The 57,671-nt window shown below is 73.1% G+C and carries 50 protein-coding genes and 1 tRNA gene (2 of these 51 cut by a window edge); 25 read left to right on the forward strand and 26 right to left on the reverse strand.

All coding sequences use genetic code 11. The annotated features are described in order from the left end of the window. Positions 1-1,969 carry the 5' portion of an aconitate hydratase AcnA gene (acnA, locus tag G6038_RS06860; RefSeq protein ID WP_165036863.1) on the reverse strand. Its footprint begins 836 nt before the window's first position, so 1,969 of the gene's 2,805 nt are visible here — the first part of the coding sequence; its start codon is at positions 1,967-1,969; the stop codon falls past the left edge of the window. Positions 1,970-2,226: 257 nt separating this feature from the next. On the opposite strand from acnA, the gene G6038_RS06865 reads away from it, so the two are divergent. The 9 genes from G6038_RS06865 to G6038_RS06905 all read left to right on the forward strand — a co-directional run bounded on the left by G6038_RS06865 (position 2,227) and on the right by G6038_RS06905 (position 12,203). Continuing rightward, entirely contained in the window at positions 2,227-2,772 is a 546-nt protein-coding gene (locus tag G6038_RS06865) for a DUF6676 family protein (protein WP_165036865.1), read from the forward strand. Positions 2,773-3,176: 404 nt separating this feature from the next. After that, positions 3,177-5,009 carry an NlpC/P60 family protein gene (locus G6038_RS06870; RefSeq protein WP_346772758.1) on the forward strand — a complete coding sequence of 611 codons (1,833 nt, stop codon included), beginning with the start codon at positions 3,177-3,179 and terminating at the stop codon, positions 5,007-5,009. A gap of 153 nt (positions 5,010-5,162) precedes the next feature. Beyond that, complete coding sequence (locus G6038_RS06875) at positions 5,163-6,314, forward strand: MoxR family ATPase (RefSeq protein ID WP_165036869.1); 1,152 nt, start codon at positions 5,163-5,165, stop codon at positions 6,312-6,314. Continuing rightward, positions 6,311-7,264, forward strand: a complete 954-nt coding sequence (locus G6038_RS06880) for a DUF58 domain-containing protein (RefSeq protein WP_165036871.1) — start codon at positions 6,311-6,313, stop codon at positions 7,262-7,264. Before G6038_RS06875 ends, G6038_RS06880 begins: the two co-directional genes overlap by 4 nt. Then, positions 7,261-8,241, forward strand: coding sequence for a VWA domain-containing protein (locus tag G6038_RS06885; RefSeq protein ID WP_165036873.1), 981 nt, complete (start codon positions 7,261-7,263; stop codon positions 8,239-8,241). Before G6038_RS06880 ends, G6038_RS06885 begins: the two co-directional genes overlap by 4 nt. A gap of 78 nt (positions 8,242-8,319) precedes the next feature. Further along, entirely contained in the window at positions 8,320-9,069 is a 750-nt protein-coding gene (gene fabG1 / locus G6038_RS06890) for a 3-oxoacyl-ACP reductase FabG1 (RefSeq protein ID WP_165036875.1), read from the forward strand. A gap of 52 nt (positions 9,070-9,121) precedes the next feature. Beyond that, entirely contained in the window at positions 9,122-9,934 is an 813-nt protein-coding gene (gene inhA / locus G6038_RS06895; RefSeq protein WP_165036877.1) for an NADH-dependent enoyl-ACP reductase InhA, read from the forward strand. Between the two features lie 9 nt (positions 9,935-9,943). Beyond that, the gene (locus G6038_RS06900) at positions 9,944-11,008 is read left to right on the forward strand and encodes a ferrochelatase (RefSeq protein WP_165036879.1); all 1,065 of its coding nucleotides are present in this window, start codon (positions 9,944-9,946) and stop codon (positions 11,006-11,008) included. A 136-nt stretch (positions 11,009-11,144) separates the two neighbouring features. Next, positions 11,145-12,203: a hypothetical protein gene (locus G6038_RS06905; RefSeq protein ID WP_165036881.1), complete on the forward strand. Its 1,059-nt coding sequence runs from the start codon at positions 11,145-11,147 to the stop codon at positions 12,201-12,203. Here the strand turns inward: G6038_RS06905 and G6038_RS06910 are convergent. Beyond that, the gene (locus tag G6038_RS06910) at positions 12,194-13,003 is read right to left on the reverse strand and encodes a hypothetical protein (protein ID WP_165036883.1); all 810 of its coding nucleotides are present in this window, start codon (positions 13,001-13,003) and stop codon (positions 12,194-12,196) included. The genes G6038_RS06905 and G6038_RS06910 overlap by 10 nt on opposite strands. 107 nt (positions 13,004-13,110) lie before the next feature. Here G6038_RS06910 and G6038_RS06915 point away from each other — a divergent pair, with 107 nt between their 5' ends. From G6038_RS06915 to G6038_RS06925, 3 genes are all read left to right on the forward strand, one after another. Next, positions 13,111-13,932: a DUF3097 domain-containing protein gene (locus tag G6038_RS06915; protein WP_165036953.1), complete on the forward strand. Its 822-nt coding sequence runs from the start codon at positions 13,111-13,113 to the stop codon at positions 13,930-13,932. Positions 13,933-13,994: 62 nt separating this feature from the next. Then, positions 13,995-14,426: an NfeD family protein gene (locus G6038_RS06920; RefSeq protein WP_346772759.1), complete on the forward strand. Its 432-nt coding sequence runs from the start codon at positions 13,995-13,997 to the stop codon at positions 14,424-14,426. Continuing rightward, positions 14,427-15,665: an SPFH domain-containing protein gene (locus G6038_RS06925; RefSeq protein ID WP_165036887.1), complete on the forward strand. Its 1,239-nt coding sequence runs from the start codon at positions 14,427-14,429 to the stop codon at positions 15,663-15,665. A 12-nt stretch (positions 15,666-15,677) separates the two neighbouring features. Here the strand turns inward: G6038_RS06925 and G6038_RS06930 are convergent, their stop codons facing one another. From G6038_RS06930 to G6038_RS06940, 3 genes are read right to left on the reverse strand one after another with little or no spacing between them, the layout of a single operon-like run. Continuing rightward, positions 15,678-16,214: a hypothetical protein gene (locus G6038_RS06930; protein ID WP_165036889.1), complete on the reverse strand. Its 537-nt coding sequence runs from the start codon at positions 16,212-16,214 to the stop codon at positions 15,678-15,680. After that, positions 16,211-16,792 (reverse strand): hypothetical protein, encoded by a 582-nt coding sequence (locus G6038_RS06935; protein WP_165036891.1) that lies wholly within the window; start codon positions 16,790-16,792, stop codon positions 16,211-16,213. The genes G6038_RS06930 and G6038_RS06935 overlap by 4 nt, the downstream gene beginning before the upstream one ends. A gap of 31 nt (positions 16,793-16,823) precedes the next feature. Next, positions 16,824-17,498 carry a TVP38/TMEM64 family protein gene (locus G6038_RS06940; protein ID WP_346772760.1) on the reverse strand — a complete coding sequence of 225 codons (675 nt, stop codon included), beginning with the start codon at positions 17,496-17,498 and terminating at the stop codon, positions 16,824-16,826. A gap of 215 nt (positions 17,499-17,713) precedes the next feature. Between G6038_RS06940 and mutA the strand changes: the two genes are divergently transcribed. From mutA to meaB, 3 genes are read left to right on the forward strand one after another with little or no spacing between them, the layout of a single operon-like run. Next, entirely contained in the window at positions 17,714-19,573 is a 1,860-nt protein-coding gene (gene mutA / locus G6038_RS06945; RefSeq protein WP_165036893.1) for a methylmalonyl-CoA mutase small subunit, read from the forward strand. After that, positions 19,574-21,820, forward strand: a complete 2,247-nt coding sequence (scpA, locus tag G6038_RS06950; protein ID WP_165036895.1) for a methylmalonyl-CoA mutase — start codon at positions 19,574-19,576, stop codon at positions 21,818-21,820. It begins immediately after the preceding gene. Between the two features lie 6 nt (positions 21,821-21,826). Then, a complete protein-coding gene (gene meaB / locus G6038_RS06955) occupies positions 21,827-22,846 on the forward strand; it encodes a methylmalonyl Co-A mutase-associated GTPase MeaB (protein ID WP_165036897.1) in 1,020 nt (339 codons plus the stop codon). Here meaB and G6038_RS06960 read toward each other — a convergent pair. The 6 genes from G6038_RS06960 to G6038_RS06985 all read right to left on the reverse strand — a co-directional run bounded on the left by G6038_RS06960 (position 22,843) and on the right by G6038_RS06985 (position 29,140). Beyond that, positions 22,843-24,219: a CoA transferase gene (locus G6038_RS06960; RefSeq protein WP_165036899.1), complete on the reverse strand. Its 1,377-nt coding sequence runs from the start codon at positions 24,217-24,219 to the stop codon at positions 22,843-22,845. The two genes, meaB and G6038_RS06960, sit on opposite strands and share 4 nt — an antisense overlap. Positions 24,220-24,240: 21 nt before the next feature. Continuing rightward, the gene (locus G6038_RS06965; protein WP_165036901.1) at positions 24,241-25,185 is read right to left on the reverse strand and encodes a sulfite exporter TauE/SafE family protein; all 945 of its coding nucleotides are present in this window, start codon (positions 25,183-25,185) and stop codon (positions 24,241-24,243) included. A 284-nt stretch (positions 25,186-25,469) separates the two neighbouring features. Next, complete coding sequence (locus tag G6038_RS06970) at positions 25,470-26,714, reverse strand: saccharopine dehydrogenase NADP-binding domain-containing protein (RefSeq protein WP_165036903.1); 1,245 nt, start codon at positions 26,712-26,714, stop codon at positions 25,470-25,472. Between the two features lie 25 nt (positions 26,715-26,739). Then, positions 26,740-27,111: a DUF2784 domain-containing protein gene (locus G6038_RS06975; protein ID WP_165036905.1), complete on the reverse strand. Its 372-nt coding sequence runs from the start codon at positions 27,109-27,111 to the stop codon at positions 26,740-26,742. 47 nt (positions 27,112-27,158) lie between these two features. Next, positions 27,159-27,557: a universal stress protein gene (locus G6038_RS06980; protein ID WP_165036907.1), complete on the reverse strand. Its 399-nt coding sequence runs from the start codon at positions 27,555-27,557 to the stop codon at positions 27,159-27,161. Positions 27,558-27,697: 140 nt separating this feature from the next. Beyond that, positions 27,698-29,140: an SDR family oxidoreductase gene (locus tag G6038_RS06985; RefSeq protein ID WP_165036909.1), complete on the reverse strand. Its 1,443-nt coding sequence runs from the start codon at positions 29,138-29,140 to the stop codon at positions 27,698-27,700. A 149-nt stretch (positions 29,141-29,289) separates the two neighbouring features. Between G6038_RS06985 and G6038_RS06990 the strand changes: the two genes are divergently transcribed. Further along, a complete protein-coding gene (locus G6038_RS06990; protein WP_165036911.1) occupies positions 29,290-29,514 on the forward strand; it encodes a PLDc N-terminal domain-containing protein in 225 nt (74 codons plus the stop codon). A 76-nt stretch (positions 29,515-29,590) separates the two neighbouring features. On the opposite strand, the gene G6038_RS06995 is transcribed toward G6038_RS06990, so the two are convergent. Then, positions 29,591-29,676, reverse strand: a tRNA-Leu gene (locus G6038_RS06995). Positions 29,677-29,789: 113 nt separating this feature from the next. Here G6038_RS06995 and G6038_RS07000 point away from each other — a divergent pair. Both G6038_RS07000 and G6038_RS07005 read left to right on the forward strand, forming a co-directional pair. Then, positions 29,790-31,151, forward strand: coding sequence for a M20/M25/M40 family metallo-hydrolase (locus tag G6038_RS07000; protein WP_165036913.1), 1,362 nt, complete (start codon positions 29,790-29,792; stop codon positions 31,149-31,151). Between the two features lie 29 nt (positions 31,152-31,180). Next, positions 31,181-31,714, forward strand: a complete 534-nt coding sequence (locus G6038_RS07005) for a YbhB/YbcL family Raf kinase inhibitor-like protein (RefSeq protein WP_165036915.1) — start codon at positions 31,181-31,183, stop codon at positions 31,712-31,714. Positions 31,715-31,825: 111 nt separating this feature from the next. On the opposite strand, the gene G6038_RS07010 is transcribed toward G6038_RS07005, so the two are convergent. From G6038_RS07010 to G6038_RS07020, 3 genes are read right to left on the reverse strand one after another with little or no spacing between them, the layout of a single operon-like run. Further along, positions 31,826-32,896 carry a quinone-dependent dihydroorotate dehydrogenase gene (locus G6038_RS07010; protein ID WP_165036917.1) on the reverse strand — a complete coding sequence of 357 codons (1,071 nt, stop codon included), beginning with the start codon at positions 32,894-32,896 and terminating at the stop codon, positions 31,826-31,828. Between the two features lie 41 nt (positions 32,897-32,937). Then, a complete protein-coding gene (locus tag G6038_RS07015) occupies positions 32,938-33,198 on the reverse strand; it encodes a DUF5703 family protein (RefSeq protein WP_006939347.1) in 261 nt (86 codons plus the stop codon). After that, positions 33,198-34,208, reverse strand: a complete 1,011-nt coding sequence (locus tag G6038_RS07020) for a hypothetical protein (RefSeq protein WP_165036918.1) — start codon at positions 34,206-34,208, stop codon at positions 33,198-33,200. Before G6038_RS07020 ends, G6038_RS07015 begins: the two co-directional genes overlap by 1 nt. A gap of 138 nt (positions 34,209-34,346) precedes the next feature. Here G6038_RS07020 and G6038_RS07025 point away from each other — a divergent pair, with 138 nt between their 5' ends. Further along, complete coding sequence (locus G6038_RS07025) at positions 34,347-34,694, forward strand: hypothetical protein (RefSeq protein WP_165036920.1); 348 nt, start codon at positions 34,347-34,349, stop codon at positions 34,692-34,694. On the opposite strand, the gene G6038_RS07030 is transcribed toward G6038_RS07025, so the two are convergent. The 5 genes from G6038_RS07030 to G6038_RS07050 form a co-directional block, all read right to left on the reverse strand. After that, positions 34,647-35,549 carry a heme ABC transporter ATP-binding protein gene (locus G6038_RS07030; protein WP_346772761.1) on the reverse strand — a complete coding sequence of 301 codons (903 nt, stop codon included), beginning with the start codon at positions 35,547-35,549 and terminating at the stop codon, positions 34,647-34,649. The genes G6038_RS07025 and G6038_RS07030 overlap by 48 nt on opposite strands. After that, positions 35,546-36,625, reverse strand: a complete 1,080-nt coding sequence (locus tag G6038_RS07035) for an iron ABC transporter permease (RefSeq protein ID WP_165036922.1) — start codon at positions 36,623-36,625, stop codon at positions 35,546-35,548. The genes G6038_RS07030 and G6038_RS07035 overlap by 4 nt, the downstream gene beginning before the upstream one ends. Next, positions 36,622-37,632: an ABC transporter substrate-binding protein gene (locus tag G6038_RS07040; RefSeq protein WP_165036924.1), complete on the reverse strand. Its 1,011-nt coding sequence runs from the start codon at positions 37,630-37,632 to the stop codon at positions 36,622-36,624. Before G6038_RS07040 ends, G6038_RS07035 begins: the two co-directional genes overlap by 4 nt. Then, positions 37,629-38,303 carry a biliverdin-producing heme oxygenase gene (locus G6038_RS07045; RefSeq protein WP_165036926.1) on the reverse strand — a complete coding sequence of 225 codons (675 nt, stop codon included), beginning with the start codon at positions 38,301-38,303 and terminating at the stop codon, positions 37,629-37,631. Before G6038_RS07045 ends, G6038_RS07040 begins: the two co-directional genes overlap by 4 nt. A gap of 108 nt (positions 38,304-38,411) precedes the next feature. Beyond that, the gene (locus G6038_RS07050) at positions 38,412-39,350 is read right to left on the reverse strand and encodes an aldo/keto reductase (RefSeq protein WP_165036928.1); all 939 of its coding nucleotides are present in this window, start codon (positions 39,348-39,350) and stop codon (positions 38,412-38,414) included. 191 nt (positions 39,351-39,541) lie between these two features. On the opposite strand from G6038_RS07050, the gene G6038_RS07055 reads away from it, so the two are divergent. Genes G6038_RS07055 through mshC form a run of 5 tightly spaced genes read left to right on the forward strand, consistent with a single transcriptional unit; the run spans position 39,542 to position 43,851 of the window. Next, positions 39,542-40,387: an undecaprenyl-diphosphate phosphatase gene (locus G6038_RS07055; RefSeq protein ID WP_346772763.1), complete on the forward strand. Its 846-nt coding sequence runs from the start codon at positions 39,542-39,544 to the stop codon at positions 40,385-40,387. 55 nt (positions 40,388-40,442) lie between these two features. Further along, positions 40,443-41,123, forward strand: a complete 681-nt coding sequence (locus G6038_RS07060; protein ID WP_165036930.1) for a histidine phosphatase family protein — start codon at positions 40,443-40,445, stop codon at positions 41,121-41,123. 42 nt (positions 41,124-41,165) lie between these two features. Then, positions 41,166-41,750 carry a DUF3090 domain-containing protein gene (locus tag G6038_RS07065; protein ID WP_006939363.1) on the forward strand — a complete coding sequence of 195 codons (585 nt, stop codon included), beginning with the start codon at positions 41,166-41,168 and terminating at the stop codon, positions 41,748-41,750. Between the two features lie 4 nt (positions 41,751-41,754). Then, on the forward strand, positions 41,755-42,558 hold the full coding sequence (locus G6038_RS07070; protein WP_165036932.1) for an SCO1664 family protein: 804 nt from the start codon (positions 41,755-41,757) through the stop codon (positions 42,556-42,558). 51 nt (positions 42,559-42,609) lie between these two features. Beyond that, positions 42,610-43,851: a cysteine--1-D-myo-inosityl 2-amino-2-deoxy-alpha-D-glucopyranoside ligase gene (gene mshC / locus G6038_RS07075; RefSeq protein ID WP_165036934.1), complete on the forward strand. Its 1,242-nt coding sequence runs from the start codon at positions 42,610-42,612 to the stop codon at positions 43,849-43,851. 87 nt (positions 43,852-43,938) lie between these two features. Here the strand turns inward: mshC and G6038_RS07080 are convergent, their stop codons facing one another. The 6 genes from G6038_RS07080 to G6038_RS07105 form a co-directional block, all read right to left on the reverse strand. Next, positions 43,939-47,163, reverse strand: coding sequence for an SNF2-related protein (locus tag G6038_RS07080; RefSeq protein ID WP_165036936.1), 3,225 nt, complete (start codon positions 47,161-47,163; stop codon positions 43,939-43,941). Positions 47,164-47,656: 493 nt separating this feature from the next. After that, complete coding sequence (locus G6038_RS07085) at positions 47,657-51,808, reverse strand: TIGR02680 family protein (RefSeq protein WP_165036938.1); 4,152 nt, start codon at positions 51,806-51,808, stop codon at positions 47,657-47,659. Continuing rightward, positions 51,805-53,169 carry a DUF2398 family protein gene (locus G6038_RS07090; protein WP_165036939.1) on the reverse strand — a complete coding sequence of 455 codons (1,365 nt, stop codon included), beginning with the start codon at positions 53,167-53,169 and terminating at the stop codon, positions 51,805-51,807. Before G6038_RS07090 ends, G6038_RS07085 begins: the two co-directional genes overlap by 4 nt. Next, positions 53,166-54,632 (reverse strand): TIGR02677 family protein, encoded by a 1,467-nt coding sequence (locus G6038_RS07095; protein ID WP_165036960.1) that lies wholly within the window; start codon positions 54,630-54,632, stop codon positions 53,166-53,168. The genes G6038_RS07090 and G6038_RS07095 overlap by 4 nt, the downstream gene beginning before the upstream one ends. Positions 54,633-54,816: 184 nt before the next feature. Then, a complete protein-coding gene (locus tag G6038_RS07100; protein WP_165036940.1) occupies positions 54,817-55,836 on the reverse strand; it encodes a hypothetical protein in 1,020 nt (339 codons plus the stop codon). 518 nt (positions 55,837-56,354) lie between these two features. After that, complete coding sequence (locus tag G6038_RS07105; RefSeq protein ID WP_165036942.1) at positions 56,355-56,960, reverse strand: XRE family transcriptional regulator; 606 nt, start codon at positions 56,958-56,960, stop codon at positions 56,355-56,357. A gap of 80 nt (positions 56,961-57,040) precedes the next feature. Between G6038_RS07105 and G6038_RS07110 the strand changes: the two genes are divergently transcribed. After that, positions 57,041-57,671, forward strand: partial view of an NAD(P)/FAD-dependent oxidoreductase gene (locus tag G6038_RS07110; protein ID WP_206024363.1) — the 5' portion only. It continues 389 nt past the right edge of the window; only the first 631 of its 1,020 coding nucleotides appear in the window; it begins with the start codon at positions 57,041-57,043; its stop codon lies off the right edge, out of view.

Consider the following 57,671-nt stretch of genomic DNA (forward strand, 5'->3'; position numbering starts at 1 on the left):
AGCGCTCGTCGCCCTTGAACACGTCCGCGTAGCCCTTGACGTACATCTCCTGGCTGATCGCGGAGCCGATGGTGTCCTGGATCTCCTGGGCGGAGGGCCAGATGTCCTTCAGGAACACGTCGTTGCCGTCGGCGTCCTGGCCGAGGGCGTCGTGCTCGAAGTCGAAGTCCATCGTGCCGGCGAGGGCGTAGGCGATGACCAGCGGCGGGGACGCCAGGTAGTTCATCTTCACGTCGGGGGAGATGCGACCCTCGAAGTTGCGGTTGCCGGAGAGTACCGCGGTGGCCGTCAGGTCGTTGTCGTTGATGGCCTTGCTGATCGCCTCGTCCAGGGGGCCGGAGTTGCCGATGCAGGTGGCGCAGCCGTAGCCGACGAGGTAGAAACCGAGCTTCTCGAGGTACGGCCATAGGCCGGCCTTCTCGTAGTAGTCGGTGACGACCTGCGAGCCGGGCGCCATGGAGGTCTTGACCCACGGCTTGGCCGACAGGCCCTTGTCGACGGCGTTGCGGGCGAGCAGCGCGGCGCCGAGCATCACGGACGGGTTCGAGGTGTTGGTGCAGGAGGTGATGGAGGCGATCACGACGGCGCCGTGGTCGAGGACGAACTCGCCCTTCTCCTCGGAGACGACCTTGACCGGCTTGGTCGGCCGGCCCTCGGAGCCGTTCGCGGCCGACTGCACGTCCACTGCACCGTCGTCGGCGAAGGACAGGGCGACCGGGTCGGACGCCGGGAAGGACTCCTCGACGGCCTCGTCGAGCTGGGTGTGGTCGGCCGGGTGGTGCTCCTCCACGTAGTTGTGGATGTCCTTGCGGAAGGCGCTCTTCGACTCCGACAGCAGGATCCGGTCCTGCGGGCGCTTCGGCCCGGCGATGGACGGAACCACGTCACCGAGGTCGAGCTCGAGGTACTCGGAGTACTGCGGCTCGACATCCGCGTCGTGCCACAGGCCCTGCTCCTTGGCGTAGGCCTCGACGAGGGCGAGCTGCTCGTCGCTGCGGCCGGTCAGGCGCAGGTAGTTCACGGTCTCCTCGTCGATCGGGAAGATCGCCGCGGTGGAGCCGAACTCGGGGCTCATGTTGCCCAGGGTGGCGCGGTTGGCCAGCGGCACCTCGGCGACGCCCCTGCCGTAGAACTCGACGAACTTGCCGACGACACCGTGCTTGCGCAGCATCTCGGTGACGGTGAGGACCACGTCGGTGGCGGTCACGCCCGGCTTGATCTCACCGGTGAGCTTGAAGCCGACCACGCGCGGGATGAGCATGGAGACCGGCTGGCCGAGCATCGCGGCCTCGGCCTCGATGCCGCCGACGCCCCAGCCGAGCACGCCCAGGCCGTTGACCATGGTGGTGTGCGAGTCGGTGCCGACGCAGGTGTCGGGGTAGGCCTGGCCGTTCCGGACCATGACGGTGCGCGCGAGGTGCTCGATGTTGACCTGGTGGACGATGCCGGTGCCGGGCGGGACGACCTTGAAGTCGTCGAAGGCGCCCTGGCCCCAGCGCAGGAACTGGTAGCGCTCCCCGTTGCGCTGGTACTCGATGTCGACGTTGCGCTCGAAGGCGTCGGCGCGGCCGGCGACGTCGATGATCACGGAGTGGTCGATGACCATCTCAGCGGGGGCCAGCGGGTTGACCTTGTTCGGGTCGCCGCCCAGGGTCTCGACCGCCTCGCGCATCGTGGCGAGGTCGACGATGCAGGGCACGCCGGTGAAGTCCTGCATGATCACGCGGGCGGGCGTGAACTGGATCTCGACGCTCGGCTCGGCCGACGGATCCCAGCTCGCGATGGCGCGGATGTGATCGGCGGTGATGTTCGCACCGTCTTCGGTGCGCAGCAGGTTCTCGGCGAGAACCTTCAGTGCGTAAGGGAGTTTCTCGGTGCCCGGAACGGCCGAGAGGCGGAAGATCTCGTACGAGTTCTCTCCGACCTCCAGCGTCCCCTTGGCGCCGAACGAATCAATACTGGTGCTCACGTCAGCTCCACTCGTCGATGAGGCTCGCCGCCGACGGGGCTGTGTCGACGGCCGAAGCGAGGCCCCGGAGCCGAGCCGGGCCGCAGAACAGGGCCGGACGGCGTCGGAGGCGTCTCGCGGCAAGTCTAACAGTACGCTTGTCCTGTGAACCGATGGGACACAACCGCCGATCCGGCGTCCGGCCGCCGCCGCGGCACCGTCGCGTAGGGTACGAACGGCGCCGCACGAGCGGCGGCCGTCGAGCCCCACGGAGAGAGATGTCTGCGCCCCTGTCACGTGTCCTGACACCGTCGGCCACCGACCTCCCCCCGGGTGTCTCGCTCGAGCAGGTCCTCGTGGATCTCGCCGACGACCAGGTCTCGGCACCCCCGGACCGCGTCGACGACCTGGTCGCCGTCGTCGAGCGCGCGCAGCAGCACGGCATCGACCTGAGCATCGTCGTGCTCGACCGCGACCCCCGGCTCGACTCGCAACTGCGCGACCTCGCGACCGACGTGGCCGGCGAGGACGGCGGTACCGTGCTCGTGCTGAGCCCCGGCTGGGCCGGCGCCCACAGCGACAGCATCGACCGGGTACTCCTCGAGTCCGCGCAGGACCGCACCTACACCGGCGATCCGGTCGTCTCGGCGTCCAACTTCGTCGACGCACTCACCGAGCCCGCGCCGCCCTGGACGCTGCTGACGGTGCTGCTGCTGCTCGTGGTCGCGGGCGCGGCGGGGGCCACGTACCTCGCCAAAGCGGTCCGTCGCCGCGGCGACACCGCCGCGGCCGAGCCGGTCGCTGCCGACCGGCCCGCCCGCTGACCGGACCGCGCCGAGAATTTTCCCACCCACCACTGTGGCCGTCGTCACAGTTCAGGGCGTTGACAGACGGCGAATTACCCTTCTGTTATTTGTGACTGGAGTTTCCTCGGGGTGCAAAGTGTCGTACGGTGCACTTGGCGCTCTTGGGGAAGGGGTGTCACACATACCCGGAGTCGGGTCGCGGTGCGAGCCGTGGGGCGACGCCGGGCTGCCGAGCGGTGCAACCGCGGTCTCGTCCGCGGTGGATCGCCGCTGCGGCGACCCCTTTCCAGGTTGCGCTCGGGTGCGTCCCGCCGGCGCGACCGAGGGAGGGCGATGTGAGGCGTAGCGGTATACGGCAGGCGATGTCCCGACAGCCGTCGCGGACGCCCCGAAGACGCCGACTGTCCCGCACGACCCGGTTGGTGCTCGGTCTCGGCCTGGCCGCCTCCCTGATCGCGGGTACCGCCGCGTCCGCCGGCGCGATACCGCCCCCGCCGCCGAATCCCAGCGACGCCGATCTCGCGGCCGCCGGGGTGGCCGTCGCCGCCGGGGTGGACCAGGTGGGCGGCCTCATCCTCCGGATCGCCACCGCAGACCAGCAACTCGCCGAACTCGAGAATCAGGTCGCGGTCAAGCGGGAGAACGTCAACCGCGCCCTCGTGGACCTGCAGTCCGCCCGCGACGCCGCCGACGCCGCCGCTCACGCGGTCGCCCTGTCGCAGCAGGCGCTGAAGGACGCGGGCACCCGGATCCGTCAGGCGCAGCAGGACTTCGACGCGTTCGCCCGCGACAGCTACGTCCAGGGCACCAATGTCGCCTCCCTCGCCTCGTTCATCGGCTCCACCGGTCCCGACGACCTGCTCGACCGTGCCCAGATCATGCGCCTGCTCTCCGCGGGCCGCACCGTCGTCCTCGATGCCCTCGAACGCGCCCGCACCGAGCAGGCCAACCGGGACTCGCGGGCGCGGGCCAGCAAGCAGGAGGCGGACGCCGCCGCCGCGGCGGCGGAGGAACGTCGGGCCGCCGCCGAGACGGCCATTGCCGAGGCGCGCACCGCGTTGTCCGCGCAGACGGCCGAGAAGCAGCGCATCGAACAGGACCGCGCGCAGGCGCAGGCCGAACTCGACCGGGCCCGCGGCACCGTCACCGGGCTCGAGGGCCAGCGCGCGCAGTACGCGGAGTGGGATCGGCAGCGGCAGGCCGAGGAGGCCGCGGCGGCCGCGGCCGAGACCGCCGTCCGGCAGGCGGCGGCCGACGCCGCCCGCCGCGTCGCCGCCGACGCCGACGCCCGCGCCCGCGCTGCCGAACTGGCCAACGGGCAGCGGCCCCACACCCAGATCGACGGCTACGTGCGGCCCCAGCCCGCGGCCGCCGAATCCGGCGAGTCCGAGGTCGGCTTCGAGTCGCCGCTGCCACCCACCTCCGACGCGACCACCGCCCGGCCGGGCCGCACCACGCCCGAGCAGGACGGATCGGGCACCGACGATTCGGGCACCGACGGATCGGGCACCGACGGATCGGGCACCGACGGATCGGGCACCGACGGATCGGGCACCGACGGATCGGGCACCGACGGATCGGGCACCGACGGATCGGGCACCGACGGATCGGGCACCGACGATTCGGGCACCGACGATTCGGGCACCGACGGATCCGGGGACGGCACCGAGGGATCGGGCGACTCGTCGACCGACGGCAGCGACGAGTCCGACGCCGAGGACTCGACGATCCCCGACCGCGCCGACCCGGTCGAGGAGGAGGACACCACCACGTCTCCGCCTGCCCGCAGCCGGCCCAGGACCACTCCGAAGCCGGGCTCGACCCTCAGCGGCACCGCCGCCGTCGAAACGGTGATCGACCGGGCGATGTCGCAGATGGGGGTGCCCTACGCCTGGGGTGGTGGCGACGAGAACGGTCCGACCCTCGGCATCCGCGACGGCGGCGTCGCCGACAGCTACGGCGACTACAACAAGGTCGGCTTCGACTGCTCCGGGCTGATGATCTACGCATTCGCCGGGATCGGGATCTCGTTGCCGCACTACACCGGCTACCAGTACACCGCGGGCGAGCAGGTGCCGTCGGCCGAGATGCGCCGCGGCGACATGATCTTCTACGGCCCGAACGCCAGCCAGCACGTGGGCCTCTACCTGGGCGACGGGCAGATGATCGAAGCGCCCCAGTCGGGTTCGCACGTGAAGATCTCACCGGTACGCTGGGACGGCATGACCCCGTACGTGGTACGGATGGTGTCCTGAGGCAGCGCTTCGGCCCGGCCGGAGGCGGGCTTGCTCGACGCCGGTGACCGCGGACGTCGGCTCGGCGACGGCGGGGGCGTCCGGCACCTGGAATAGTGGTGTCGGTAGGCGACTTCGAGCAGGAACGACCTAGGCGAAAGCGGTGGATTCTTGGTGACCTCACGCGAGGGTGGCACGGCGGGCACGGCGACGTCGGACGCAAAGACCGCCCCGGCGGCCGCGGCCGGGGACACGGCACGCACGTCGGACCAGGCACACGATGTGCGTCTGCTCGAGCAGGCGATCTACGAGGTCAAACGGGTGATCGTCGGTCAGGACCGGCTCGTCGAGCGGATGCTCGTCGGCGTCCTCGCCCGCGGCCACGTGCTGCTCGAAGGTGTTCCGGGCGTGGCCAAGACCCTCGCGGTCGAGACGTTCGCGAAGGTCGTCGGCGGCTCGTTCTCCCGCGTGCAGTTCACCCCCGATCTGGTGCCGACCGACCTCGTCGGCACCCGCATCTACCGGCAGGGCCGCGAAGCGTTCGACACCGAACTCGGGCCCGTCGTGGCGAACTTCGTGCTCGCCGACGAGATCAACCGGGCCCCGGCGAAGGTGCAGTCCGCGCTGCTCGAGGTGATGGCCGAGCGGCACGTCACGATCGGTGGCAGGACCTTCCCCATGCCCGACCCGTTCCTGGTGATGGCCACCCAGAACCCGATCGAGAACGAGGGCGTGTATCCGCTGCCGGAGGCACAGCGCGACCGGTTCCTGTTCAAGGTCCTCGTCGACTACCCCACGGTCGAGGAGGAACGCGAGATCGTCTACCGCATGGGGGTGGCCGCACCCGAACCCAAGCAGGTCCTCGACAGCGACGAGCTGATCCGCCTGCAGCAGGTCGCCAACCGCGTGTTCGTCCACCACGCCCTCGTCGACTACGTGGTGCGCGTCATCTTCGCCACCCGCGCCCCCGGCGAGATCGGCCTGACCGAGGTCGACGGGTGGATCGCCTACGGGGCCTCCCCGCGGGCGACCCTCGGCATCATCGCCGCCGCGCGCGCCCTGGCGCTGCTGCGCGGTCGCGACTACGTCGTGCCGCAGGACGTTCTCGACATCATCCCGGACGTGCTGCGGCACCGGCTGGTGCTGTCCTACGACGCCCTCGCCGACGACGTCACGCCCGACCAGATCATCGCCCGCATCCTGCAGACCGTCGGCATGCCGCAGGTCGCTCCGCAGGCCAACCCGCCCGCCCCGGTCCCGGTCGGGGCCGCGGCCGCGCCGGCGGCAGGCGTGACCGGGCCGGAGGCGGGTGCGGGGCAGCGGTGAGCCGACGCCCCCCGGTGACCCCGCCGACCTTCCGTTCCGGCGAGCTGCGTGACCCCGCCCTCACGGCGGCGCTGCGGACCCTCGAGCTGACCGTGCGGCGCCGCCTCGACGGGGTGCTGCACGGCGACCACCTCGGGCTCATCCCGGGACCCGGCTCGGAGCCCGGCGACGCCCGCGAGTACCAGCCCGGCGACGACGTGCGGCAGATGGACTGGTCCGTCACCGCCCGCACCACCCACCCGCACGTGCGGCAGACCGTCGCCGACCGCGAACTCGAGACCTGGTTGGCCATCGATCTCTCGCCCAGCCTCGACTTCGGCACCGGGGTCTGCGAGAAGCGGGATCTCGCCGTGGCGGCCGCCGCCGCGGTCGGCTACCTCGCCGGCGGCGGCGGCAACCGGATCGGCGCCGTGGTGAGCACCGGGGCACGCACCCATCGCGTGCCGGCCCGCGGCGGCCAGCTGCACACGCAGGCGATGCTCCGCTCGATCGCGACGACCCCGCACGCCCCCGACGGCACCCGCGGGGACCTGCGCGGGCTGATCGAGTCGCTGCGGCGCCCGCAGCGTCGCCGCGGCCTGGCCGTCGTCGTCAGCGACTTCCTCGGCCCCATCGACTGGGAACGCTCGCTGCGCGCCCTGTCCGGCCGGCACGACCTGCTCGCGGTGGAAGTCCTCGACCGCCGCGACCTCGAACTGCCCGACCTCGGCGACGTCGTGCTGCACGACCCCGAGACCGGGCACACCCGCGAGTTCACCACGAGCGCGCAGTTGCGCGCCGACTACGCCCGCGCCGCCGCCGAGCACCACGCCGCCGTGCGCAAGGCCGTCCGCGGCTGCGGTGCCCCGATGCTGAGTCTGCGCACCGACCGCAACTGGATCGACGACGTGGTCCGGTTCGTCGCCGCCCGTCGCCACAGCTTCGGCGCCCCGGTGAAGGGGGGCCGGTGAGCATCTCCGACTTCACCGCGCCGTGGTGGTTGCTGTTCCTGTTCGTCGTCGGGGCCCTCGCCGTCGGATACGTAGCCGTGCAACGCCGTCGGATGCGGCACACGCTGCGGTTCACCAACCTCGAGCTGCTCGAGAAGGTCGCACCCCAGAGGCCCGGCCGCAGCCGGCACGTCCCGGTCGCGTTGCTGCTGGCGGGGCTGGCGCTGCTCACCGTCGCCGCCGCCGGGCCCACCGCCGAGCAGCGGGTCCCACGCAACCGCGCCACTGTCGTCCTGGTGATCGACGTGTCGTTGTCGATGCAGGCCACCGACGTCGAGCCCACTCGCCTCGCCGCCGCACAGGCGGCCGCCAAGTCGTTCGCCGACGACCTGACTCCCGGCATCAACCTCGGTCTGGTGGCGTTCTCCGGCACCGCCTCGGTGCTCGTCTCGCCGACCACCAACCGGGAGGCCACCAAGACCGCGATCGACAACCTGCAGCTGAGCGAGCGCACCGCCACCGGCGAGGCGATCTTCACGGCCCTGCAGTCCGTCGACACCCTCGCCGCGGTGCTCGGCGGCGGCGACCAGGCACCCCCGGCGCGGATCGTGCTGCTGTCGGACGGCAAGCAGACCGTCCCGGAGAGCCCCGACGACCCGCGCGGTGGATTCACCGCCGCCCGGCAGGCCGCGGACAAGGACGTGCCCGTCTCGACCATCTCCTTCGGCACCGAGTACGGCACCGTCACGATCGAGGACGAACGCATCCCGGTGCCGGTGGACGACCCGTCCCTGAAGGAGATCGCCAGCCTCTCCGGCGGCACCTTCTTCACCGCGTCGAACCTGCAGGAACTCGAGGACGCCTACAACACCCTCGAGGAACAGATCGGGTACGAGACCACCCGCGGGGACGCCAGCCGCCCGTGGCTGATCCTCGGTGTCCTCGCCGTCGCCGGGGGGGTCGCCGCCGCCCTGCTGCTGCGCCAACGCCTGCCCTGACCTGCGCCGCGGCCCGCGCGCCGTCACCGCGGGCGCCTTGTTACCGACCCGTACCGCCACCAGATAGGGTTTGACCCCATGACTGACGCAAGCAGCCCCGCCGGATCGCCGCGCCCCGCGGCCACCCCCCGCTCGGTTCTCGTCACCGGCGGCAACCGCGGCATCGGCCTCGCCGTCGCGCGCCGCCTGCAGGCGGACGGCCACAAGGTCGCCGTCACCCACCGCGGCTCCGGCGCCCCGGACGGACTGTTCGGCGTCCGGTGCGACGTCACCGATAGCGAGTCCGTCGACGCCGCGTTCAAGGAGGTCGAGGAGCACCAGGGGCCGGTCGAGGTCCTGGTCGCGAACGCCGGCATCACCGACGACACGCTGCTGATGCGGATGACCGAGGACCAGTTCACGAAGGTCGTCGACGCCAACCTCACCGGTGCGTTCCGGTGCGCGAAGCGCGCCAACCGCGCGATGCTGCGGGGGCGCTGGGGTCGGATGATCTTCCTCGGCTCGGTCGTCGGCATGGCCGGTCAGGCGGGGCAGATCAACTATGCGTCCTCGAAGGCCGGCGTCATCGGCCTGGCCCGCTCGGTGACCCGTGAACTCGGCTCGCGATCGATCACGGCGAACGTCGTCGCGCCCGGCTTCATCGAGACGGACATGACCGCCGAACTCTCCGACGACGTCCGCGACACCGCGAAGAAGTTCATCCCGCTGCAGCGTCTCGGCAGGCCCGAGGACGTCGCCGCGGTCGTGAGCTTCCTGGCCTCCGACGACTCCGCGTACGTCTCCGGCGCGGTCATCCCCGTCGACGGCGGCCTCGGCATGGGCCACTGACGCCGGCACGCACGCCACCACATCCGAAACTCACTGGAGGACCGACACACTCATGGGCGGACTGCTCGAGGGCAAGACCATTCTCGTCACCGGCATCATCACCGACGCCTCCATCGCCTTCCACACCGCGAAGGTCGCGCAGGAACAGGGCGCGAAGGTCGTCATCACCGGCTTCGACCGGCTGCGCCTGATCGACCGCATCGCGCAGCGGCTGCCGCAGCCGGTGCCCCCGGCCCTCGAGCTCGACGTGCAGAACACCGCCCACCTCGACACCCTCGCCGACCGGGTGCGCGAGCTCGCCCCCGAGGGCCTCGACGGCGTCGTGCACTCCATCGGCTTCGCCCCGCGCTCCTGCCTGGGCAGCCCGTTCCTCGACGCGCCGTGGACCGACGTCGCCGTCGCCCTCGAGGTCTCCGCCTACTCCTACGCCGCGCTCGCCAAGGCCCTGCTGCCCGTCCTCAACGACGGCGCCTCCCTGGTCGGCATGGACTTCGACCCCGCCCGCGCCGTCCCGTTCTACAACTGGATGGGCGTGTCCAAGGCCACCCTCGAGTCCGTCAACCGCTACGTCGCCAAGGAGGTCGGCGGCCGCGGCATCCGCTCCAACCTCGTCGCCGCCGGCCCGATCAAGACCCTCGCCGCCAAGGCGATCGCCGGCGACGCCACCGGACCCGGCGCCGAGATGAACCGGCTCAACGAGGGCTGGTCCGCGGCGGCCCCGATCGGCTGGGACGTCGAGGACCCCACGCCCGTCGCGAAGACCGTGTGCACGGTGCTGTCCGACTGGCTGCCCGGCACCACCGGGTCGATCGTCTACGTCGACGGGGGATTCCATTCCCAGGTCGGCTTCGGTGCCGGCGCCTAGGGTCGAGCCATGACCCGTACCTCCGAGCCGTACGACGCACTGCTGGTGCTCTCGTTCGGCGGTCCGGAAGGGCCGGACGACGTGCGCCCGTTCCTCGAGAACGTCACCCGCGGCCGCGGCGTGCCGCCCGAACGCCTCGACGAGGTCGCCGAGCACTACCTGCACTTCGGGGGTGTCTCGCCGATCAACGCCCTCAACCGCGACCTCATCGCGCGCCTCGAGGCGGACTTCGCCGCCGCCGGGCTGGACCTGCCGATCTACTTCGGCAACCGCAACTGGCACCCGATCATCGAGGACACCGTCGCGGCCATGCGCGACGACGGGGTGCGCAGCGCGCTGGTGTTTCCCACCTCGGCGTGGGGCGGCTATTCGGGGTGCCGGCAGTACCACGAGGACATCGCCCGCGCCCGCGCCGCCGTCGGCGACGACGCGCCCGCGCTGACCAAACTGCGGCACTTCTACGATCACCCGCTGTTCCTCGACGCCGTCGCCGACGCGGTCGCCGCGGCGCGCGCACAACTGCCCGCCGACCGCCGCGACGCGGCGCGCCTGGTGTTCACCGCCCACTCGGTGCCCACCGCCGCCGACGCCGCCGGCGGCCCACCCGAGCTGGGCGGGCACCTGTACAGCCGGCAGGTCGCCGAGGCGGCCCGCCTGGTGGCCACCGCCGCCGGCAGCGCCGACCACGACCTGGTGTGGCAGTCCCGCTCCGGGCCGCCGCAGGTGCCGTGGCTCGAGCCGGACATCGTCGACCACCTCGAGGCCCTGCACGCGCGCGGCGTCGACGCGGTCGTCGTCGTGCCCGTCGGCTTCGTCTCCGACCACCTCGAAGTCGTCTGGGACCTCGACACCGAAGCCCGCGACCGGGCCGCGGAACTCGGCATGGCGTTCGCCCGCGCCGCCACCGCCGGCCCCGACCCGCGGTTCGTGCGGATGGTGCGCGAGCTGGTGCGCGAACGCCTCGACGGTGCCGCCCCCGTGCGGCGCGGCACCGAGCCGCTGCTGGGCGTCGGCTGCAACGGCGTGCTGTGCGCACCGGACTGCTGCCGGCCACCGGCACGGCCCCGCCGCTGACCGGGCGGGCTCGGCACCCCGCCCCGGGGGCCGTTCACCGCCCGCGTCACCCGGTGCTTCGGACCGCGCGGCCGTTCGTGTGACCCAGGAGCACGCCGGCCGCCACCGGCCCGCCCCGCCGACGAAAGGCCGCACCGTGACCGCACCGCCCACCGCCGTCGACGACGCCGCCCTGACCCGCGTCGAGGTGTTCCTCGTCGCCGCCGTCGCGACGGTGCTCGTCACCCGCGGCTACCTCGCCGCGACCGGCTACCCGCAGATCGGCGGCGGCACCCTGCACATCGCGCACGTGCTGTGGGGTGGGCTGCTCATGGCCGTCGCCCTCGTCGGGACCCTGATCCGGCACGGCAGCCGGGTGCGCATGCGCGCCGCCCTGCTCGGCGGGATCGGCTTCGGGTTGTTCCTCGACGAGGTCGGCAAGTTCCTCACCACCGACGTCGACTACTTCTTCCGGCCCGCCGTCGCCGTGATGTACGTGGTGCTCGTCGCGTTCTACCTCGGCGCCCGCGTGGCGCTGCTGCGGCGCGGCCCGACCGACCGGCAGCGCCTCGCCGTCGGGCTCGAGGCGCTGACCGATCTCGTGCTCGGCCAGCTCGACGACCTCGCCCGCCGCCGCGCCCTGGACATGCTGGCGGGGGTGCGGGACCCGGCGCAGCGGGAACTCGCCGGGGCGGTGCGGGCAGGGCTGGCCGCACCGGTCGCGGCGCCGGCCGGTTTCGACGGGCGCATCGCCGCGGCCCGCGACCGGCTCGAGCGCCGGGTCACGGCCGTGGCGGCGACCGCCGCGGCCCGTCGGCTCGTGCTGGCGGTGTTCGCCGTGCACGCCGCGCACACCCTCGTCGGGCTGGCGATCCTGCTGGCCGGGCCGGGGTGGGAGGACGAGGACGCCGGCCTCTCCGAGCTCGGCGCCGAGATCTCCGGTGCCGTGAGCGCCGTGCTGATCGTGGCCGGGCTCTGGCAGTTCGCGCGGCGCCGCGATCTGCCGGCGTTGCGGCTGCTGTACGCCTCCGTCGTCGTGAATCTGCTCGTCACCCAGGTGTTCCTGTTCGACCTGCGGCAGTTCGGGGCGCTCGCCGGGTTCGCGGTGTCGCTGCTGCTGCTGATCGTGGTGCGGGTGGCGATCCGGACGGAGAAGACCGTCGTCGCGCCGCCGGCAGTCCCGCGCGGCGTGTCCGCGGCATCGGGTCAGGCGTGATGCCCCGCCCGGACTGCGGCCGCCACCGCCCCGAGCCGCGCGGCCCGCACCGCGGCCCACAGCGGACGCAGCGCCTCCTCCCGCGCGGCCTGCCCGCTGGCCGAGGCGGCGCGCGGTTCCACACCACGGCCGGCGACCGTGAGGATGGCCGCGACCTGATCGGCCGAGTCGAGGATGCGCGCCGCGCGGCCCGGCATCGACTCCGGATACCGGTGCCGCGCATGTTCGGCGACCTCGGCCGCGATCTGCTCCCGGGGGTCGGCGGTGCGGCCGTCCGCGCCGACGGTCAGCACCCGGCCCACCCTCGCCGCGGCGTCCCGCACCGCCTCACGCATGGCGAACTCGGCCTCCCCAAGGCCGGGCTCGGCGGGCGGCTCGGGCACCGCCGGGACCGCGAACAGCGTCCAGCCCAGCACGTCCGGCCCCTCCACCGAGGGGACGAAGCCGAGACCGGGGGTCCCGGGTGCGCCGGCGAGCACCGCCTCTCCGGCCGCGACCGCGGCGCGCGCCAGCTCGGTGCCCGGCGGCAGGCCCCGCACGTCGCCGGGCACGGGCAGCACCAGCCGGATCCCGTCCACGCCGGCCGGATCGGCCCGGCGCAGCGCGGACAGCAGCACGGCGGCGCCGTCGACGGGCGAACGCTCGGGCACGGCGGAGAAGTCGGCGGCGGGCTCGTCGCGGGAGACCACCAGATGCATCGGCGCCCAGGCGTGCAGGGCGTCGATGACGTCGTCCGGTGCGGCGTGCCCGGCCAACCAGGAGCCGGCCCACACCGTCAGGGTCTGACCGGGTGAACTCACGGTGTCCGAGCATAGGCGCCGTCCCGGCGACGGGGCCACGGCCGGTCGGCGTGCCCTCCCGCCGCTGCGGCCGCGGCGGCCCTAACGTGGCGGGCGTGAGTCCCGACATGTACGGCGGCGACATCTTCGCCGGCCATCCGCGCGCCCGTAAGCCCCCGATCCCCGAGGTGCCCGCCGAGAAGGACCTGGTGGTCGAGGACGCCGCGTCCGGTTGGTGCGGTGCGATCGTCGGCATCGAACGCACCTACGACGGCGACTTCGTCCGGCTCGAGGACGCGTCGCGGCGTACCCGGCTGTTCGCGCTGCGCCCCGCCGCGTTCCTCCTCGACGGCCGGCCGGTGACGCTGGTGCGGTCCGTCCCGCGGCCGACGGCGGGCGGCCCCACCCGGTCCGCGTCCGGGTCCACGAAGGTCGAGGGGTTGCGGGCGCGGGTCGCGCGCGGCAGCCGCATCTGGGTGGAGGGCGTGCACGACGCGGCCCTCGTCGAACGCGTGTGGGGGCACGATCTGCGCGTCGAGGGGGTCGTGGTCGAGCAACTCGAGGGCCTGGACAATCTCGGGGAGCGGCTCGCCGCGTTCGCACCCGGTCCCGGCCGCCGCGTGGGGGTGCTCGCCGACCATCTCGTCGCCGGATCCAAGGAGGAGCGGCTGACCGCGAATCTCGGGCCGCACGTGCTCGTCACCGGGCATCCGTTCGTCGACGTGTGGCAGGCGGTGCGGCCCCGGGCGCTGGGAATCGAGGCGTGGCCGACGATTCCGCGCGGGCAGGACTGGAAGACCGGGGTGTGCCGGGCGCTGGGGTGGGGCAGCCCGCAGGACGGGTGGCGCCGCGTCTACTCGGCGGTGTCGAGCTTCCGGGATCTCGAGGCGCCGCTGATCGGGGCGGTCGAGCGGCTCGTCGATTTCGTCACCGAGCCCACCGGGGACTGACCGCGCCGCGGCCGTGACCTGCGGATCCATCCGCGATGTCCGATTTGTGGTTGGATGGCGTCGTGTCGGCATTGATATGGCTGATCGCCGGACTGGTGCTCGCCGCCGCGGAGGCGCTGACGGGTGATTTCGTCCTGCTGATGCTCGGCGGCGCGGCCCTGGCCACCGCCGGGGTGTCCGCCGCTACGGATCTGCCGGTGTGGGCCGACGCGGTGGTGTTCGCGGTGTCGTCGCTGGTGCTGCTGGGTGGGGTGCGGCCGGTGCTGCGCCGGCGCTACGCGCTGCCGCCGGCGAAGGCGACGAACGTGGACGCCCTGCCGGGCAAGCAGGCACTGGTGCTCGAGCAGGTGGCCGCGCACTCCGGGCAGGTGAAGCTGGACGGTGAGGTGTGGACTGCGCGTCCGCTGGACGTCACCGAGGTGTATCCGCCCGGCACGACCGTGACCGTGATGCAGATCGACGGCGCGACGGCCGTCGTGTGGAAGGGGCCGTAGATGGAAGCGCTGATCGTGCTCGCCGTCGTCGTGGCGTTCGTGGCGCTGGTGGTCGTCAAGTCGGTGGCCCTGGTGCCGCAGGCCGAGGCCGCGGTGATCGAGCGGCTGGGCCGCTACTACCGGACCGTGTCGGGACAGCTGACGTTCCTGGTGCCGTTCGTCGACCGGATCCGCGCCAAGGTGGACTTGCGCGAGCGGGTGGTCTCGTTCCCGCCGCAGCCGGTGATCACCCAGGACAACCTCACCCTGAGCATCGACACGGTCGTGTACTTCCAGGTGACGAATCCGCAGGCCGCCGTGTACGAGATCAGCAACTACATCGCGGCGGTGGAGCAGCTGACGGTGACCACGCTGCGCAACGTGGTCGGCGGCATGACCCTCGAGGAGACGCTGACCTCCCGCGATTCGATCAACGGGCAGCTGCGCGGCGTGCTCGACGAGGCGACCGGCCGCTGGGGACTGCGGGTGGCCCGGGTGGAGCTCAAGAGCATCGATCCGCCGCCGTCGATCCAGGAGTCGATGGAGAAGCAGATGAAGGCGGACCGGGAGAAGCGGGCGATGATCCTCACCGCCGAGGGACACCGGGAGTCGGCGATCAAGACCGCCGAGGGCGACAAGCAGTCCCGGATCCTGTCGGCCGAGGGCGCCAAACAGGCCGCCATCCTCGAGGCGGAGGCCGATCGCCAGTCGCGGATCCTGCGCGCCCAGGGTGACCGCGCCGCGAAGTACCTCGAGGCGCAGGGCCAGGCGAAGGCCATCGAGAAGGTGTTCGCGGCGATCAAGTCCGGGCGGCCGACGCCCGAGTTGCTCGCGTACCAGTATCTGCAGACGCTGCCGCAGATGGCGCGGGGCGACGCGAACAAGGTGTGGATGGTGCCGAGCGATTTCGGGGACGCCCTCAAGGGCTTCGCCCGGCACCTCGGTGCGCCGGGTGAGGACGGGGTGTTCCGGTTCGAGCCGAGCCCGGTCGACGAGAGGCTCCCGCGGCCGGAGGACGACACCGAGGAGGTGGCGGACTGGTTCTCCACCGCGCGTGACCCGGAGGTCGCGCAGGCCGTCGCCGCCGCCGAGGCCGTTGCCCGCAAGCCGGTCGATCCGGCGGTGCACAACCCGACCGGCGCCCAACGCAGGGGCGGGGAGCCGGCCGCGTCCCCCGCGACGGCGTTGCCGCCGTCGGAGCCGATCACGGGCGGATGGGTGCAGCCGCAGCCGGGGCAGCGGCACGGCGAACCGCAGTGACCGGAGGGCCGTTCAGGTGAGCAGGCCCCGCCCGACCCCGCACGCCGCGATCGCCCACAGCACGCTGGTGAAGGTGCCGATGATGAACTGTTCGGAGGCCTGGGGTTCGCGCAGTTCGGGGTAGCGGGCCAGGCCCTTGACGGCCAGCACGACGGCGATGCCCTCCGGCCAGCCGGACAGGATCGCGGCGGCGACCGCCGCCCGCTCGAGCAGGCCGATCACCCGCCCGCCGCGCAGCGGCCCGGGCGGCGGTTCGGGGCCGGCCGGCGACGGCGAGGGGGCCGGTCCCGCGTCGGGCTGGCGGCGGGCGATGCGGAACGAGGCCAGCACGGCGGGGGCGCCCCCGGTGACCGCGGCCAGGGTCGTGAGCACCAGGGTCGCGGCGAGGGCGGCGCCGTGCACGGCGGGGGTGGCCGTCGCGGTGAGGGCGGCACCGGCGAGCGCCGCGGTGGCGAGCCCGGCGACGAGCCACACGGGGGCGCCGCGGCGCAGGCTCAGGGCCGGGGCGAGCGCGGCGACGGCGAGCAGAACCAGGGTGACGACGGTCAACGGTCGGCCCTTTCCAGGAGGCGGCGGGCGAGGTCGCGGCCGGCCGGTTCGGCCTGCCAGCCTGCGGTGGCCAGGCGCTGCGACACCGCCTGGGTGCTGATGCCGAGCCGCGCGGCGGCCTCGGCCTGCGTCAGCCCGGCCCGGACGAGGTCGACGGCCTCGTGCCCGGCGTCGGACCGGCGGGTCACCAGCAGCGCCACCAGGGTGAGGGCGGCGTCCGCGTCGGCGGCCGCGGCGGCGTCCGGTCCCTCCACGGCGACCCGCGCGGGGGCGTTCTTGGCGCGGTCGACGGCGCGGCGGGCGTGTTCGAAGGCCGGTCCCCGGCCGGCGCGGGTCTGCGCCGGCAGGGGCTGTTCGACGGCGCCGATGCCGATGCCGACACTCCAGTGGCCGCGGCGGACGAGGTCGAGGGCGAGATCGACGACGACGGCCGGGTCGTCGGCGACGGCCTGGACCTCGTCGCCGGCGGTGCGTTCGAACGGTCGCAGCAGCTCGGCGTCGCGCAGCTCGGTGAGCAGGTCCGCGACCCGGTCGACGTCGCGCCGGCTGCCGCGCTGGTCGACAGTCAACACGAACATCCCTCAAGGATGCAGCCTTGAATGCGTATAATCAAGGTTTCAGGCTTGAGGAATCGGGTGCGGGGCGGGGTGCCGGGAGGCGCGACTCGAGCCACAGTCCCGACGCGCCGAGGGCGATGCACACCGCCGAGACCGCCAGCAGTGCGGGATCGGTCCGTCCCGTCAGGGCGTCGCCGAGCAGCACCACGCCCACGGTGCCCGGCAGGATGCCGGCGACCGTGCCCAGCGTGTACGGGACCAGCCGCACCGACGAGACCCCGCAACAGTAGTTGACCACCGCGAACGGCAGCGGCGCGATCAGCCGCAGCGACCCCACCGCGAGCCAGCCCCGGCGGGCCAGCCGCTCGTCGACCGCCTGTGCCGTCGGATGATTCAGGTGAGCCTCGACCACGCCACGACCGATCGCGCGCACCAGCAGCAGCGCCAGCACGGCGCTGACGGTCGTGGCGGCGACGGTCACCGCGATCCCGGTGGCCGACCCGAACAGCACCCCGGCGCTGAGGGTGAACACCGTCCGCGGGAACGGGGCCACGGTCACCACGGCGTGGATCAGGAAGAACAGCAGCGGGAAGAGCGGCCCGGCCGACTCGGCCCATGCCCGCACCTCGCCGACCGACGGGTGGGGGAGCAGCAGGGCGACGACCGCGAGCGCGGCCAGGACGGCGAGGGCGCCGAGGATCCGGCGGTCCCGCAGCATCCTCGTCACGAACGGTCACGATACCGGGGCCGGGGGCCGGACGAGCGGTCGCCTCGGCACCCGGTAGATTCCTTAGGCGACGACATTATCGATCGCTAGGGAAACTGTGGTGATCCCCACAATAGGGGCGGCGTGTATGCGGCTAGCATCACATCGAGATCGGTTTAAGGTTTCCCACGGCCGTGTTCGGCGAGCCCGCCCGCTGCGTACGAGAGGACCCTCACGTGTCATTAGCTTCAGAAGCCGAGGACGCTGCGCGCGCCTACGCGCAGTGGCAGGAGGCGGTGGCGGGGGTGCTGGCCAAGTCCCGCCGCGTCGACCCCGCGGAGCTCGGACCGGAACCGCAGCGGCTGCTCGCGACCACCACCTATGACGACGTCGCCGTCGCCCCCCTCTACGGCGTGCGCGACGAGCGTCCCGAGGCGCCGCTGCCCGGCTCCTTCCCGTTCGTCCGCGGCGGTTCGGCGACCCGCGACGTCAACACCGGCTGGCTCGTCAGCGCCCGCTTCGGCGACACCGCCGGTGACGTGAACGAGCGCATCCTCGACGCCCTCGAGAACGGCGTCAGCGCCCTGTGGCTGCGCGTCGGCACGGACGGCGTCGCGATCGCCGACCTGCCCGCCGCGCTCGACAAGGTCCTGTTCGACCTCGCGCCGGTCACCCTCGACGCCGGCGCCGACACCGCCGCCGCCGCGGCTGCCCTCTACGCCCTGCTCGATGCGCGCACCGACGTCGCCGACCGCGCCGCCGTGCGCCTGCACCTCGGTGCCGCGCCGCTGACCAGCGCGTTCTCGGGTCGGGCCGACGTCACCGTCGCCCAGGCCGTCGAACTCGCCCACACCGCCGCGGACCGCGCCGAGACCGTGCGGGCCCTCACCGTCGACGGCACCGCGTTCCACAACGCCGGTGCCGCCGACGCCGAGGAACTCGGGGCCGCCGTCGCCGCCGGCCTCGAGTACCTGCGCGAGCTGACCGGCAGCCGCCAGTCCGCGGCCCGTGCGCTCGGCCAGATCGAGTTCCGGCTCGCCGCCACCGACGACCAGTTCCAGACCATCGCCAAGTTCCGGGCCGGCCGGCAACTGTGGGCCCGCATCGCGCAGGTCGTGGGGGCGGCCGACGCCGGCCACGCCCCCCAGCACGCCGTCACCTCCGCCGCGATGATGACCCAGCGCGACCCCTGGGTGAACATGCTGCGCACCACCCTCGCCGCGTTCGGCGCCGGCATCGGCGGCGCGGACGCGGTCACCGTGCTCCCGTTCGACACCGCCCTGGCGGCCGGTGCGCTCGGCGTGTCGGAGGCCTTCTCCGCGCGCATCGCCCGCAACACCCAGTTGCTGCTGCTCGAGGAGTCCAACCTCGGCCGCGTCCTCGACCCGGCCGCCGGGTCCTGGTACGTCGAGGAACTCACGGCGCAGATCGCGGCCAAGGCGTGGGAGTTCTTCCAGCAGATCGAGGCGGCCGGCGGCTACCGCGCCGCCCTCGACGACGGCCTGATCGGCGAGCGCATCGCCGCCACCCGCGCCCGCCGGGACTCCGACATCGCCCACCGCCGGACCGCGGTGACCGGCGTCAACGAGTTCCCGAACCTCGCCGAGGCGCCGCTGCCCACGGAGACCGCCGGCGCCGACGTCGCCCGGTACGCCGCGGCGTTCGAGGCGCTGCGCAACCGCTCCGACATCCATCTCGCCGCGCACGGCGCCCGGCCCCGGGTGCTGCTCGCCCCGCTCGGCCCGATCGCCGAGCACAACATCCGCACGACGTTCGCCGCGAACCTGCTCGCCTCCGGCGGCATCGAGACGGTCAACCCCGGCCCGCTGTCCGTCGCCGACGACAGCATCGCCGCCGCCGTCCGCGACTCGGGCGCCGCCGTCGCCGTCGTGTGCGGCACCGACAAACGCTACGGCGAACACGCCGGCGCCGCGGTCACCGCGCTCCGCGACGCCGGGATCGGCACCGTCCTGCTCGCCGGACCGGAGAAGGCCGTGAGCGAGACCACCGGCGCCGAGCGCCCGGACGGGTTCCTCACCGCCAGGATCGACGCGATCGCCGCGCTGACCGACCTGCTGACCACCCTGGGAGCGTAAGTGAGCATCGAACACGAGATCGGCAGCTTCGCCGACGTCCCGCTGACGGATCCGGCGGCGCCGGCTCCCGCCGCCCCCACCGAGGAGCAGGCCACGGCGCTCGTCGACTCGGTCGCCGCCGCCAACCACTACACGACCGATCAGGTGGTGTGGTCCACGCCCGAGGGCATCGACGTCAAGCCCGTCTACACCAAGGCGGACCGCGACCGGATCGTCGCCGAGGGTTACCCGCTGGGCAGCTACCCGGGCCTCGAGCCGTTCGTCCGCGGCCCGTACCCGACGATGTACGTCAACCAGCCGTGGACCATCCGCCAGTACGCGGGCTTCTCCACGGCCGCCGAGTCCAACGCCTTCTACCGGCGCAACCTCGCGGCCGGGCAGAAGGGCCTGTCGGTGGCATTCGACCTGGCCACCCACCGCGGCTACGACTCGGACCATCCCCGGGTGCAGGGCGACGTCGGCATGGCCGGGGTCGCGATCGACTCGATCCTCGACATGCGGCAGCTGTTCGACGGCATCGACCTGTCGCAGGTGTCGGTGTCGATGACCATGAACGGCGCCGTCCTGCCGATCCTGGCGCTGTACGTCGTCGCCGCCGAGGAGCAGGGCGTCAAGCCCGAGCAGCTGGCCGGAACCATTCAGAACGACATTCTGAAGGAGTTCATGGTCCGCAACACCTACATCTATCCGCCCAAGCCGTCGATGCGGATCATCTCCGACATCTTCGCCTACACCAGCGCGAACATGCCGCGCTTCAACTCCATCTCGATCTCCGGGTACCACATCCAGGAGGCCGGTGCGACCGCCGACCTCGAGCTGGCCTACACCCTCGCCGACGGCGTCGAGTACCTCCGCGCCGGCCTCGACGCGGGCATGGAGATCGACAAGTTCGCCCCGCGCCTGTCCTTCTTCTGGGCCATCGGGATGAACTTCTACATGGAGATCGCCAAGATGCGTGCCGGCCGCCTGCTGTGGGCCGAGCTCGTCGAGAAGTTCCACCCGAAGTCGGCCAAGTCCAAGTCGCTGCGCACCCACTCGCAGACCTCCGGCTGGTCGCTCACCGCGCAGGACGTGTTCAACAACGTCGCCCGCACCTGCATCGAGGCGATGGCCGCGACCCAGGGCCACACCCAGTCGCTGCACACCAACGCCCTCGACGAGGCGCTGGCACTGCCGACCGACTTCTCCGCCCGCATCGCCCGCAACACCCAGCTGCTGCTGCAGCAGGAATCGGGCACCACCCGGCCGATCGACCCGTGGGGCGGCTCGTACTACCTCGAGTGGCTCACCCACGAGCTCGCCAACCGCGCCCGCAAGCACATCGCGGAGGTCGAGGAGGCCGGCGGCATGGCCCAGGCCATCTCCGAGGGCATTCCGAAGCTGCGGATCGAGGAGGCCGCGGCCCGCACCCAGGCGCGGATCGACTCCGGCCGCCAGCCGGTGATCGGCGTCAACAAGTATCAGGTCACCGAGGACCACGAGATCGAGGTCCTCAAGGTCGAGAACTCCCGCGTGCGGGCCGAGCAGATCGCCAAGCTCGAGCAGCTGCGCGCCGACCGTGATCCCGAGGCCGTGCAGGTCGCGCTGGACGCGCTGACCCGCGCCGCCGGCTCGGCCGACGGCGGCCCGGACCACAACCTGCTGGCCCTGGCCATCGACGCGGCCCGCGCCAAGGCCACCGTCGGCGAGATCTCCGACGCCCTCGAGAAGGTGTACGGGCGGCACCAGGCCGAGATCCGCACCATCAGCGGGGTCTACCGGGACGAGGCCGGAAAGGCGGGCAACATCAGCACGGCAACCGAACTCGTCGAGAAGTTCGCCGAGGAGGAGGGCCGCCGGCCGCGCATCCTCGTCGCGAAGATGGGGCAGGACGGTCACGACCGCGGACAGAAGGTGATCGCCACCGCCTTCGCCGACCTCGGCTTCGACGTCGACGTGGGACCGCTGTTCCAGACCCCCGAAGAGGTCGCGAACCAGGCGGCCGACAACGACGTGCACGTCATCGGCGTGTCGTCGTTGGCCGCGGGACACCTGACCCTGGTGCCCGCGCTGCGGGAGGCCCTCGCCGAGGTGGGCCGCCCGGACATCATGATCGTCGTCGGGGGCGTCATCCCGCCCGGCGACTTCGACGAGCTGTACCAGGCCGGGGCCGCGGCGATCTTCCCGCCGGGCACCGTCATCGCGGACGCCGCGGTGGGCCTGCTGCACAAGCTCGCCGACCAGCTCGGTCACGACCTGGGAGCCTGACCCGGCATGGGCAGCACCCCGGTCGGCAGTCCCACCCGTCGGCCCGCGGTCGACGTCGACGCCCTCGCCGAGGCCGTGCTCGCCAACCGGCGGGCCGGCCTGGCGAAGGCGATCACCCTGGTCGAATCCACCCGGGACGACCACCGCGAGCAGGCGCAGCAACTGCTGCTGCGCCTGCTCCCGGAGGCGGGCGGCGCGATGCGCGTGGGCATCACCGGCGTCCCCGGCGTCGGCAAGTCCACCTTCATCGACGCGTTGGGCATGTACCTGCTCGGCAAGGGCCACCGGGTGGCGGTGCTCGCGGTGGACCCGTCGTCGACCCGCACCGGCGGCTCCATCCTCGGCGACAAGACGCGCATGGCCCGGCTGTCGGTGCAGCGCGACGCCTACATCCGGCCGTCCCCGACGGCCGGCACCCTCGGCGGCGTCGCCAAGGCCACCCGCGAGACGATGGTGCTGCTCGAGGCCGCCGGATTCGACGTGATCCTCGTCGAGACCGTCGGCGTCGGGCAGTCCGAGGTCACCGTCGCGAACATGGTGGACTGCTTCACCTTCCTGACCCTCGCCCGCACCGGCGACCAGCTGCAGGGCATCAAGAAGGGCGTCCTCGAACTCGCCGACCTCGTCGCGGTGAACAAGGCCGACGGGCCGTTCGAACGCGACGCGCGGGTCGCGGCCCGTGAGCTCGCCGGCGCGTTGCGGCTCGTGCACCCGCACGACGCGGTGTGGAAACCACCGGTGATCACCATGAGCGGCCTCGAGGGCGCCGGCCTGGACACGTTCTGGGACACCGTCCTCGAACACCGCCGGGTGCTCACCGAGGCGGGCCTGTTCGAGGAGAACCGGCGCCGCCAGCTGGTGGACTGGACCTGGACCATGGTGCACGACCAGCTGCTGCGCCGGCTCGAGACCAACTCACGGGTGCGCGCGCTCCGCGGCGACGTCGAACGCGCCGTGCGCGACGGCTCGCTCACGGCAGCCCTGGCCGCCCAGCAGATCCTCGACGCGTTCGACGCCGCACCCTAGACCACCGGAGCCGGGGCCCAGGCCGCCGGATCGGCGCCCCACGCGCGGGCCGGGAACGGATAGTCCGGATACTCGGCGAGCGCCGGCCGGGCCGCGGTCACCGCCGCGTGCGTGGCCACGGTGTCCGCGCCGGGGTTCGCCGGCGCCGCCGGATGCGGGTCCCGGCCGGGCGCCCGCAGCAGCCACGCCCCGGTGCGGGCCAGGGCGACCGCCGCGTCGCGGCCCCGCCCGTCCCGGAGCCGAGCGGTGAGCGCGTCGAGCACCCCGGCCGCGAGCAGGTAGCCGCTCGCGTGGTCGAGCGCCTGCGCCGGGAGCGCTGCCGGCGCGTCCGGGCGGCCCTCGGCGACGGCGATCCCGGAGGCGGCCTGCACGATCGAGTCGAAGCCGCGCCGGGGCGCCCACGGTCCGGACCACCCCCACGCGCACACCCGGCCGTGCACCAGGCCCGGCCGCGTCGTGCCGGGTACGCCGATCAGCGCGTCGAGCGCCCCGGGCCGGTAGCCGGTGAGCAGGACGTCGGCGTCGGCGAGCAGGCGGCGGCACGTCTCCCGGCCGCGGGGCGTGCGCAGGTCCAGCAGCGCGGTGCGCTTGCCCTGCCCGTTCTCGGCGTGCTGCCAGGCGATCTCGGGCAGCGCGGGCGGATCGACGCGCAGCACGTCCGCCCCCAGCAGGGCCAGCGCCCGGGCGGCGACGGGACCGGCGATCACCCGGGTCAGGTCCAGCACCCGGATCCCGCTCAGGGGCCGCGCCGGATCGCCGCCGGAGCGGGTCTCGCCGGCACCGTCGGACCGGGCGAGGATCCGTACCAGCGGGCCCGCCGCCGCGCCCCGGCCCTGCGGGCTGGTGGCCCACTCGTGCTCGGTGCGCACCCGCCCCGCGATCGCGTCGTGCGCGGCGGCCGCGTCCTCGACCGCCGCGGCGGGCAGCTGCCGGATCCGGGCGGCGCAGTGGTCACGGCCCGCATCGTCCGGCAGGTCGAGTGCGCGGAGCAGACGCACGCGGTGGTGCGGGTAGTTGGCGTGGGTCCGCACCCATCCGTCGGCGGCGGCGAAGAACCCGGACAGTGCCGCGAACCCGTGAACGGGCCGGCCGGCCAGGCGCAGCATCCGGTCCCCGGCGAACGACGCGGCGATGCGCTCCGGGTCGAGCCGCGCCCCCTGCGGCTCGAGCCCGCGGGTGCGGCGGTAGCGGTCGGCGGCCGCCGCGAAGGCCGCCACGGCCCCCGTGGCGAGGTCGACCACCGGCAGCCGGGCGGCGAGGAACTGCCCGGCCGGGGCGCAGCGGAGGCCGGCGGCCAGGTCCGCCGGGACGTCGAGGCCGGCGTCGGCGAGGGCGGCGCTGTAGTCGTCGAGCAGGGCGAGGGGGCGCGTCATGCGCCGAGCCTAGAGCGATGCTCAGCTCGTGCGGTCCGCCGCCGGCTCGCGCAGTTCGGGGCGGGCCGGCTCGAGGCGTTCGAGCGCACCGGCGGATTCGGCGCGGGTGAGCCGGGAGCGGCGCCACGAGACCGTGAGCAGCGCGATCCAGCCGGCCACGATCAGCAGATACAGCAGGGTGGCGGCCGTGCCGGCGATCTCGAACGACGTGCACAGCTTCTGCGCGTTGGTCAGCACGATGACACCGCCGACGGCGGTGCCGAGCAGGGTGGCCGGCACCCGGCTGACCAGCCATGCCGCGATCGGCGCGGCGATCGCCCCGCCGAGGGCGAGACCGGCCACGACGAGGAGGTTGCCGAGCGACTCCCGGCCGAGACCGACGAGGAAGCCGACGCTGGCGGCGAGCGCGACGAGGAACTCGGAGGCGCTGACCGAGCCGATCACCGTCCGCGGGGCCGTCTTGCCGCGGGAGAGCAGGGTGCTCGTGGTGATCGGCCCCCATCCACCGCCGCCGCTGGCGTCGATGAACCCGCCGAACAGGCCCAGCGGGGACAGGAACCTGGCCGAGTGCGGCGAGGTGCGGGCGTGCGCGACGGCGGGCGGCCGGACGGAGAACCGCAGCGCCACATAGACGCCGATGGCGAGCAGGATCGTCGACGTCACCGGGATCGCGGCCTCGGTGGACAGGCTGGAGAGCACGGTGGCGCCGAGGAACGCGCCGACGGCGCCGGGCACGCCCAGCTTCGCGACCACCCCCCAGTCCACGTTCCGGAACCGCCAGTGCGAGGCGCCGGAGACGAGGGTGGTGCCGACCTCCGCGAGGTGCACGGCGGCGCTGGCGTGTGCGGGGCCGATCCCGCTGAAGATCAGGAGGGTGGTGGCGGTGACACCGAAGGCCATGCCGAGGGCACCGTCGACGAGCTGGGCGCCGATACCGACGAGCGTGAACACCAGGAGAGCGAACATGCAGAAGACTCCGACCACGAAGGAGCGAACCGGGGGAGGGAGGGGCGGCGGACGCCGCTCAGCAACACTCCTGGTCGAAGCACGCGCCCCGTCGGGTGGGCCAGAACGCCATCAACGCGAGCAGGGTGGCCGGAGCCGCCGCGATGCTCGTCGCCTGCACGTTGGTGTCCCTTCGCCGGTCTGCTGTTCGCCGCGCTCGCGACGATCCGTCCGAGCATAGCCGGTCGTGCGCGGCGGCGGCATCTTCGGGCGGTGTGGCGCGCCGGGGATGCCGCCGCGGCCGGTCACGGCAGGCGCCGGGCCGTGATCTCGAAGCCGGCGGCACGCAACCGGTCGGTGAGCACGTCCCCGAAGGCCGTCGCGGGGGTGAGCACCCCGCCGCCCGCGTGGAGCCGGTCGCCGCCGAGAACCAGCGACAGCGCCGACTCGCCGAGCATCACCGCGGTCGCCTTGTACCCGGGATCGCCCTGGGCGGCGACGCGGGCGGTGTAGCGGGCACCGGTGCTCGTCGTGGTGAACAGGTCGATGGTGAAGAAGCCGCGTTCGCGCGCCGACTCGGACGGGCCCTGCCCGGGCGCGGGCAGCACCTTGTCGAGCAGGAACCGGGTCGGGGGGAACGCCAGGCCCGCCACCAGCGCGCCGAAGCCGGCCGCGACGCCGGTCGCCACGAGGGGCGACAACCGCGACGAGCCGACGTTCATCACCTCCCGGTAGCGGAACCGCGGCCCGTACGCCCAACCGGTGAGCGCGTTGCTGCGGCGCACCACCCGCGTGTTGTAGGGGCCCATGAAGAACGGCGCGAGCCGGCCGGACAGCTCGGGGGCGACGGACTTCCCGTCGACGGTCGCCAGGTCGTTCTGCCGCCCGAGGTCCGGCTCGCGGGACCGGTCCGGCGACAGCGAGTACGGGGCGAGGGCGACCTTGCGCGCCTCGGCGTCCCGGCGTACCACGTCCACCTGGGTGCGCATCGAGTCGATCGTGCCGCCGCTGACGCCGCCCCGCATCGCCCGCACCACCAGGGTCGTGTCGGTCAGCTCGCCGGCGCCGTCGGCCTGCACGGCCCGGTGCAGCGCGTGCACGCCGAGGTCGGAGGGGATCGAGTCGAATCCGCAGGAATGGACGATGCGGGCGCCGGTGCGGCGGGCCACGTCGTCGAACCGGTCGATGCTCTCGCGGTGGAACAGCACCTCGCCGGTGAGATCGACGTAGTCGGTGCCCGCCTCGGCGCAGGCCTGCACCAGCGGCAGCCCGTACTTGGCGTAGGGCCCGACCGTCGTGACCACCACGCGGGTCCGGGCGGCGAGGGCGGTGAGCGACTGCGGGTCGCCGGCGTCGGCCTCGAGCACCGGCCAGGTCGCCGCGGCGGCGCCCAGCCCGGTGCGGATCCGTTCGAGGCGCTCGGCGGAGCGGCCGGCGAGCGCGATGCGCACCCCTTCGGGGGCGTGCTCGGCGAGGTAGGCGGCGGTGAGCCGGCCGACGAAGCCGGTGGCGCCGTAGACGACGATGTCGAGATCGCGGGAGGCAGTCATGCGCCATACCCTACTGCCGGGTAAGTCAGGATGCGACGCGGCTCACACGGCGGCGTCGCAGCCACCAGCCGAGCCAGGACACGACGATCGTCACCGCCACCGCGGCCCGCACGAGCCCCACCGCCGATTCCGGGTAGATCACCCCGGTCAGGTAGTGGTCGATGAACCCGCTCGGTGGCAGGCCGGCGATCCCGGCGCGGCGGCGCGCCCAGTTCTCCAGATCGGTCAGCGGGCAGTCGAACCCGACGAGGACGGTGGCGAACCCCCACACCACCGCCACGACGTGCAGCACCAGCGTGCGGGGCCACCGCCACGCCAGGAAACCGCCGAACGTCACATACAGCAGGAAGGCCAGGTGCACGACCACGGTGACGTCGGCCAACAGCCGGTACGCCATGCCGCCAGCCTAGCCGGATCGGGCGGGGGAGCGGCCGTTCCGGGCGGCTATTCCGCGTCCGCGCCGGTGCCCTTGACGACGAGGACGGGCACGGGCACCTCGAGCAGCAGCCGCTGCAGGCGTCGTTCCAGCAGGAACTTGCCGAGCGCGTTGCGGTCGCGGCTGCCCACCACGAGACGTTCCGCGCCGGACCGCCCCACCAGGTCGACGAGGGCGCCGACCGGGTCCCCGTCGTGCACCGCCGTCCGCAGCTCCCACCCGTCGGCGCCCAGGGCGGCGGTGACGTCCGTGCGGACCGACTCGAGTTCCCGCTGCCCGGACGGCCCGTCGTCGTCGACCGCGACGAGCACGAGGGTCGTGCCGTCGCCGTGCGCGGCCTCGCGGGCGGCCGTGGCGAGCGCGGCATGTCCTTCCGGGGTGTCGGCGTGGACTACGGCAACAGGCATGGGATCCTCCGGAGGCGGCGGTGACGGGTGCCTTCCAGTATCCCCGTCCGGGGGTGCCCCGGCCGCTCCCGGCGGTGTGGAACTGGTCTCCACCTGCGGGGACATGTCGGATCGGTCTTACCCGCCGGGTGCGGGCACGCTCACCACGGGGCCGGGCGGTAGTCCTTGAGGAAGCAGCCGTACAGGTCCACCCCGGCCTCGCCCTGCACGATCGGGTCGTACACGCGGGCCGCCCCGTCGACGAGGTCGAGCGGGGCGTGGAAGCCCTCGTCGGCCAGGCGCAGCTTCGTGTGGTGGGGTCGTTCGTCGGTGATCCAGCCGGTGTCGACGGCGGTCATGAGGATCCCGTCGGCGCGCATGTCCTCGGCGCTGGTGCGGGTGAGCATGTTCAGCGCGGCCTTGGCCATGTTGGTGTGCGGGTGCCCGGCGCCCTTGTACCGGCGCCCGCCGAACTGCCCCTCCATCGCCGAGACGTTCACCACGTACGTGCGCCGGGCCGGGGATGCCGCCAGGGCCGGTCGCAGCCGATTGACCAGGATGAACGGGGCCACGGAATTGCACAACTGCACCTCGAGCAGTTCCAGCGGCTCGACCTCGCCGACCGTCTGCACCCAGCTGTTGGTGTGCACCAGGTCGGGCAGTAGGCCGCCGGCGTCGACCGCGACACCGGCAGCGATCCGTTCGGGGGACGCCGACCCGGCGACCAGGGCGAGCGAGGTGAGCGACCCGGCGGTCAGCTCGGACGGCAACGAGCCGGCCAGCGCGGCCGGATGGGCGTCCGAGGACTTGCCGAAGGTGAGCACCTCCGGCAGCGGACCCGCCGGCAGCGGGCCGGACTCCGCCCCGGCGAGGGCGGAGTACGCGCCGGGGGAGCGGCGCACGGTCTGGGCGGCGTTGTTGACGAGGATGTCCAGCGGACCCTGCGCGGCCACGTCGTCCGCGAGCGCCACGACCTGGGCGGGGTCGCGCAGGTCGATGCCGACGATCCGCAGCCGGTGCAGCCAGTCGGGGCTGTCGTCCATGGCGGCGAAACGGCGGATCGCGTCGTTCGGGAAGCGGGTCGTGATCGTCAGGTGGGCGCCGTCACGCAGCAGCCGCAACGCGATGTACATGCCGATCTTGGCGCGGCCGCCGGTGAGCAGAGCCCGCCGTCCCGTCAGATCGGTACGGGCGTCCCGTTTCGCGTGGTTCTCCGCGGCGCAGCGCGGGCACAGCTGGTGGTAGAACGCATCGACCCGGGTGTACTTGTCCTTGCACACGTAGCAGGCCCGCGGCCGGATCAGGGTGCCCGCGCTCGCCCCCGGTGCGTTCGAGCTCAGCGCGATCCCGGCCGTCTCGTCGTCGATGCGGGTGGGCGATCCGGTCGCCGTCGTCGCGAGCACCTGCCGGTCGGCAGTGGCCTTGGCCTGACGGGTCTCGTTGCGGCGCAACCGCTTGAGCTTCTTGAACATGCTCCCGACGGCGCGCTGCACCGTCACCGAATCCGGATGGTCGGCGTCGAGCTCGTCCACGAGGGACAGGACGCGGAGGCAGGTGGCGAGGTCGGTCGGGTCGATACCCGACGCGTCGGTGTGCGAAGTCATGGGCCTGTTCGTCGTGTGGTGCGGTACCGACCGATGGTATCCGGCGGTTCGCGCGGGGCCGACCCCGTGGGACCTGTGGCCCTGCCGGCGGCGCCCGAAACCTGGCAGGCTCGGGCCGGCAGGGATCCTCGACCCAAGGAGAGACGACGATGACCGCACGCCGCCGCCCGCAGTTCCGCGACCTGTCCCCGTGGCAGCAGACGCTCGTTCTCACGCTCGCCTGCGTGCAGCTCTCGCTCGCGGCGACGGCGTGGATCGATCTGGCGCGGCGCCCGGCGGACAAGGTCGCGGGCAGCAAGGCGAAGTGGGCTGCGATGATCGCCGTGAACTGGGTCGGTCCGATCGCGTACTTCCGTCGCGGCCGGATCGGCTGAGCGGCTCCGGCGCCGCAACGGCGAAGGCCCCGAACCTGATCGGTTCGGGGCCTTCGCCGTCTGTCTCAACTCAGAGTGTCCGAGGGGGGACTTGAACCCCCACGTCCGTTAATAGGACACTAGCACCTCAAGCTAGCGCGTCTGCCATTCCGCCACTCGGACCTGCTCCGCTCCCACTTCCGCGGGCGCTGTGAAAGAGTAACCCACCGGGTCGCGGCGCCCAAATCGCCCCGCCCACCTGCGTGTTTACCGTGATCGATGGTAGACAGGGGACCGTGTCCACAACATCGAATCCCGCCCAGCCGGCCGGCGGATCCCGTGCCGAGGCCGAAGTCGTCGACCTGGTGTCGCAGCTGATCCGCTTCGACACCTCCAACACCGGGGACCTCGCCACCACCCGCGGCGAACGGGACTGCGCGATGTGGGTGGCGGCGCGCCTCGAGGAGGTCGGCTACACCACCGAATACGTCGAATCCGGGGCCCCCGGCCGGGGCAACGTGTTCGCCCGCCTGCCGGGTGCCGACCCGTCTCGGGGTGCACTGCTGCTGCACGGGCATCTCGACGTGGTCCCCGCCGAACCGGCCGACTGGAGCGTGCACCCGTTCTCCGGTGCCGTCGAGGACGGCTACGTCTGGGGTCGCGGCGCGGTCGACATGAAGGACATGGTCGGGATGATGCTGGCCGTCGCCCGCCGGTTCCGGGCCGAGAACATCGTGCCGCCACGCGACCTGGTCTTCGCGTTCCTCGCCGACGAGGAGGCCGGCGGCACCTACGGCAGCCACTGGCTCGTGCGGCACCGCCCCGACCTGTTCGACGGCATCACCGAGGCCGTCGGCGAGGTCGGCGGATTCTCCCTGACCGTGCCGCGCCGCGACGGCGGCGAGCGCCGCCTCTACCTCGTCGAGACCGCCGAGAAGGGCCTCGGCTGGATGCGGCTGACCGCCAAGGGCCGCGCCGGCCACGGCTCGTTCCTGCACGAGGACAACGCCGTCACCGCCCTCGCTCAGGCCGTCGCCCGGCTCGGCACCCACACCTTCCCGCTCGTGCTGACCGACTCCGTCGCCGAGTTCCTCGCGGCCGTCGCCGAGGAGACCGGACTCGACCTCGATCCTGCCTCGTCCGACCTCGACGGCACCCTCGCCAAGCTCGGGTCCATCGCCCGCATCGTCGGTGCCACCCTGCGCGACACCGCCAACCCCACCATGCTCGACGCCGGCTACAAGGCGAACGTCATTCCCCAGACGGCGCAGGCCGTCGTCGACTGCCGGATCCTGCCGGGCCGGCGCGCCGAGTTCGAACGCACCGTCGACGAACTGATCGGCCCGGACGTCACCCGCGAGTGGATCACCGACCTCGAGTCGTACGAGACCACGTTCGACGGCGACCTCGTGGAGGCGATGAACGCGGCGATCCTGGCCCACGATCCCCTCGGCCGGACCGTGCCCTACATGCTCTCCGGCGGCACCGACGCGAAGGCCTTCGCCAAGCTCGGTATCCGCTGCTTCGGGTTCGCCCCGCTGCAGTTGCCCCCCGAGCTGGATTTCGCCGCGCTGTTCCACGGGGTGGACGAGCGTGTCCCGGTCGACGCGCTGCGGTTCGGCACCCGCGTCATGGAACACTTCCTGTTGCACGCCTGAGCACACCAGCACCCAGAGAAAGGACCGGTATGGCCCACGACCCGTACGCGCCGCTGCCCGACCTGCCCACGTTCGAGCTCACCAGTGACGACATCACCGACGGTCGGCCGCTGAAGCCGGCACAGGCCAGCGGGATCTTCGGGGTTCCCGGCGGGCAGGACATCTCCCCGCAGCTGTCGTGGTCGGGCTTTCCCCCCGAGACCAGGAGCTTCGTCGTCACCGTGTTCGACCCCGACGCGCCGACCGCGTCCGGGTTCTGGCACTGGGCGGTGGCGAACATCCCGGCCTCGGTGACGTCGCTGCCCGCCGGCGCCGGCGACGACACCGGCTCCGGTCTGCCCGAGGGCGCGGTCACCCTGAAGAACGACGGCGGACTGCACCGCTTCCTCGGCGCGGCCCCGCCGGCCGGGCACGGCCCGCACCGTTACATCGTGGCCGTGCACGCCCTCGACGTGGACACGCTCGACGGGGTGGGCACCGGCTCGACGCCCGCGTTCCTCGGCTTCAACGTGTTCTCGCACGCGATCGCGCGCGCGACGCTGCACGGCACGTTCGAGCAGTAGACCCGTTCGGCGGAACGCCGCCGCACCGGAATCGGACAGGCACACCCGTCCGGACGGGTGTGCCTGTCCGATTCCGGCCGTGTCCCGGCCCGCCGCTGCGGGCTCGGCGGATCAGACGCGGGCGTCCGCGCCGACCGCCTCGGCGATCGAACCGAATCCCGCGGCCCGCACCTTGCGGGCGAGGCCCTTGTGAATGCGGCGCGCCCAGAACGGGCCGCCGTAGATGAAACCGGTGTAGCCCTGCACCAGCGACGCGCCGGCGAGGATCCGCTCCCACGCCTGCTCGGCGCTCTCGATGCCGCCGACCGAGATCAGCACCAGCCGGTCCCCGACCCGCGCGTGCAGCCGGCGCAGCACCTCGAGCGAGCGCTCGGCGACCGGCGGACCGGACAGGCCGCCGGCACCGATCTCCGCGACCCGGGCCGGGTCGGTGCGCAGCCCGTCCCGGCGGATGGTGGTGTTGGTGGCGACGATGCCCGCCAGCCCGAGTTCGACGGCGAGGTCGGCCACCGCGTCGACGTCGTCGTCGGACAGGTCGGGGGCGATCTTCACCAGGACCGGCACGTGCACGGTGTCCAGCACCGCCGCCAGCAGCGGCCGTAGCGACTCGACCGCCTGCAGGTCCCGCAGCCCGGGAGTGTTGGGGGAGGAGACGTTGACCACGAGGAAGTCGGCGAGCGGGCCGAGCAGCCGGGCACTGGCGGTGTAGTCCCCGGCGGCGTCCCCGGGCGCGACGGTCTTGGTCTTGCCGATGTTCGCGCCGATGGGGACGGTGTGCACGCGGGTGCGCAGGCGGTTCGCGGCCTCCCCGGCCCCGTGGTTGTTGAAGCCCATCCGGTTGATCAGCGCCCGGTCCGCGGGCAGGCGGAACAGCCGCGGCGCCGGGTTGCCGGGCTGCGCCTGCGCGGTGACGGTGCCGATCTCGGCGAACCCGAAGCCCAGGGGACCCCAGGCGTTCACCCCGGCGGCGTCCTTGTCGAAGCCGGCCGCGAGGCCGAGCGGGGCCGGAAAGCTCACCCCGAACACCGTGTTGCGCAGCACCGGATCGTCGACGACGAGGACCTTCGCGATCAGCGCCCGCAGCGGCGGAACCCGGGTCGCGAGCCGCATCGCCGTGAACGCGACGTGGTGGATCCGCTCCGGCGGCAGCAGGAACAGCAGTCGAAGGAACAAGCGATACACGTAACACTCCCTGCAGGCCCGGGCGGCGCCCGGGGTCGGCGTCAACGAACGGTGGGTTCGGGAACGTGGTGGCCGGTCTTGCGGCGGCGCAGCAGCACCCGGCGGCTGCCGTCGGGATACAGCCGCACCCGCGTCAGCTCCCAGCCGTGGAACTCGGCCTGGATGGCGAGCCGCAGCGACGCGCTGACCCGGGAGACGTCGCGCGGCAGCCGCAACGGCACGTACTCGTACTCGTCGTTGCTGGTGTCCCAGCCCACCGGCAGCCGGGTCCACCGGCCGCCCACCTCGCGTGCCCCTGCCATCACACACCCCCGATCGGGATCCGCTGCAGTCCGTCCCCGGTCGCGGATCCGATCACCAGGACCGCGTCGGTGGCGTCGACCGCCACCGAGTTCGGTTGCCGCACCGTCGCGTACCGGCCCCGCTCCTGCGGAATCCCGGTCGACAGATCGTAGCCGATGACCTCGTTGCTGCCGGTCGAGGTGACCCACACGAGATCGTTCGCGGTGTCGTAGGCGACGCCGTACGGGGCGTTCGGCACCGGATAACGCTGGCGCAGCACCAGCGGGTCGAGGGTGTACACGTGCAGTTCCCCGCCGCGGGTGTCGGTCAGCAGCACCCGGCCGTACGGATCTGTGGTCAGCTGCGTGGCCCCCTCCCCGGCGCGCAACGCCAGGCCGAGATCGCCGTCGGCGACGTCGACCTCGGTCAGCGACGTCTGGCGACGGTCCAGGGCGGCCAGCGACGTGCCCACGGTGGCGAGCGCGTCGACCGAGGCCAGGCCGGGGACGGTCTGCGTCGCACCCGACGCCGGATCGACGACGTGGGTGACACCGTCGGCGGTGCCCACGGCGAGGCGGCCGTCCGCCAGCACGGCCGCGGCGCGGGCGTCGCCGTCGACCGGCACCTCGGTGACGGTGCCCGCCCGCATATCCACCCGCGCGACCACCCCGGTGCCGGGGGCGAGGACCTCGCCGGCGGCACCGGGGACCACGGTCACCGCCGGGGCCGGCAGGGCGACCTCGCGGGGTGCGGCGGCCGGATCGGCGGCCCCGAGCAGCAGCAGCCGCGACCCGTCGTCGGTGAGCGCGGCGACCGTACTCGTGCCAGGATCGACGGTGAGGGCGTCGACGGCACGGCCCAGCGCCTGCACCGTGCCCGCGGGCGGGACCGCCGGCGCCGGAGCCACGGCCGGCGTGGCCGCGTCGATGGTGGGCAGGTTGTCGCCGCTGTTCGAGGAGGAACACCCGGTGACCAGCGCCAACGCGAACCCCACCGCCGCGGCGGCGCCACGTGCTGCCGGTCTGCCCATCGTCTCGCTCCTCGTTCTCGGCCACGGTCGGTCCGGGGCGGCACCGTCGCCGGCCCCGCACCCGACCCCCAGTGTTCCTGATCGCCGCGGCGCCGCCGCAGGCGCCTCGTCCGCCCTCTGCCCCGCGAGGAGACCGATGTGACCTGGCCCACCGGCCCGGCCGACGTGCCCCCCGACGGCTTCGCCGTCGAATACGTCAGCCCGGGTGTCCACGCGCACGGGTTCGGTCGCACCGACGAGGGACAGCCGTTCTCGTTCCGGGTGCGCCGCAAGACGCTGCGGGTCGAGGTGTACCGGCCCGCGGGCCGTGTCGCCGTCCCCACCGCGGCGGACGTGATCGCCCGGGCCCGGGCGTCGGTCGCGGAGGTCGACCTCGGCGACGAACGCAGCGTGGTGGCGGCGGTGCGGGACACCGTCGCGCGCGCCCGGCCGTGCCGGTCACCGACGCTGCTCGACCGCGTGCTCGGGCTGCTGCCGGGCCGCTGACCCCGCCGCACCCGCCTCGCGGTGCCGCGGCGGCCGGTGCGGCAGCACCAGCGGGGCGCCGTTCTCGGGATGGGCCTGGACCCGCACCGGGTAGTCGTACACACGGGTGAGCAGCTCGCCGGTCAGCACCTGCGCGGGCGGGCCCTCGGCGGCGACGCGGCCCCGTTCGAGCACGCAGATCCGGTCGGCGTACGCCGCGGCCAGGTCCAGGTCGTGCAGCACCACCACGACGGCGGTGCCCGCGTCGGCGCGGGCACGCACCACCTGCATCACCGTCTCCTGATGGCCCAGATCGAGGGCGGCGGTGGGTTCGTCGAGCAGCACCGTCTCGGTGTCCTGGGCCAGTACCCGCGCCAGCGCCACCCGGGCCCGTTCGCCGCCGGAGAGCGCGGGGAACGGACGGTGCGCCAGGTGTGTGACGTCGGCCTCGGTCAGCGCGGCCGCCACCAGGGCGTCGTCGTCCCGGCTGCGCCCGGTGCGCGCCCACGCCGCGCGGCCCATCCGCACCACCTCCAGCGCGGTGAAGGCGAAGCCGACGGCGTGCTGCTGCGGCAGCACCGCCCGTCGACGTGCCAGGGCGGTGGCCGAGAACTCGGCCAGCGGGCGGTCGCCGACCGTCACGCGGCCCGCGGCGACGGGATGGTCGCCGGCGAGCGCGGCCAGCAGGGTGGACTTGCCGGCGCCGTTGGGGCCGACGAGGGCGAGCACCTCCCCGACCCGCACCTCGAGGTCGACGCCGTCGAGGACGACACGGTCCCCGCGGCGGACCCGCACCCCGGTGGCGCGCAGTGTCACCGCGCCGCGGCCCGAACGGGCGGGCACGTGCCGGTCCGGCCACGGCAGGCGCGGGCTCACGCCCAGCCTCCCTGGCGCGCCCGGGTGCGGCGCAGCATCCAGAAGAACACCGGGCCGCCGACCAGCGAGGTCAGCATGCCCAGCGGCAGATCCGCGTTCTCCACCAGGGTGCGGGCGCCGAGGTCCGCGGCCAGCAGCACCACCGCGCCGCACAGTGCGGCGGCGGGGATCAGCACGCGGTGCGCGGGCCCGAGCGCGATCCGCATCAGGTGCGGCACCACGAGGCCGACGAACAGGATGATGCCGGTGAACGCGACGCCGGAGCACACCAGCACGGCGACGATCACGATGGCGGCCTGCCGCACCCGTTCGACGTCGACACCGAGATGCCGCGCGACGTGCTCGCCGAGTGAGAGCAGGTCCAGCCTCGGGGCGAGCACGACGGCCGCCACCGTCCCGGCAAGCGCCAGCGGCGCGACCACCGCCACGACGTCCCACGTGGCCCCGCCCAGGCTGCCCAGCTGCCAGAAGACGATCTGGTCGCGGGCGGCGGGGGTGGCGACGAAGGTGAACAGGGCGATCAGGCCGCCGGCGAACGCGTTGACCGCCACGCCGGTGAGGATGACCGTCACCACCTCGGTGCGGCCCTCGGAACGCGAGAGCACGTACACCAGGCTGGTGGTCAGCAGCCCGGTGGCGAACGCGGCGCCGGCCTGGGCCCATCCGGCGGTGAAGGCGCCGCCGAGCACGATCGCGGCGCACGCGCCGACGGCGGCGCCGGCGGACACGCCGATCACGCCGGGCTCGGCCAGCGGGTTGGCGAACACGCCCTGCAACAGGGCCCCCGCGCAGCCCAGCGACGCGCCGACCAGGACGGCCAGCACCACCCGCGGGAACCGCACCTCCCACAGCGTGACCTCGCCGGCCGGGTGGGCCGGCAACGGCCCGAGGTCGAGCCCGAGGCGGTGCAGCACGCTGCCGATCACCTCGGCCGGCGACGTGGGCACCTGCCCGAGGCACGCCGAGAGCACCGCCAGCACCAGCAGGGCGACCGTCAGGCCCGCGACCACTGCGACGGTCCGGCCGCGGTGTGCGGCGGGCAGTCGGGCGGGCGCGGTGGTGTCGACGGCGCTCATGCCGGCGCGGCGGGGTAGAGCGCCCCGGCGAGCGCGGCGAGCACCCGCCCGGTGTCCGGGCCGAAGCTCAGCAGCACCGAGTCGGCCATGTCGACGATGTTGCCGTCCCGCCCGGCGGGGGTCTGTGCGATGCCGGGCAGCTGGGCGAGCCCCCCGGGTCCGCCGACGGAGGCGAGGCTCTCGGTCATGATCAAGATCACATCGGGGGCGGACGCGATCAGCGCCTCGCTGGTGATCGGGGTGAACTCGGAGGTCAGGCCGGCGACGGTGCCCGCGTCGCGGCCACCGAGGGCCTCGACGAGCGCGTCGGCGCCCGACCCGGGACCGCCGAGCATCTTGATCGCCGACCCGCGCAGGTACAGGAACGCCACGGTCGGGCGTTCGCCGTCGTCCGGCACGGCCGCGCGGGCCGCGGCGACCTCGTCGTCGGTGCGCTCGGCCAGGGCCTCACCCGCCGCGGGCACGCCGAGTGCCCGGGCGACGAAGCGGATCTGCTCGCCGACAGTTGCCAGGGTGCGGCGCGGGTCGACGAACACCACGGGCACCCCCGTGGCCCGCAGCTGCTGTTGCACCGCGAGCGGCCCGACCGACGTGTCCGTGAGCACCACCGTCGGGGCCAGCGCCAGAATCGCCTCCGTCGAGAGCCCGTGCCCGCCGGGAGTGACATTGGGCACCTGCTCGACGGCGGGGAAGCTCGCGGTCGACCGGCCCACCAGCCGATCCCCGAGACCGAGGGCGAACACGGTCTGCGCGAGGGTGCCCGACCGGTCGGCGGTGACGATGCGGGCGACGTCGGTGACGGTGACCTCGGCGCCGTCGACGCTGCGGACCGTCACCGGCAGCGCGGGGGCCGGAGCCTCGGTGATCGGCCGCGGATTCGGGTCGTCCACCACGGCGGTGCGCGCCCCGGTCCCGGCGCTCCCGGTCGGGGCGGCCGAACAGCCGGCGACGAGCGCGACGAGCGCGAGCGCCGCGGCGAGGAACGCGAAGATCCCGCGCCGCGTCATGGCAGGGGAGGGGTCGTGCGGTACCGGTCGAGGTCGGTGGCCAGGTCGGCGAACAGGTCGCCGTTGAGCCCGAACACGAGGTTCGCCTCGTCGATCACCGTGCGCTGCTGCACGTCGTCGAGCGGCGCCGCGTCCAGCTTCGCCCGGTAGGCGTCCTTGAACGGTTTGGGCTTGGGAATGTCGTCGAAGATGTAGAACCGCAACCCGTCCCGGTCGAGCCCGTAGGTCCGCTCGAGCATGCGCCGGATGATCTGGCCGCCGGACAGGTCCCCCAGATACCGCAGGTAGTGGTGCGCCAGGAACACCTCCGGCCGAACCGCGGCCACCCGCTCGAGCCGCGCGATGTACCGCTCGGCCGCGGGCAGCGGCGCGATCGTCGCCCGCCACCGCGGGCCGAGCAGGAACGTCAGATCCGCCTCGAGCGCCGGGGTGCGCAGCAACGCGTCGTCCAGGAAGGGCCCGGCGATCGGGTCGCCGGCGTGGCCCCGGCCGACCCGCTCGAGCGCCTCGTAGACGAACCACGACTGCGCGAGCAGCGCCGCGTACCCCTCCCGGGTGAGCCGGCCGGCCAGCAGTTCCGTGACGAACTGCGCGTTCTCGGTGTCGCTGTGCGCCTGCGCGGTCTCGCGCCGCAGCCGTTCCGCGAACCCCGTGACCTCGATCGCGGTCATCGACCGGTTCCTCCTCGTGCCCGACGTCCACCGTCGGCGCACCCACGCCGACCTAGAAGACAGGCTAACCTGACCCGGCGGCGGATCCGGGAGGCGACGTGTCCGAGGTCACGCACTGACGTCGTCGAGCGCGGCCGCGATCGCGGCCGGCAACTCCAGTTCCTCGGCCACCAGCACGCCGGTCAGCTGCGCCAGGTCCCGCGCGCCGACCACCGTGGACGCCACCCCCGGCCGGTCCCGCACCCACGCCAGCGCCACCGCCAGCGGCGACGTCCCGAGTCCGTCCGCGGCCGTCGCCACCGCCTCGACCACCCGCGCCGCCGGCTCGGTCAGATAGCTGCGCACCTCCTCGGCGTGCAGGTCGTCGGCGCCGCGCGAGTCCGCCGGGATGCCGTCGCGGTACTTGCCGGTCAACACCCCGCCCGCCAGCGGTACCGCCGCGAACACCCCCACCCCGTGGTGCAGCGCCGCCGGGATCAGCTCCTCCTCGACCCCGCGCGCGAGCAGCGAGTACTCCACCTGCGTCGCCACCAGCGGCGCGTGGCGCGTCGCCACCGACGCGGCCGTCGCCAGCTGCCAGCCCAGGTACCCGCGCACCCCCACGTACCGGGCCCGGCCGCTGGTCACCGCGAACTCCAGCGCCGCCGCAACCTCGTCGACCGGCGTCCGCGGATCCCACGTCGCCACCTGCCACAGGTCCAGGTGATCGGTGCCCAGCTCCCGCAACGTGCGGTCCAGCTGCGTGAGCAGACCCGCCCGGGAACAGTCCACCCGGCCCGTCCCCACCTTCGAGGTGTCGATGCCCGAGCTGCCGGACACCACCAGCTGATCCCGCGGCACCACGTCGTCGAGCAGCTCCGCCAGAATCCGCTGTGCCACCCCGTCGCCGTAGGCGGGGGACGTGTCGACCAGGGTGCCGCCGGCGTCGACGAACGCCGACAGCTGCGCCGCCGCCTCGTCCCCGTCCGTGCCGCGTCCCCAGCTCAGGGTGCCCAGGCCGAGCCGCGAGACCCGCAGCCCGCTCGCACCCACCGTTCTGTGTTCCATATCCGCCCGCGCCTCGTGACCATCCGACCGACGGGGCCGATCCGCCGCAGCCGCGACCGCCGCCCCTGACCCAGCACCCTAGTGCCGCGAGGCCGCGGAAACCGTTCCGCCGCGCCGCGTACCCTCGCCCAGGTGAAAATCGACCCCACCCCCGGCGACCGTCCTCACGACCACGCGGAGGTCGCCGCGTGATCGGCGAATCCATGACCTGGCTCCAGACCCTCGTCCTCGGCCTCGTGCAGGGCCTGACCGAGTTCCTCCCGATCTCGTCCTCCGGCCACCTGCGGATCGTCTCGGAGATCTTCTTCGGTACCGACGCCGGCGCATCCTTCACCGCCGTCACCCAGCTCGGCACCGAAGCGGCCGTCCTGGTCTTCTTCGGCAAGGACATCGTCCGCATCGTCACCGCGTGGTTCCGTGGCCTCGCCCACCGCGAGCACCGCAGCGACCTCGACTACCGCATGGGCTGGTACGTGATCGTCGGCACCATCCCCGTCGGCGTCCTCGGATTCCTGTTCAAGGACCAGATCCGCACCGGCGCCCGCAACCTGTGGCTCATCGCCACCATGCTCATCGTGTTCGCCCTCGTCATCGCCGCCGCCGAACGCTACGGCCGCAAGACCCGCAAGCTCGACGAACTCACCCTCCGCGACGGCGTCCTCATGGGCAGCGCGCAGGCGCTGGCCCTGATCCCCGGGGTGTCCCGCTCCGGCGGCACCATCAGCGCCGGCCTGTTCCTCGGCCTGACCCGCGAGGCCGCCGCCCGGTACTCGTTCCTGCTCGCCATCCCCGCCGTCGTCGCCTCCGGTCTGTTCAGCCTCCCGGACGCGTTCGAACCCGCCGGGGAGGGCCTCAACGCCTCCGGCGCCCAGCTGTTCGTCGCGACCGCCGTCGCATTCGCCGTCGGCTACGCCTCGATCGCCTGGTTGCTCAGGTTCGTCGTCGACCACTCGATGTACTGGTTCGTCGGCTACCGCATCGCCCTCGGCACCGTCGTCCTGGCCCTGCTCGCCACCGGCACCATCTCGGCCACCTGATACCGGGACCCCGCCGGGCCCGCTCGTCGGGCGTCCGGCCCATTAGGCTGGCTTCATGACGGTCATCCTGCTGCGGCACGGGCGCTCGACGGCGAACACCTCCCGCGTCCTCGCCGGCCGCACCCCCGGTGTCGAACTCGACGAGATGGGCCACATCCAGGCCAAGGGCCTCGTCGACCGGCTCGCCGGCCTCACCATCGCGGAGATCGTGCACTCCCCGCTGCTGCGCTGCCGCCAGACGGTGACCCCCCTCGCCGCCGACCGCGGCCTGACCCCCCTCGTCGACGACCGCCTCGTCGAGGTGGACTACGGCCGGTGGACCGGCCGCGAACTCGGTGACCTGCTGAAGGAACCGCTGTGGAAGGTGGTCCAGCAGCACGCCTCCGCCGCGGTGTTCCCCGACGGCGAAGGCCTCGCCCACGTCCAGGCCCGCGCCGTCACCGCCATCCGCGAACACGACGGCCGCCTCACCGCCGCCCACGGCGGCGACGTCGTCTGGATCGCCTGCACCCACGGCGACGTCATCAAGGCCGTCCTCGCCGACGCACTCGGCACGCACCTCGACGGCTATCAGCGCATCGTCGCCGAGCCCGCCTCCCTCAGCGTCGTCCGCTACACCGAGACCCGCCCGTTCGTGCTGCGCGTCAACGACACCGGCTCCGACCTGTCCGGGCTCGCGCCGCCGGCGCAACCGGCGCCCGTGCCGGGCGGGGAGGTCGGCCCCCGCGGCGGATAATGGGAGAGCGACACCGGATGGATTCGACAACGAGGAGGTGCGATGGCCCGCGCTATACACGTGTTCCGGACCCCGGACCGGTTCGTCGCCGGCACCGTCGGTGAACCCGGCGACCGGGTGTTCTATCTGCAGGCCGTGCACGCCTCCCGGGTGGTGAGCGTGATGCTGGAGAAGCAGCAGGTGCAGATCCTCGCCGACCGCATGGGCCTGCTGCTCGAGGAGGTGCACCGCCGCTTCGGCACGGACCTGCCCGAGGATGCGGACGTCGACATCAGTCCGCTCGTCACCCCCATCGACGCGGAGTTCCGTGTCGGGACCATGGGCCTGGGCTGGGACGCCGACAGCGGCAACGTCGTCGTCGAGCTGCTCGCCGTCACCGAGACCGAAGTCGACGAATCCGTCGTCCTCGACGACGCCGAGGAGGGCCCGGACGCGGTCCGCGTCTTCCTCACCCCCCAGCAGGCCCGCGAATTCGCCGCCCGCTCCGAACTCGTCGTCGCCGCCGGCCGCACCCCGTGCCCGCTGTGCGGCGAACCGGTCGGCGGCGGCCACATCTGCGTACGCACCAACGGGTACCTGCGCACCGAGGGCTTCGACCCCGCCGCCTGGCTCGGCGAGGAGACCTGAGCCGGTGGGCAGCCCCGACGTCCGCACCGTGCTCACCGACGGCGACCTCACCGTGGTCGGCCGCGTCGTCCACGCCAGCAACGCCACCCTCGTGTGCGACGCCACCCTCGACGCGACGACCGTGCGCTGCGTGTACAAGCCCGTCCGCGGCGAACGGCCCCTGTGGGACTTCCCCGACGGCACCCTCGCCGGCCGGGAAGTCGCCTCCTACCTCGTCTCCGAGGCCCTCGGCTGGGGCGTCATCCCCACCACCGTGCTGCGCGAGGGGCCCTTCGGGACCGGGATGGTGCAGCAGTGGATCGACACCCCCGACCCCGCCGACCCGCCCGGCCGCCTCGAACTGGTCGACCTGTGCCCGCTCGACGCCGTCCCGCCCGGCTGGCTGCCCGTCCTGCGCGCCCGCGATCTCGACGGCACCGACGTCGTCCTCGTCCACGCCGACGACCCGCGACTGCAGCGCATGGCCGTGCTCGACGTGATCCTCAACAACGCCGACCGCAAGGGTGGGCACGCCCTCGAAGGCGTCGACGGCGGCGTGTACGGCGTCGACCACGGCATCTGCCTGCACCGGGAGAACAAGCTGCGTACCGTGCTGTGGGGCTGGGCCGGCAGCCAGGTCGACCCGTCGCTGCTCGTCGACCTGGACAAACTCGCCCGCGAACTCGACGGCGAGCTCGGCCGGCGCCTAGGCACCCACATCACCGCCGATGAGGTCGCCGCGCTGCGGCGCCGCGTCGGCGCCCTGCTCCGCCGCCCCGTCATGCCCCGCCCGGTCGGAGAGCGGCGCATCCCCTGGCCGGCGTTCTGAGGACCCGGCCTCCGTCCGGAGCCGCCCGCGCCCTCTACTAGGCTCGTGCGCATGCTGTCATGGTCCGACATCGCGCTCCCGTCCGTCCCCGGCCAGGGCCCCCCGCTCCGGCTGTACGACACCGCGGATCGCGCGGTCCGCCCCGTCACCCCGGGCCCCACGGCCACGCTGTACGTCTGCGGCATCACCCCCTACGACGCCACCCACCTCGGTCACGCCGCCACCTACCTCGCCTTCGACCTGGTCAACCGCGTGTGGCGCGACGCCGGCCACGACGTGCACTACGTCCAGAACGTCACCGACGTCGACGACCCGCTGTTCGAACGCGCCGCCCGCGACGGCGAAGACTGGATCGTCCTCGGCATGCGCGAGACCGCCCTGTTCCGCGAGGACATGGAGGCGCTGCGCGTCCTGCCGCCCCGCGACTACATCGGCGCCGTCGAATCCGTCGGCGAGGTCGTCGAACTGGTCGAGAAACTCGTCGCCTCCGGCGCCGCCTACATCGTCGACGACGCCGAGTACCCCGACGTGTACTTCCGCGCCGACGCCACCGAGCAGTTCGGCTACGAATCCGGCTACGACCGCGCCACCATGGAGCACTTCTTCGCCGAACGCGGCGGCGACCCCGACCGGCCCGGCAAGCGCGACCCGCTCGACGCGCTGCTCTGGCGCGCGCAGCGGCCCGGCGAACCGGCCTGGCCGTCCCCGTTCGGCGACGGCCGCCCCGGCTGGCACATCGAATGCGCCGCCATCGCCCTCAACCGCATCGGCAGCGGCTTCGACGTCCAGGGCGGCGGCAGCGACCTGATCTTCCCGCACCACGAATTCTCCGCCGCCCACGCCGAGGCCGTCACCGGCGAGCGCCGCTTCGCCCGGCACTACGTGCACACCGGGATGATCGGCCTCGACGGCGAGAAGATGTCCAAGTCCCGCGGCAACCTCGTGTTCGTCTCCAAGCTCCGCGGCCAGGGCGTCGACCCCGCCGCCCTCCGCCTCGGACTGCTCGCCGGGCACTACCGCACCGACCGGGCCTGGACCGATCAGGTCCTCGCCGAGGCCCAGGCCCGCCTCGCGCGGTGGCGCGACGCCGCGGCCCTGCCGTCCGCCGCCTCGGTCGACGACACCGTCGCTCGCCTGCGTCAGCACCTCGCCGACGACCTCGACACCCCCAAGGCCCTGGCCGCCCTGGACAGCTGGGCGACGTTCGCCGTCGAGCGCGGCGGCGACGACACCTCGGCGCCCGCCGTATTCGCGGACGCCGTCGACGCCCTGCTCGGTATTTCGCTGCGTTAGAACCCTGATGTCGAACGTGCACATTTCGTCGCGACACGCCGATGCGTAACGACGAGATGTGCATGTTCGCCGCGGGTGTCGAAGGCGTCAGGCGAGGAGGGCGCGGATGTCGTCGGCGGTCAGCGCCGACGAGAACATCTCGCCGTCGTCGACGACGGACGAGAACAGCTCCGACTTGCGTAGCTGTAGCGCCCGCACCTTGGCTTCGATGGTGTCGCGGGCGATCAGCCGATACACCATGACGTTGCGGGTCTGCCCGATCCGGTGGGTGCGGTCGACCGCCTGTGCCTCGGCTGCGGGATTCCACCACGGGTCGAGCAGGAAGCAGTAGTCGGCCTCCACCAGGTTCAGACCGAATCCGCCGGCCTTCAGGCTGATGAGGAAGACCGGTGCTGTGCCGGATTTGAACTCGCCGAGCAGCTTTCCGCGCTGCTTGGTCTTGCCGTCGAGATACAGGTGGTCGATGCCGGCGGCGTCGAGCCGGGCACGGACCCGGGCGAGGAATCCGGTGAACTGGCTGAACACCAATGCCCGGTGCCCGCCGGCGATCACGTCGTCGAGTTGCTCGAACAGGGCATCGATTTTCGCGGATCCGACCTTCGCGTGCGCGTCGTCGAGTAGCGCCGCGTCGAGGCTCATCTGTCGCAGCACCGTAAGCGACCGCAGGATCGTGATGCGGTTGTGGTCCAGGTCGTCGACGAGACCGAGGATCTTCTGCCGTTCACGTTGCAGCTGCCGGTCGTACAGGGCCCGGTGCTTCGGTGCCAGGTCTACTTCGAGTACCTGCTCCTGCTTGGCCGGCAGGTCCGCTGCGACCTGTTCCTTGGTGCGACGCAACATCAGCGGTCTGATCCGTTGCCTCAGCTGCGCGAGCAGTTCGGGGGCGGTGCCGCTCTCGATGGGCTTGCGGTAGTAGTCCTGGAACTTCGTGGGGTTGGGGAACAATCCGGGCGCGGTGATCGACAGCAGCGACCACAGCTCCATCAGGTTGTTCTCCATGGGGGTGCCGGTGATCGCGACCTTCAGCGGCGCCTCGACCTGTCGCACACACTGATACGCCTTGGCCCGATGGTTCTTGACGAACTGCGCCTCGTCGAGCAGCAGCATCGACCACCCGCGGTCGAGGTAGTCGTCGATGTCCAGCCGCAGCAACGTGTAGGACGTGACGACCACGTCGATTCCGTCGAGCAGGTCGTGCAGGCCGACTCCGCGTTTGGCGGAGGTCTCGGTGATCGCGACGACGTTCAGGTCCGGGACGAAGCGCCGGGCCTCGGCCGCCCAGTTCGACACCACCGAGGTGGGTGCGACGATGAGCACCGGCGGGTCGGCGGGACGCTTGGCGCGGGCGTGGCAGATCAAGGCGAGGGACTGCAGCGTCTTGCCCAGGCCCATGTCGTCGGCGAGGACCCCGCCGAGCCCGTGTGTCCACAAGAAGGCGAGCCACCGGAACCCGTCCAGCTGATAGGGCCGAAGAGTCACCTGAAGTTGTTTCGGCACACGGGTCTTCGACGTCCTCGTGACGTCGAGCAGGCCCTGTACCTGCTTCTTCCACGCCGCGGCTTGCCGATCGACCGTCCCCAGCGCGGCGAGTTCCTCCCACAGTCCGGCCTGGAACCGGCTCAGCCGCAGCCGATCCGAGTCGTCGTCCTCATGCAGCGCTCGGGCCTCGTCGACGAGACGACGCAGCTGCTGCAACTCCGGTTTGTCCAACGACAGGTAGGCGCCGTCGGACAGCAACAGGTGCGTGGCGTCGTCGTTCAGCGCGGTGAACAGGTCCCGGAACGGCACCGTCCGGTCGTCGATCGTCACGGTGATGTCGAGGTCGAACCAGTCGGCGTCCCCGGTGGCCCTGGTGGACAATCCGATCCGCAGGTCGTCGCTCACGTCCCGATAGTCGGCGGGCGTGCCGTCGACTCGCACGTCGACGTCGTCGCGGTCGGCCAGCAGCGGCAGCAACTCGGTGGCGAAGCGGGCGGTGTCGAACCCGCCGAGCGTCGCGTGCGACAACAACCGACCGTCGAGGTCGTTGTCCAGCCCGAACGGTGCGACCACGGACCGGATCTCGGCCAGGAGCCGGTCCTCGACGTCGTGGTCGCGCACCGCGTCGCCGCGCCGGTCGTACGGCTCCACGGCGTGCTCGGCGTCGCCGATCGTGTAGAGGACCTGCCAGTGCAGGTCGGTGCGGTGCCCGGCACGGTAGGTGACGTGCAGGACGAGTCGGGGGCCGCTGACGGTCGGGGCGGTGAACGAGCCGTCCGCGGAGGAGACCGTCGCGGCCCGTTGCAACTGCGGATAGTAGGTCGCCGCGAAGCGGGCCACCTGGTCGGCGGGTACCGTCACCGCCGCGTTGTCCAGCAGCAACCGCTGCATCCCGGCGGGGGCGCTACCACGCAGCCGCGCGAGCCGGAACGGCCATTCGGCCGGCCCGGACCCGGTGGGGTCGCCGGATCGTAAGAAGATCACGCCGTGCGCCGGTTCGCCGACGAAGCCCACCACCGTGGCGGGCGGGTCGTCGTCGTCGACTCGCACCGTGGGGGTCACCGAGAGACCGGCGCCGGTATCGGCCAGATCGACGCACACCTGCGCCACACCCGGCGGCGGCACCGCACCGAGCGACTTGCGGGCATACCGCAGTTCGATCCCCAGCGCGAGCGCATCGTCGAGCAGCGACCACAGTCGCGGCGACATGCCGGACAGTGCGAGGCCAGCGGTGGTGTTGGGGCTGTAATAGGTCCGCGACGACGACTGCGCCAGCGCCGCCAGCTCGAGCAGCAACTGCTGGTGCCGGCGGTCCACGTCATGGGTGTAGCGCAGGGTCGACCACGACAGGTTCCCGGCGACCCAACCGGTGCGGCCCGGCCGCTGCAGCCGGGCAGTCAGCGTCGGCGTCGCAGAGCCGGCCGGTGTCGACAGCCCCAACTGCAACGCCAACGGCACACCGCTGTCGGTGTCGCCGGCGCCGACGATCGTGTCGAGCGCGTGCTCCCACGCCGGTTTGGCCGGGGTGACGATCGTCGAGGTCGCGACGAAGGTGAGCACGAGCGCCACCGTGTGTTTGCAGTTGAACCCGACGGGACAGCTGCACTCGCCGTGCTCGAACTCGAGGCCCCGCGGGCCGGCCCGGAAGACCGCATCGGTGTCGTAGATCTCGGTGCCCGCGACCTCGCCGACCGCCATCAACTCGTCGTCGAGGAAGTCGCAGCTCAGCACCGCGCCGTCGCGGGCGTATCGCGCGCCGCGCTGGTAGGCGGACTGCCCGACCGTCGCTGCCATCGACTGGACGAGAAGATCGAATCGACGCAGCGCGGACATGAGTGGACAGTGTATGCCCCACGGCTGCGCATCCGACCGATGGCCGCCGGGTAAGTGGTGACGGACGTGAACGACCGGACGGAGTGGGGTGGAACGCGGTGCACAGCGACCGCTGAGTCGAGTTCCCCCTCGCAGTTCGACCACGAGAAGGCCGGCCTCGACCTCGTCAAGGATCTTCTGCCCGACGCTCGCCCTTTCGTGCCTGGTCCAACTTCGAGTTCCGCGACAACCGGGGCCGCTGGCACGAGGTCGAACTGCTCGTGCTCAGCCGCGACACCCTCTACCTGATCGACCTCGAGTACTACCGGAGTCCGTGGAGAGGTCACCTACGAACTCGATCTGGTTCGAGAAAAATTGCTGTTCGGGGCCTGCACCCGCGCCCGCCAGGAGCTGCCGGTCACGTGGGTCGCGCGCCGAGTGCGCTGCTTCCACTCCCCGGGACCGAGAACGCCAGATGGCGGGAGACGGATCCGATTCCCGGACAGGTCCACCGTCAGACGAACTCGAGCGCCCCCTCCACCGGCGCCGGCACCCGCCGCGTGCCCGGCGACCCCAGGGCGGCGGCCAGATCCGACCCGTCGTGCTCGGCGAGCAACCCGGCCTCCGACCACACCAGCAGCGTCGCCCCGACCGTGTGCTCGGCCACCGAATGCGCCAGATCGTAGTGCGCGCACGCCGGCACCCCGGCATAGGTGATCCACAGGTCGTAGCCGGTCATGAACAGATCCAGGTCGAACTGCACGCTCAACCCGAGCAGCTCCGCGCGGCCGTTGTCGTCCACCCCGGCGAACGCCTCGTCCAGCGCCAGCAGCCGCGGCGCCTGCGGATCTGCCGAATCCAGCATCACGTGCGCGGCCGCGAACAACGGCAGATGCAGCGACACCGACTGCTCACCCCCCGACAACGCCGAATGCCGCGCCACCGTCAGCCGATCCTCCGTGCCGTCCGCCCCGAGCAACCCGAACGAGAACACCCGCCACCGCCGGTAATCCAGCGTCGTCGCCAGGATCTCCGGATACGACCGCTCCGGATGCGCCGCCCGCTCCGCCCGGATCCGCGCCGCGAAATGCGCCCGGACACTCGCCAGCTCCTCCGGTCCCAGCGCCGAGACCTCCCGGTCCAGCAGCCGGCACACCGCCCGCGCCTGATCGTCGAGATGATCGGCCAGCACCCACCGCACCCCCACCGTCGTGCCCGACGACATGCGCCGCTGCCGCATCTCCGCCGCCATCCGGGCGATGAGATCCCGCGCGTCCTCGGTGCGCTCGTGGATCTGCTGCGCCAGCCCCGCCAGCAGCGCATCCTCGAGGATGCGCCGCTCCGCGTCGGTCAGCAGCAGCTCCTGATCCCGCCGCGCCGCCGCGATCCGCACCGCGAACTCCGCCACCGACGAGAACCCCTGCTCGTCCTGCACCCGCACCACCGTCAACCCGTCCGGCGCGTCCCACTGCAGCCGGTAGTCCTGACCGGCCGCCGCGAGCTGCCCGTCGAACTCCTGCAACGCCGACGTCAACGCCGACCGGGCCGCCTTGCGGGCCCCGTCCCCGCCCTTGACCGTCGCCGTCGCCGCCGCCAGCGCCGCGTACAGCGCCCCCACCTCCGCGGGCACCGCAGGCACGTCCCCGTCGGCCCGGCCGAGCCGAGCCACCACCTGCTCCGGCGCCGGCCACGCCGCCGCCGACGGCCACCGCAGCTCCTCCGAGATCCCCAGCAGCGACAGCACATCCGGCCGCGCATACGGCGCCAGCTGTGCGGCGTCGGCCCGCGTCTCGGTCAGCGCCGACCGCAGCGCCTGCTCCGCCGCGACGTGCGCCGCCTCCGCCTTCCCGAGCCGCTCGACCGCGTCGTCGTGCGCGCGGCGCGCGGCGCGCTGCTCCACCCGCGCCGCCTCGATCCGCTCGCGCGCCTGCGCGAGCTGCGCGTCGATCTGCTGCGCGTCGGCGCCCAACGCCTCCCGCAGCGTCCCCAGCCGCTGCTGTTGCTGTGCCAGCGACTCCTCGGCCGTCACCGTCCGCTCGGCGGACTCCTCCGCCGCCAGCCGGGAGTCGTCGCGCCGCACCTGCGCCTCCCGCGCCCGCTCGGCCGCGGCGACATGCTCACGCCGGGCCCGCAGCACCGCCTGGCCCTGCGCCTCGAAGAACCGGATCGCCGCCGCCAGATGCTCGAGCTCGCGGGCCGTGTGCGGCGCCCGGTGCCGGGCCGCGACCGAGCGCACCCGCCGGTCCTTGACGGCGCACTCGGCGATCACCTGATCGAGGTCCCGGTCCGCCGCGGCCGCCGCCTCCCCGGCGGTGCGCAGCGCGCCCGCGCACTCGCTGACCTTCCGCAGCGCCGCCAGCACCGCGCCGGTGCGCGGCACCGCCGCCGCGGCCCGATCCAACTGCGCGAGCCGTCCGTCGAGCTCCGCCCGCTCCGCCTGCGCGCCCGCCATCCGGTTCTGCGCCGCGGCGATCTCCGCGTCGAGCTCGGTCACGCGCAGGCGACGGCGACGGGCCCGCGCGGTGGCCCCGATGTACTCGACCTCCGCCTTCGTGTGCCTGCCCAGCCGCACCCCCTGGCGGTAGCCGCCGCGCTCGTCGACGGCCGGGCCGGTCTCGTCCGTCACCGCATCCCGCACCGCGACGGACGCCAGCACCGCCCGCACCCGCTCGGCCGGCACCCCGGTGTCCGGCTCCACCACCAGCACGTCGGCCAGCGTCCGGCCGGTGGGCCGCTGCGCCGGCGGCACCGGCACCAGCACGGTCGCCCCCGCGGGCACGTCCCCCGCACCGCCGCACACCCAGCCCGTCAGCAGGTTCGCCGCCTCCAGCGCGGCCTCGAGGCCCGCGGCCGCCTCCGCGCTCACGTCGTCCGCGAACCGCACCAGCCGCCACAGCGGCGCTCCCGACGGGTCCGACGACCCGGTCGGCCGCGCCGGGAAGGACGGGGGAGCGTCGTCGCGCTCGGCCTCGACCATGTCCCGTTCGGCCCGCACCACCGCGATCCGCTCCTGTGCCTGCGTGATCTCCGCCTCCAGGCCGCGGCCGCGGAACCGCAACTCCTCGACCACCGGGGCCGTGCGCGCGGCCAGCGCCGCCGCCGGCGTCGCGGCCTCGTCGTCGCCGGTCGCCGCGATCGCCGCGGCCAGCGCCTCGACCAGCTCCTCCGGCACGCCGAGCGCCGACCACGTGTCCCGGTGAGCGACCCACCACTCCCGCAACAGGTTCGACGCCTCCGCGCGGGCCAGCTCCACCACCGCGTCCGCCGCGGCCACCGCCGCCCGGGCCGACTCGAGCTGCGCCCGGCCCCGCTCGGCGGCCGCCTCGGCCCGCGTCCGCGCCGCCGCGGCGCCCTCCGCGGCCACCACCGCCGCCCGCACCGCCCGCACATCCGCGGCCCGCTCCTCGGCGCACGCCGCCACCGTCGCCGCGATCTGCTCGCCGCGGGCGTCCTCGGCCGGCGGCGCCCACTCGACACCCGCGTCCCGCGCCGCCGCGACGAGCGCCTCCTCGGCGCGGCCCGCCGCCGCCGCCGCGTCCGTCGCCGCGGCCGCGGCCCGCCGCGCCTCCTCGTCGCGCTGCGCCAGCTCCGCCCTCGCGCGCTGCGCCTGCTCCGCCTGCCCGGCCGTGGTGCGCTCGAGGTCCGCCACCACCTGCGCCAGATCGTCGAGCTGCTGCTTACCCTCGTACGCGCTCGACCGCTGCAGCGCCTCGAGCGTCGCCCGGGCCTGCTCGAGGTCCCGCTCCGCGATCTCGAGCCGCTCGTGGGCCTGCGCCCGCTCCACGCCGGCCCGGTCGAACGCCGTCACCGACGCCGACCACTGCGCACTCCCGCCCTCGACCGCCGCCAACCGCACCCCGAGCCGGTCGACGTCGGCGCGGGCCTGCTGGCCCAGGTAGGTCGCATACACCGCGACGAACCGCTGCGCCGCTTCGTCCGCCGCCGCCAGCGACTCCAGCGCGCGGGAGACCTCCTCCATGTCGGCGAACGACCGCGCCGCCTCGAGTACCAGCTGCTCGTCCAGCGGCCGCAACCCGTCGGTCAGCGCCTGCGACAACCCCTTCGGATCCAGGTTCTTGGCCAGCTGCGGCCGGCGCAACGTCAGGATCAGGTTGATCAGCTGGTCGTAGCGCTCGATCCCGAGGCCGAACAACCGCGCATCGATCGCCGCCCGGTAGTCCACCGGCCGGTCCGTGACCGCGTCGGCCCCGACCTCCTCGATCAGCTGCCGCCGCGTCAGCGGACGATCGGCCGCATCCAGCAGCGAGAAGTCCACACCGACCCGGCCGTCGACGACGAAATACCACCGCGTGACCTTGTCGTTGCCGCGCGCCGCCCGCATCCCGACCCCCACGGTCACCGCCTCCGGATCGTCCCGGCGGCCGCGGCAGAACTCCATCCACACATACGAATACGCGCTGTCCTGCCCCTGGTACAGCAGGTTGGACCGCATCGTGCGCTCCTCGCCGGCGAACGGGTTCAACCGCCGCGGCTCGATACGCCCGTCGAACACGAACGGGAACAGCACCTCGAGCGCCTTGGTCTTGCCCGAGCCGTTGGGCCCGCGCAGCACCAGCCGGCCGTCCGCGAACGAGAATTCCTGGTCCCGGTAGTCCCACAGGTTGATGATCCCGGCACGTGTCGGCCGGAAACGGGCACTGCTCACGACATCTCCGCTTCGTTCGAATCCTCACCGGCCGGCGCGAGGCGCGGGTCGCGTTCGCGCACCGTCACCACCACCCCCCGGAACCGGGCCAGTGCCGGCAACGCCAGCACCCCACCCGGCACCCGTGCCACCAGCCTCTGCTGCTGCAACACCGTCACCGCCGCCTCCAGCAGGCCCGCCGTGTCGGCCTGCCACTGCGCGGCGAAGGTACGGCCGAACTCGTCGACCAGTTTCGCCGCCGTCTCCGCCAGCCAGCTGTCCTCGACCAGCGGATGCGCCGGCGCCGGCTGCTGCGCCGGTGTCGTGTCCGCCGGCCCGGCGCCGGTGTCGCCGGCCAGCGACGCGAACACCCCGGCCGCCGGAATCGCCGCGTCCAGTCCCGCCTCGAGCTCCGCCTCCGCCGGCCTCGGCAACCGCACCGGCACCGACTCCGGATCCGACACCCGCGCGCAGATCTCCCCGGCCAGCAACAACGCCACCTGCGGAACCGTGCCCACCCCGGGGAACCGCAGATCCGACATCCGGCCCGACGAATCCACCAGCGCGACGCCCTCCGCGCGCCGCTCGGCCACCAGCCCCGTCAGCAGCTCGATCCCCGCGGTCGTGCGCGGCAGCGCCAGCTGCAGCCGCGCGTCGTCGTCGAGGTCCTCGGCGTACACCACCGGTCGCTGCACCAGCGCCCGGCGCACCCGCCGCGCCACCTCGGTGGTGTCCGCGTTCCGGTCCCCGCCGCTGCGGTCACCGGTGGCGAGCAGGCCCCGCACCGAGCGCAGGTGCTGAAGCGCGCGCGGCGGCCGGAACAGCGCCGCCACCACGGGCCGGTCGATGTCGTAGAGCGCCTCACCCCGGTCCGGATCCGACACCCAGCCGCCGGCGTCGCCGTCCGCCAGCGCGATCGCCCCCCGCGCAGCCAGCCACGCCACCGCGTCGACGAACGCGTCCCGGTCGGTCGCCCGCTCGGTGGCCAGCTCCACCCCGGGCACCCGGCCGGCCTCGGAGGCGACCTGCTCGGCCAGTTCCGACAGCGTGATCTGCCCGCCGGCGCGTCCCAGCGCCGCCAGCGCCAGCGCCAGATATGCGTACCGGCGACGGTCGAAGGGCCGGTCGGTGACCGTGCGCGCCCCGCCCCCGGGATCGAGCCGGTCCGCGACGGTGAACAACCGCGCGGTCGTCTCGGTCACCTCCAGCCGGTATCCGAACAACTCGAGCAGGTCCTCCCGCAGCTCCGTCGCCCACCGGCGCAGCAGCGGCAGCGCGGCCCGGTCCGGGTACTGCGCGGTCACCAGATGGTGCGACAGGATCAGCCGCGCCGCCCGCTGGTACGAATCCCGGTCGAGCGGCGAGATCCGCCGGGCCCTCACTGCACGCTCACCCGCAGCCCGTCCAGATGCAGCCGGCCCCGCGCCGTGCGTACCACCGTGCCCTCCGCGGCCGGGCTCAACGTCAGCCGAACCCCGTTCTGCGTGCCCGTCGCCCCCGGCACGGTGCCGCTGACCGGAACCCGCGCCGACAGCGCCGCGTCGAGCAGGCTCAGCAGCACCTCGGTCTCCGGCTCGGACAACTCCCGCTCGTCCACGCCGCCCGCCGCCAGGGACCGCGCCGCCTCGGCCCGCGCCCGCTGCGCCGCCAGCTGCCGCTCCCGCAGCCGCCGGATCCCGGATTCGTTGCGCTGCACCCGCGCCGGCGCACCCGCCGACGGGGTGCGCCCGGTCTCGGCCAGCGTCCGGGCGATCGGCACGGGTGGCGCGTCCCACCACGACGTCGTCACCGGGACCGTCTCCGGGTCGGGATGCACGGCCGAGAAGTGCCGCGGGCGACCCAGGTCGAACACCGCCCCGAACAGCGCGTGCGCCGACTCCTCACTCGGCGCGGCCGCGAACCAGCCGGCCAGGTGCCGCAGCTGCGACTCGCGGCTCACCCCGCCGCGCCGGGTCTCCGTCACCCGGCGCAGCAGCGCCAGCACCGCCGCGATCGCGCTCATCGTGCCCTCCCGCAACCGCTCCGACTCGCTGGGCCCGTCCCCGGCGCCGACGAACCACCGCTCGAGGCCGCGCCATCGGGCTCGCCAGTCCGCCTGCCGTTCGGGCGCGGGCAGCAGCACCCGCTCGTCGTGCGCGGCGGCGAGCCCCAGCATGCGGTCGATCCCCGTCTCCCGCACCCGGGCCAGCGCGGCCGCCAGCTTCGGCGCGTAGCGGGCCAGGTCCGTGCTGAACTCGCGCATGTGCGCCAGCACCGCATCCTTGTGCGCCAGGAACGACTCGGGCGTGACCTCGGTGGTGCGCACCAGGTCGCCGAGCATCAGATAGAACCCCGCGGCCCGCTCGGCCATGTCCGACAACGTCGCGTCCAGCCGCGACAGCTTGCGATAGATGAGCTCCCCGTCCCCGGCCGCGTTCGCCGCCGCCAGCTTGGTCAGATCGGCCAGCAGATCCGCCAGCGCGAGACGCGACAGCGACGCGTCCTCGCCGCGCGCCCGCAGCACATCCTCCACGGCCCGGAAGGCGTGATAACCGGCCCGGCCGAACTGATACACGTAGTGCCGGTTGCGGTACTCGGCCAGCGACGCCGCCCGGGTGCCGTCGTAGCTGCGCTCGAGCACACCCCAGGCGTGCAGCTGCTCGAGCAGCGGTGCGACGTCCCGGGCCGACAGCGCCGCCGCCGGATCCGTCGAGTCGGTCCGCTCGAGGATCGCCGCGACCTCGGCGGCGTGCAGCAGCACCACGTAGTTGGCGCGGGCGAGGTCGAAAGCACGGAGCACCCAGAGGTATTCGGCCCGCTTCTCGGCGGTCGCGAACGAGAACAACCGGAGCCGGTCGTGCTGCACCCCGGGCCCCGGGTCGGTGTGCCCGGCGGGCGGCTGCGTTTCGTTCACCGTGACAGGGTAGGCGGGGGCGGCCCACGTGCCACGCAACCCCCGGTGCCGTGCGTGCCACACCCGGGGCGGGAGGCGCTGCCCGTGCCACCGTGGGCCTCCGGCCGTCGCCGGGGTCGGGAACCTCGCCGCTCGGTCAGCTCTCGGCCGGCGTCGTCTCCGTCGGGTCCGCCTCGCGGCGGGCCTCAGTCGCCGCGGCGTGTGCCGCGGTGAGGTCGCCCCGGAGCCGGTCCCGCTCGCCGCGCAGGTCGACGATCTCGGCCCGTAGTTCGTCGCCTCGGTCGCGGGCCGCGGTCTCGGCGGCCTGCGCGGCGGCCGCCGCGATGCGGGCCTCCTCGAGGGCGCCGCGCAGTTCCTCGACGCGGACGCGTTCCGCGGTGAGATCGGTGTCGAGCCGGGCGGTGGCCGCGGCGGCCGTGGTCGCCTCCTTCTCCGCGGCGGCGCGGGTGTGCGCCAGATCGTCACGCAGGGTCGCGAGCTCCGATTCGAGCCGGGCGAGCTGCTGTTGCTGGGTGGTGACGGTCGACCGGTACTCGGCGATCTCCGCGGCATGCGCGGCCGCGGTGGCATCGATGCGTTCCTGCCAGGTGCGCAGGGTGTCCGCGTGCTCCTGGGCCGCTCGTGTCGACTCGTCGCGATGCGCGGTCTCCAGGTCCCGGATCCGGGTGTCGTGTGCCGCGCGGGCGTCCGCCAGCTCCCGGTCGACGGCCTCGACGGCGGCCTCCGCGTTGTCGCGGTCCTCGGCTGCCTGGGCGAGTTGCTCGCGCAGGCGGGCGGTCCTGGCGTCCGCGTCCGCCTTCGCCTTCGCCAGTTCCGTGGTGGCCCGGTTCATCTGCGCCTCGAGCGCGTCCGGGTCGGTGAGCTTGTCGACGGCCGCGGTGATCTGCGCGGCGACGGCGTTGTACTGCTCGAGCGACGTCGCGGCCAGGGTGCGGAGCGTGGAGACGGCGGACGCCAGGTTGGTGGCTGCTTCGGCCGGGCCCGGGGGAGTGGTCAGCTCGGCCAGTGAGGCCGCCTCCCTCTTCTGTCGTTCCCGTTCTCGGTAGGCCCGGACCCGGTCTGCGGCGGACGCGTACTTCCGCGGTCGTCCCGGCTTCGGGCGCTCGTCGGGCATGCGCTGGTCGGGCAGGGATTCGCCGGTGCTCGCTTCGCTCACGGAGTCCTCGTCTCGGGCAGTGGTTGCAGCCATATCTATCAGGTGGGGGGAGGGGCCAAAAGACGGTGGTGGAATCGGGTGGCTACGGAATGCAGAAATTTACCGAACACTCCCTCCCGATCGCTTGAACCGGCTCGCCACCACACGAGAAGAGACGCCTTCCGCTCGGCCCTCGCGGGCCCGATACCGGGCTCCGGAGCGCCCCTCCGGGCCGAATGTACGTATCTGAACACGAAATGAATTATGAAACGAAATGATTTTAATTCAGAAACGCCAGTTCAGTGGCGGAGTGTCGCAGTGCGAAACTCGAAACGTTACGGACAAGCGGTCCCTCGATGAGCGGAGTGCGCATAGGTACGCATACATGCATGGATCGAGGCTGATCGTCATAACTCCCCCTTATGGTGAGTCAGGGGGCGCCGGGGCGCGAAAAGTGGGGAGGGTGCCGCGACGGACTCGACGGGGACCCGTCGGCCCTTCCGTACCCACCGCCGGGGCGGGGTGCGCCGGGTGCCCGGCTACGAATCAGGCTGGTGCGGAACCGTTTTCGAGGCCGGTCGGGCACGAAGGTGTGCCCGTTCGCCCTGCTTGCCGAACAGGCTGAGGAACTCGACCGGTTCGGCATCGGCGGCGCCGAACCAATGCGGCACGCGAGTGTCGAACTCGGCCGCCTCCCCGGGCACGAGAACCAGGTCGTGCTCACCCAGGACGAGTCGCAGCCGCCCGTTGAGGACGTAGAGCCACTCGTAGCCCTCATGGGTCTGGGGATCCGGTTCCCCGCGGCTGCTGTCGGCAGGGATCACCAGCTTGTACGCCTGGATGCCGCCGGCGCGCCGGGTGAGCGGCACCATGGTCATGCCGTGACGAGTAATCGGACGCAGATGAATGCGCGGGTCGCCGGTCGGTGGGGCGCCCACCAGCTCGTCGAGCGTCACCCCGTGCACGCGGGCCAAGGGCAGCAGCAGCTCGAGCGTCGGTCGGCGGGCTCCGGACTCGAGCCGGGACAAGGTGCTCACCGAAATGCCCGTCGCCGCCGAGAGATCGGCCAACGTGGTCTCGCGCTTCCGCCGCAGCGCGCGAAGCCGGGGCCCGACCGTCTCGAGCGCTCGGTCGAGGTCGTCCATGCCGCACAGTTTGCCATATCGGCAAACAACGTTGCAGGTCCTTCCCGTCGGATCGCATAGTCGTCGTGGAGGTGATCGAGATGAGCGATCTGCTCGGACACGAATACGACGTGGTGGTGATCGGCGGCGGAGCTGCCGGGCTGAATGCGGGGCTGATGCTCGCCCGGGCGCGGCGGTCGGTGGTCGTCATCGACGCGGGCGCCCCACGCAACGCGCCGGCTGCGGGCGTGCACGGATTGTTGGCCCGGGACGGGATCCCGCCGGCCGAACTGCTCGACCGCGGCCGAGACGAGGTCCGCGGCCACGGCGGTGACGTGGTGCACGCGGACGTGACCGCCGTGACCCGCCGCGAGAGCGGGTTCGAGGTGACCCTGTCCGACGGCCGGGTGACCCGCGCCCGCCGGCTGCTGGTGACCACCGGGCTGGTCGACGAGCTTCCCGACGTGCCCGGGCTGCGGGCACGTTGGGGGCGAGACGTGCTGCATTGCCCGTACTGCCACGGCTGGGAGGTCCGCGACCGGGCCATCGGTGTGCTGGCGAGCGGACCCATGTCGGTGCACCAGGCCCTGCTGTTCCGGCAGTGGAGCGCCGACGTGACGTTCTTCACCCACACCGCGCCGGCGCCCACCGCCGAGCAGGCGGAGCAACTGGTCGCCCGGGGCGTCCGGGTGGTCGACGGCGAAGTGGCCGCCGTGGAGATCGTCGACGACC

Source organism: Rhodococcus sp. 14C212, assembly GCF_011058195.1.
In the GTDB taxonomy this organism is placed as follows: Bacteria; Actinomycetota; Actinomycetes; order Mycobacteriales; family Mycobacteriaceae; genus Rhodococcus; species Rhodococcus aetherivorans.

Excerpts from the sequence above, each read along its gene's own strand:
- G6038_RS06900 (WP_165036879.1), top strand. The coding sequence starts at position 9,944 with ATGACCCGTACCTCCGAGCCGTACGACGCACTGCTGGTGCTCTCGTTC.
- G6038_RS07080 (WP_165036936.1), bottom strand. The coding sequence starts at position 47,163 with ATGTCCGCGCTGCGTCGATTCGATCTTCTCGTCCAGTCGATGGCAGCG.
- G6038_RS07065 (WP_006939363.1), top strand. The coding sequence starts at position 41,166 with ATGGCCCGCGCTATACACGTGTTCCGGACCCCGGACCGGTTCGTCGCC.
- G6038_RS06985 (WP_165036909.1), bottom strand. The coding sequence starts at position 29,140 with ATGACTTCGCACACCGACGCGTCGGGTATCGACCCGACCGACCTCGCC.
- G6038_RS07105 (WP_165036942.1), bottom strand. The coding sequence starts at position 56,960 with ATGGACGACCTCGACCGAGCGCTCGAGACGGTCGGGCCCCGGCTTCGC.
- fabG1 (WP_165036875.1), top strand. The coding sequence starts at position 8,320 with ATGACTGACGCAAGCAGCCCCGCCGGATCGCCGCGCCCCGCGGCCACC.
- mshC (WP_165036934.1), top strand. The coding sequence starts at position 42,610 with ATGCTGTCATGGTCCGACATCGCGCTCCCGTCCGTCCCCGGCCAGGGC.
- G6038_RS07050 (WP_165036928.1), bottom strand. The coding sequence starts at position 39,350 with ATGGAACACAGAACGGTGGGTGCGAGCGGGCTGCGGGTCTCGCGGCTC.
- G6038_RS06975 (WP_165036905.1), bottom strand. The coding sequence starts at position 27,111 with ATGGCGTACCGGCTGTTGGCCGACGTCACCGTGGTCGTGCACCTGGCC.
- G6038_RS06935 (WP_165036891.1), bottom strand. The coding sequence starts at position 16,792 with ATGTTCGTGTTGACTGTCGACCAGCGCGGCAGCCGGCGCGACGTCGAC.
- G6038_RS07040 (WP_165036924.1), bottom strand. The coding sequence starts at position 37,632 with ATGACGCGGCGCGGGATCTTCGCGTTCCTCGCCGCGGCGCTCGCGCTC.
- G6038_RS07060 (WP_165036930.1), top strand. The coding sequence starts at position 40,443 with ATGACGGTCATCCTGCTGCGGCACGGGCGCTCGACGGCGAACACCTCC.
- G6038_RS06990 (WP_165036911.1), top strand. The coding sequence starts at position 29,290 with ATGACCGCACGCCGCCGCCCGCAGTTCCGCGACCTGTCCCCGTGGCAG.
- meaB (WP_165036897.1), top strand. The coding sequence starts at position 21,827 with ATGGGCAGCACCCCGGTCGGCAGTCCCACCCGTCGGCCCGCGGTCGAC.
- G6038_RS07005 (WP_165036915.1), top strand. The coding sequence starts at position 31,181 with ATGGCCCACGACCCGTACGCGCCGCTGCCCGACCTGCCCACGTTCGAG.
- G6038_RS07015 (WP_006939347.1), bottom strand. The coding sequence starts at position 33,198 with ATGGCAGGGGCACGCGAGGTGGGCGGCCGGTGGACCCGGCTGCCGGTG.
- G6038_RS07020 (WP_165036918.1), bottom strand. The coding sequence starts at position 34,208 with ATGGGCAGACCGGCAGCACGTGGCGCCGCCGCGGCGGTGGGGTTCGCG.
- G6038_RS06925 (WP_165036887.1), top strand. The coding sequence starts at position 14,427 with ATGGAAGCGCTGATCGTGCTCGCCGTCGTCGTGGCGTTCGTGGCGCTG.
- G6038_RS07035 (WP_165036922.1), bottom strand. The coding sequence starts at position 36,625 with ATGAGCGCCGTCGACACCACCGCGCCCGCCCGACTGCCCGCCGCACAC.
- G6038_RS06865 (WP_165036865.1), top strand. The coding sequence starts at position 2,227 with ATGTCTGCGCCCCTGTCACGTGTCCTGACACCGTCGGCCACCGACCTC.
- G6038_RS06915 (WP_165036953.1), top strand. The coding sequence starts at position 13,111 with ATGTACGGCGGCGACATCTTCGCCGGCCATCCGCGCGCCCGTAAGCCC.
- G6038_RS06965 (WP_165036901.1), bottom strand. The coding sequence starts at position 25,185 with ATGTTCGCTCTCCTGGTGTTCACGCTCGTCGGTATCGGCGCCCAGCTC.
- G6038_RS07045 (WP_165036926.1), bottom strand. The coding sequence starts at position 38,303 with ATGACCGCGATCGAGGTCACGGGGTTCGCGGAACGGCTGCGGCGCGAG.
- G6038_RS06980 (WP_165036907.1), bottom strand. The coding sequence starts at position 27,557 with ATGCCTGTTGCCGTAGTCCACGCCGACACCCCGGAAGGACATGCCGCG.
- G6038_RS06970 (WP_165036903.1), bottom strand. The coding sequence starts at position 26,714 with ATGACTGCCTCCCGCGATCTCGACATCGTCGTCTACGGCGCCACCGGC.
- inhA (WP_165036877.1), top strand. The coding sequence starts at position 9,122 with ATGGGCGGACTGCTCGAGGGCAAGACCATTCTCGTCACCGGCATCATC.
- G6038_RS06960 (WP_165036899.1), bottom strand. The coding sequence starts at position 24,219 with ATGACGCGCCCCCTCGCCCTGCTCGACGACTACAGCGCCGCCCTCGCC.